This is a genomic window from Pedobacter sp. UC225_61 (genome assembly GCF_044452285.1).
Lineage (GTDB): Bacteria > Bacteroidota > Bacteroidia > Sphingobacteriales > Sphingobacteriaceae > Pedobacter.
On record NZ_JBIOAL010000001.1, the window covers coordinates 1,441,789 to 1,499,459 of the forward strand.

Genomic DNA, 57,671 nt, shown 5'->3' on the forward strand with positions numbered 1-57,671 from the left:
AAAATCTGCTTTTGCCCATCAGGCGATGCCAGTTGCGAATAAGCTTAAAATTGTAAGCTTAATGCTACCGAGATTTAACAATCAAACAGTTGTTAAAGATGCTACGGATTTAATACAAATTGCGGTAAAGACACATCCTAACGATCAGAAGCTGTTGGTTTTATATGGTGATGTGCTCTATCAACAAAATAATTTAAGTGGGGCAAAAGAACAATATTCAGCAGCACTAAAAATTTCTGATCAAATTTATGGAGCTTGGGAAAAATTATTAGGCATACAAACTTTATTAGGTCAATACACTGAGGCGATTAAAACAGGAGAAGAGGCAATCTCAATTTATCCTAATCAGGCGATATTGTATTATTATAGGGCGTTTGCTTTGCATAGAAATGGACAAAATGCAGAAGCTGGCCTAGAAATCAAATCTGCTTTGCAACTTGATCCTGATGATACGAATTTAAAAGCGATGATTTTTGCCTTGCAAGCAGAAGTATTAATTGATCAAGAAAAACTGAAAGAAGCAGATGTAGCATTTGATAAAGCCATCGCGTTAGCTCCCGATAATTATTTAACATTGAGCAATTATGCTTATTATTTGGCGTTAAGAAATCAGAATTTAAGTAAAGCCGAAATGTTAGCTGAGAAATCAGCTAAGGCGTTATCTAAAAATGCATCAATACTAGACACCTATGCATTAGTTCTTTTTAAATTAGGCAAATATGATTTAGCCTTAAGTTGGATAGAAAAGGCTTTGCAAAACAATGAGGCTTCAAATCCTGTTTATTTAGAGCATTATGGTGATATTCTTTTCCTAAAAGGAGAAAAAGATAAAGCGATAATGCAATGGCAAAAAGCCAAACAAGCAGGAAATGTATCCGAAAAATTAAACAAAAAAATCAATGAAAAGAAATATATTAAATAGCCTTTTATTAGCTGTATTAGTAGTAGTGGGTGTTGGTTGTAGACCAAAAAAGCTAATCGTTACTACTCCGCCAGTTGGACAAACTGAAGAGCTTAAAGTTGACAAGAAATCAGAAAACTTAGCCTTATTAAAAAGTAAAGATATTTCTTTTACTACCTTGGCTTTAAGAGGAAAAGCGGAATTAGATATTAATGGCGATGAGAATAATGTAACCATGATTATCAGAATAGAAAAGGATAAAAAGATTTGGGTAAGCGTTACTGCAATTGCAGGAATAGAAGTTGCTAGAGCTGTAATTACACCAGATAGTTTATTGATATTGGATCGTTTACATAAGAAATTTACCAAAAAGCCATTCAGCTATATTTATAACTATACCAATAAACAAATCAATTTTGGCTTGTTACAAGCGGTATTTTCTGGTAATACAATTAAAGATTTTATGGTAGAAAAATCAGCATTGGTACAAGATAATGGAGTTTGGGTTTTAAGTGGTACAACAGGTGATTTAGCTTATCGTAGTTTGTTTAATACGTTGCTAAAAACGGAAGAAACAACCTTAAATGATGCAAAAACTGCTCAAGCTTTTAAAGTGACTTACGGAAATTATACTCCAGTTAATAATGCATTATTTCCTTCTAGCCTGAAAATCAATTCGATGGCTGGTGATAAAAAAATAAATGTAAACATCGATTTTATTAAAATAGAAAGCAATACTCCAGTCGATTTTCCTTTTACCGTTCCTAAAAGTTTTGAGGTAATCAACTAATTTTTTATATTTTTGGTCTAATGAAGTTAAAAAAACTACTCCTTTCCTTATTGTTTTTAGTGCTTTGCTCAAGCAGTTTTGCACAATCTAGTAAAGAACTTACGCGTAAAAAGGAAGCGCTACAAAGAGAAATCGAATTAGCGCAGAAAAACCTGAATCGGACCACAAATGGTAAAAAATTAACGTTAACCCAAATTAATGCGATAAAAGCGCAGGTTAGATTGATGCAAGAGAAAATCTCGACCATTAACTCTGAAATGAAAAATCTGGATAATCAGATTACAGAAAATACAGGCAAAGTACATAACCTACAAACTCGTTTATCAGATTTAAAAAAGGAATATGCAGCGATGATTAGATTTGCTCAACGCAATAAAAATTCCTATGATAAAATGATGTTTATTTTTGCGGCAAAAGATTTTAATCAGGCCTATAAACGGATTAAATACCTACAACAATTTGGACAATATCGTAAAAAACAAGCTTCTTATATTCAAGGAACCGAGAAAGATTTGAGCAATAAAATTGTTGTATTAGATAAAGATTTAAAGAATAAAAATAACTTGCTAAAAGAACAAGTAAATGAAAAAGGTAAGTTAGATAAAAAGAAAAACGAGCAGGCAGTTGTACTAAATCAGTTAAGTAAACAAGAAAAGCAGTACAAACAAGATATTTCTAAAAAGAAACAACAGCAAGCAACAATAGATAGAGAAATTAGAGCCGCTATTCAACGAGAAATTGCGTTAGCTAAAAAGAAAGCAGAAGACGAGCAAAGAGAGAGAGATCGTATTGCAGCTGCAAAGGCGAAATCAGAGAATAAGCCAGCACCTGCCGCTTCCTCACCAAAAGCTCAAACAAATAGTGAAGCTTTAAGAGCTACACCAGAGGCCGCCAAACTTTCGGCTGCTTTTGAGAACAATAGAGGTAGTTTACCTTCTCCCGTTGCAAATGGATATATCACCTCTCACTTTGGAACGTACATGGTAGATCAGGCTTCTGGCCGCAACGAAGGTGTGAAATATCAAACTAGCGAAGGCGCTGCGGTTAGAGCAGTATTTAATGGTAAGGTTTCTACCGTTTTTGATAAGTTTGGTAAGTATTATGTGATTATAAAACACGGTGAATATTTCACGGTTTACGAGAATTTAAAGAGTGTTAGTGTAAGTAGAGGCGATGATGTAAGTACTAAACAAACCATTGGTGTTGCTGGTACAACAGACGGAGTTCCAGAGGTTGGATTCCAAATTCATAGAGGTAGTGCTCCACAAAATCCTGAAAGTTGGATTGCCCGATAAACTTTTAGGAAATTTATTTGTCTATATTTGTATAAAAATCAATTAGAGATGTATTCAGGCGTATTATTGGAGTTCTTAAACATGGGTGGCGGAGAGGTTGCACTCATTATGGTGGCTATACTTTTGTTATTTGGAGGTAAAAAATTGCCAGAATTAGCAAGAGGTTTAGGAAAAGGAATTAGAGAGTTTAAAGATGCTTCAGAAGGTGTTAAGCGTGAAATCCATCGCAACATTAATTCCGTAGATATAGACAACGAATTAAAAGCTGAAGAAGAAAATCATGCACAACGCCATCATCCAACAGAAGAAGATACGTTAATGCATGCAACTTCAACAGATGAAAGTAAAGTGGTTTCGGAAGAGGATGCTGCTGATCAAAAAAATAAAGAAACTTATTCTTAAAAAAGTTTCAATTAACCAGATTAAAAAAAAATAAAATAAATCCAATGGCACAACCTACAATTTTAGTAGCCGGTTTAGGTACAGGTGAGATCGTATTAATAGTTTTAGCACTTTTGTTATTATTTGGTGGTAAAAAAATCCCTGAATTAATGCGTGGTTTAGGTAAAGGCGTAAAAGAATTTAAAGACGGTAAAGACGGCGTTGACGGAACTAACGAAAACAAGCCGCTTTAGTTTCAGTAATTTTTTGTCTTTTAAATTTAAGTTTTGAAGAAATATACCTCTTTAACAGAGATACAGGGAAAATTTACGCAAAAGGAACTCACTTTACCAGATCTTTTATCGTACTACTTTAAACAAATAGAAAAAAATAAACACCTCAATGCGTTTAATGAGGTGTTTTTTGATTCTGCAATAAAGCAGGCAAATCTGGTACAAGAAAAAATTGAAAAAGGCACTGCTGGTAAATTGGCCGGCATGGTAATAGGTATTAAGGATAATATCTGTTATTTAGACCATAAAGTTTCTGCATCTTCAAAAATGTTGGATGGTTTTGTATCTCCTTATTCATCAACCGTTGTAAATCGTTTAGTACAAGAAGATGCCATTATTATTGGCAGACTTAACTGTGATGAATTTGCGATGGGTGGTTCTAACGAAACCTCCTATTTCGGACCAGTAAAAAATGCTGTTGATGAAGAAAGAGTTGCAGGAGGTTCATCTGGAGGTTCGGCTGTGGCAGTACAAGCAGATATGTGTTTAGCCGCTTTAGGTACAGATACAGGCGGATCCGTTCGTCAACCTGCAGCATTTTGTGGTTGTATTGGCTTTAAGCCTACTTATGGTCGTATTTCTAGATATGGAGTTATCGCTTACGCCTCTTCTTTTGACCAAGTAGGTACACTTACTTCCTCTGTTAGTGATGCAGCTTTATTGCTAGAAGTGCTAGCTGGAGTAGATGATTTAGATAGCACAGTGTCTTCATTACCAGTTCCTAATTATTCACAACATCTTTCACAAAGTGGAAAAAAGAAAATAGCAGTTTTAAAAGAAACAATTGAGAACGATGCGCTGGATTCAGAAATAAAATATGCCATTTTAAACGCTATTGAAACATTGAAATCTCAAGGCCATAGCGTTGAATATGTTTCTTTTGATTTATTAGATTACTTAGTGCCTGCATATTATGTATTAACTACCGCCGAAGCTTCATCGAATCTTTCGCGTTACGATGGTGTACATTATGGCTATAGAAATACACAAGCCGAAAGTCTTAATCAGCTCTATAAAACATCAAGAGCCGAAGGTTTTGGGGAAGAAGTAAAAAGAAGAATTTTGCTCGGCACTTTTGTGTTAAGTGCAGGATATTATGATGCTTACTATCAAAAAGCACAACAAGTACGTAGACTGATTAGAGAAAAAGTAGAAGGTTTACTAAACGATTTCGATTTTCTAATAAGCCCAGTAACACCAACACCAGCTTTTAAAATGGGCGAAAATATGCAGGATCCATTGGTGATGTACATGGCAGATATCTATACTGTTTTAGCTTCTTTAGCTGGTATTCCGGCAGTTGCGTTACCTTTGGGCAATAATAAAAGAGGTTTACCGTTAAGTGTTCAATTAATGACCAAACACTTTAATGAGCAAGAATTGCTCTCTTTATCACATCGTTTTTTAAACGAAGTTTAGCTTAAAAATCTTAGATTAGATTTTGCAACTGATAGCCTATGAGAAAAATAGTACTAATTCTGTTGAGTTTTTTGGCTTTTTTAAATGCCACGGCACAAACTCCTAAAAGAACAATACAAGGTGATTCGCTTTTAAAAGAGATTGTTGCTGCATTGCCTTCAGATACAATTGCAGTTCCGGTTATCGACAAACCTTTATTTTTCAATCAGAATTTAGTTTTTAAGCTACGTTTAGATTCTATTCAAAAGATTGTACCGCTTAGCTACAATGAGTACGTTCAGAATTTCATAGATATTTATAGTAGACGTAAAGATATGATGGGCAAAATGTTAGGCCTATCAAATTACTATTTTCCAATATTCGAAAGAGCACTCAAAGCGTATAATATTCCTGCTGAAATTAAATATTTGCCGATAATAGAATCGTCAATGAATCCACATGCAATATCAAGAGTTGGCGCAACAGGAGTGTGGCAGTTTATGTTCAGCACTGCAAAAGCATATGGTTTAACTATGGATAATTTTGTTGATGAACGCAAAGATCCTATTCAAGCAAGCTATGCAGCAGCAGCATATTTTAGAGATGCATACGAAGAACTTGGTGATTGGCTTTTAGCAATTGCGGCTTATAATTGTGGCAAAGGGAATGTTACTCGTGCCATTGATAAAGCAGGCTCAAGAGATTTTTGGGTGATAAGACCCTATTTGCCAAAGGAAACACGAGATTATGTGCCAGCCTTTATTGCTGCTGTTTACGTGATGAATTACGCAAGTACTCACAATATTGCGAAACAAATGCCTGCCATTAATTTTAAAACAGATACTATTCAAGTTAGCCACTTTGTAGCTTTAGGAGATGTTGCAAAGGCGATAAATTACGAAGAAACAACGTTGTTTGGCTTAAATCCTTCTTATAAAAAGAAAATTGTAAATGGTACTGCAGCTTTGCCAAAACGTATAATTTTGCCTAGAGTTGAACAAGCTGATTATGCAAAAGTTTACGATGTTTTAAACGCTGATATTGAAACAGAAAGAGATATTATTTTAGCTTCGACAGATGATGTAAGAGAGCTAAGGAAAAATAAACAAATTGTAATCAATAATAAACCTATAAATTCAGTAATCTTTTATAAAGTCGTTCCAGGTCAAAATTTAAAAAATATTGCTGATAAATATCATATTGAAGTTCAGGATTTGAAAGTTTGGAATGATTTAAAAAGTAGTACTATTATTCCTGGACAAAAATTAAAGATTTATAATAAAGAAGCTGCTCCAAAATTATCAAAACCTGCTGTTAATTTTCTGACATATAAGGTAAAACAGGGAGATACCCTTTCTGCTATAGCGGAAAAATTTGTTGGTGCAACAGTGGCCAATATCAAAAAAATCAATGGCCTGAGAAGGGCAACCCTGCAACCAGGGATGGTGTTGAAAATAGAGAAAGGCTAAATGAATTAATAGATATAAAAAGGGCATAATTCATGCCCTTTTTATTTATTAAGTATTAAAAACTTACAGTTGCCATAACTGGAAAATGATCTGACGGGAATTTACCAAAGTAAGTGTCCGTTAAAATTCCCCACCTGCTTACTGTAAATTGTTTGGAAATAAAAATATGGTCAATTACACCCATTCCTCGCGGAACTCGAAAACCATTGCTTGATGAATTGTTTTCATATGGGAATTTCACTTCTACATAAGCATCTCTTACAATATTAGAGTTTGCAAGTGTTAAGTACCACTCACTTTTTCTATCACCATTTAAATCTCCTGTTAATATAGCAGGCTCATTTCCTGTAATTTCTTTGATTTTATTTGCCATTAACTTTCCGCTTTCTTTGCGAGCAATGATGCCTTGATGATCAAAGTGAACATTAAATAAATAGAACTTTTTCTTGCTTTTTATATCCTCTAAATATACCCAAGAACAAATACGGTTACAGCAAGTCGCATCCCAACCCTTACTAGGTACATCTGGTGTTTCTGACAACCAAAAATCGCCACTTTTAACCAATTTGTATTTATCTTTTTTATAGTAGACTGCAGAATGTTCTCCACCATCTTTTCCATCATCTCTACCACGACCATATCTGGCATAGCCAGGCAAAGCTGCACTAATATCGTCCAACTGGTTTTTTAAACCTTCTTGAATTCCGAATACATCGAAATCATGAAAACGAATAAGGTTTGATACTACTGGTGAACGGTTGATCCATAGGTTTCCAGAATCTTTAGGGTTATCAAATCTAATATTAAAAGTACCTACATTAAAAGATTGCGCATTTAAGCGAATTGTTGATGTAGTCAATAAAACAATCAGTATTAAAAATTTTATTTTCATTTTATAAATTAATTTAAAGCAATAGCTTTTCTTTCATCGAAAGGCTATTGCTACTATACAATTACTGCCAACCAGGGTTTTGACCAAGTGCAGGGTTTTTTAAAAAATCGGCTTGTGGAATTGGATAATAATATTGTTTATCATTCCACTTTCTAGATATTTCATTCATCCAAATTAATTGCCCAAACGTGCCATTTTTTAATTGCATAGAATTTATTTTTCCACTAACTAAAGGAGAAACATCTACATAAGTAACGCCAGCAACTGCAGGTGAAGGCCTTGTGCCTTGATAAAATGCAACATCTAATATGCCATCTTCATTTAAATCCATAGGCGTATTAAGTGCAGGAACATAGAAACCATTCCATTCTTTTTCCATTAATTCACCTCGTTTCCATCTTAAAATATCACTAAAACGAAGACCCTCTAAACTCAATTCAATTCCTCTTTCTCTTCTAACTTCTAATATTGTAGGATCTGAAATGCCTGGGAAATAATTCGCAATTAGGTATGGATCAGCAACTGTTGGTTTTGTAGTTAATCCACCAGTGATACCAGCTCTAGCACGTAATTTTCCAATTGTAGCTGCCCAATCTGCATCAGATAAAGTTCCTAATTCAGCTTTTGCTTCAGCATAGTTTAAAAGTACTTCGGCATATCTAAATAAGGAGATAGAATTGATATTTAATGCCCCAGCATCATAATACATGTCATCTAAAGTCCACTTAATAGGTTGATAACCTGTAAAAGTATAAGAGAATACAGGTGGTGCAGGTATTTGAGTTCCACCACTTATTCTTTTGTAATCTCCAGAACGAATAGTTTGCTTTAATCTTAAATCTCTATTTTTTACTTCATCCTTAAATAACATGGTTGGGTATTCAGGATTATTGGTATAAGGAGTACCATCAATATTTAAATAGGTATTGATAAAGGTTCTAGTAAAACTGGCTTTTGCACCATAAGTTCCACTTGTCCACCACCAATTGGCCTCGTTTAATACATTTAATGTTAAATCGCAGATAGAAGAAAGCATGACCTCTGTAGCTACTGGAGCTGCATTGGTAAATACTTGGCGATAAGAATTGCTAGTACCACCTGCAGTATTAATGCTATAGGTGTTTTTATCCATAATTTGCTTTGCTGCTGTTGCTGCTTGATTTAACCAATCTGCTGCAGTGCTTTGCAAGTTTAATTCTGTGTGATATTTTCTAAAAGTTCCTTCGAATAGACAAATTCTAGATTTCAAACCTAGGGCTACATCTTTAGTAATTGTACTTCTAGTTGGATCATTGGTGGCTTTGATGTTTTCTGCAGCATAGTTAATATCGGCCAATACAGAATCCATCACTAATGTTCTTTTATCACGACCATTGTATAAACTTGGATCAGAAACTTCTAATGGTTTGTTAATCCAAGGTACATCACCAAATCTTTTTACTTTTTCAAAATAGAAATAAGCTCTAAAATATCTTGCAAGTCCTAAATAATTTTTTCTTGCTTCTAAAGGAACTTTAGTATCATTATTATTTACGATGAAGTAATTGATATTTCTTAGGTCTCCCCAGCTCCAACCCGAACTTAAATTAGGTGAAAGAACTCCGGCCTGTATAAAGCTTGGTACCTCTTTTACTGCTAAGTAATCAGACATGGCGTCTAAGCTGGTTGAGTTTCCTGGTAAAATGCTATAAAATGAGTTGGCATACAATTGCAAGCCATTTTCGCTACCAAATATTGCTGCTTTAGATGCTGTAGACTCAGGTTCTTGATCTAATTGTTTTTTACAAGCTGCCGATGCAAGTACGATAACTAACAACAGCCATAATTTATTTATTTTCATATGTGTATAATTATGTTTTTAATTGTCATATGGAATACTCATGTGTGTTTGTGTTTCGGGAAACATGAGCATTTCATGATCATTATATTTAAAACTTGTGATTAAAAGGTTATGCTTAAACCAAGAGAATAGCTTTTAAGCAATGGATAATTATAACCATCACCATTTGTAGATCCAGCATTAAATCCTTGATCTGCAGGGACAGTATTCTCAACATCAAGTGTTTTGGTAATTTTGTAAAGTGGAGAATATGTAAATAAATTCTCTCCAGAGAAGTAAATTCTTGCTGTTGTTGCTTTAATTTTTGAAATCCACTTTGCGGGTAAATTATAACCAACCTGAATATTTTTCATTCTGAGGTAAGCCACATTTTGTAAGTATCTCGTTTGTGCAACCCCTAATGTTCTGTTGGTGTTAGAGGAAGCTGCACGAGACATTGTCCTAGGGAAATATGCATTGGTGTTTTCTGGTGTCCACATGTTACCCAAGTGGAAGGTAGGAATATTGTTGTAGGGACGATTGTATTGACCCCAGAAAAATTCAGTTTCTGTACTTGGATACCAATCTTGTTTAGCTACACCTTGAAAAAATGTAGAGAAGAAGAAGTTGTTCCATTCCGCTCCAATATTAACACCATAAGTATATCTAGGAGCAGCATTGCCAATAATTTTTCTGTCTCCAGGATCGCCAACAGTATTTTTGCCAACATTAATGAAACCATCATTATTTATATCCTTTAGTTTAATGTCTCCGGGATACCATATGTTGGTAGGAGAAGCTCTCATTTGCGGACTTTGTTTAGCATGAGAATCAATATCAGCTTGGTCTATAAAGAAACCTTCAGTAGTATATCCCCAAATTTCGCCAATAGTTTGTCCAACATAATAATCAGAAAGTGACTTATCAGGATTATTATATTTTGTTATTTTAGATGTATTGTCTGCAATAGTTAATCTTACATTATAGCTAATTGGCTTTCGAGTATTGATTTTATCTCTCCAAGTTACACTCGCTTCCCAACCTTTGGTTTGTAAATCTGCATAGTTTCCTTTTGGTACTGTAGCGCCAAATACTGCAGGGGCAGTTAAACCAACTGTAAACATATCAGTTGTATTGCGAATATAAGCATCACCTGTAAAGGTTAATCTGTTGGATAACATGGCAATATCTAAACCTAAATTGCTTGTGGTCGACGTTTCCCAAGTTAAGCCATCGGGTAATACGCCAGGTTGGTTAGTACGTTGTGGTTTAACACCGCCCAAAATAACTCCTGATTGTGAAATAGAGAAGTTCTCTTGAAATAAATAGGAACCGATATTTCCATTTCCAAGTGAGCCGTATGAACCTCTTATTTTTAAGTCTGAAATGAATTTAGGAGACACTTTCCAAAATGGTTCTCCAGCAATTCTCCAACCTGCAGAAAAAGATGGGAAGAAACCAAATCTTTGATCGGAAGGGAATTTTGATGAGCCATCATATCTTGCATTTACTTCGAATAAGTATCTATCCTTAAAAGCATAATTTAATCTAGAAAATCCACCAAAAACATTCCATTTTTCATATCCGCCACCAGTAGTAATTGCTTGACCTAAGGCTAAGTTTAAGTCTGTAGCATCTTCGAAAATGATGCCATTGCGTTGTGCGGCTAAACGTTTGTAAGTAGATTCTTCATAGTTATAACCAGCCATTAATTTAAAATAATGAGCTTTAGCAAAGGTATCTTCGTAGGCAGCATAAACGTTGTTAGCAATGTATTGTGTTTCTCTTCTGTCGAATGATAAATCGTTGGTGGTAGTTCCTAAATATGAAATAACCCCAGGCTTATTGCTATAGGGTAACTGTACTCTTTTTTGCTCGCTGTTGTTATTGGTAATTCTAAACGTGAAATCGCCATTAACCGTAAGTTTATTATTTAAGAAGTGAGAGGATAGAGACGTTGTATTTCTAAAAACCTGTCTTTTAGTGTCAGTGCCACTTTTACCATAATTATAATCACCAGGTCCGTAAGCTGCAGACATAGATAAAGTGCCATCTGGATTAAACATTACTGATGTTGGGTGTCCTTCATCTGCAATATTTCTCCAAACACCACCGCCTTCACCAACGCTTAATGGATTGTGGTAATTCATTAACGAGAAATCAGCATTGTTGTCTAATGTTAACCAGGAGAATAACTGTATAGATCCTCTAGCTCTAAAGTTTTTCATACTGTAATCATCAGAGTTGTGTCTAAATAATCCAGCCTGTTTTTGATATCTTCCAGAAACTAAATAAGAAATTTTGTCTGAACTACCTGTTAATGATAAATTATGCTCATTTGCACTTGTATTATCTTTATATAATTCTTTATAAAAATCGGTGCTGCCGTAATAAACATATTCTCCAGTAACAGGGTCAATTTCTATTTGATTGTAAGGCTGACCAGATTCAGCTCTTCTCTTAAATTCTGTTAAATAAGCCTGAGAGAATTTTTGAGATTTGTTTACATTTTGAGGAAAGGCACCATCTCCATTTACAAATGCTTCTGCAAACATTTTTGCCCAAGTATAACCATCTGTAACAAAATCAGGTACCTGTAATGGACTTTTGGTTGAGTAATTTGTTGAATAATTTATTGTGGTTTTACCACCCTCTGCTTTTTTTGTAGTAATTAAAATTACACCAAAAACTGCCCTTGCGCCATAAATGGATGATGAAGCAGCGTCTTTTAGCATGGTTACTGTTTCTACGTCATTTGGATTTATTAAACTTGGGTCACCTTCAACTCCATCAATTAATACCAATGCATTACCTCCTTGCCCAATTGAAGTAGTACCTCTAATGTTATAGCTAGGAGATTGAGTAGGTCTACCATCCATCATTTTTAAATTAAGGTTAGGTAAAGCACCCTGTAAACCTTGAGTTAAATTAGTAAGCGGCCTATTTGCTAGTGCTTTAGAAGTAACCTGGTCTACTGCCCCGGTAAGATTTTCTTTCTTTTGTTTTCCATAGCCAACGACAATAATCTCATTAAGTTGCTTTTGGTCTGAAACCATTTTGAAATTTTGAACAATACTTTCTCCAGATTTAACAGTAATACTTAGCTGCTGAGTTTGATAAGAAATAAATGAAACTATTAAGATATAACTTCCCGGCTGAACGTTAATAGTGAAGATTCCATTCTCTCCACTTTGTACAGTTTGTTTAGTCTCTTCAATTTTAACAGTTACCCCAGGAAATGGCTGTCCATTTTCATCAGTAATTTTTCCAGTAATTTTTCCAGTTTCAGCTATATTAAAATTTATGTGGTTTATCGCTTTTACGGGTTTCGCAATGAATAAGATTTGAGCACAAATCACCATTGGAATAAAAATGGCTTTGTACAGTACTAGTAAATTTATTTTCATATTTTTGAATACTTAGTGATTAATAATTTGCTTGCTGAGTTCAACAGTATGGAGCCTCAATCCATTGTACTGTCGAGGGGGAAACAGGTTCTGCTTCAGAATCGCGTTTCCTCTTTAGTTTATCAACTCATGTTATAATATTTAAGAATAGATTTCGTGCCCATCTTCATTGAACGCTGCAAAAATATTTGGATAATGTAAAGTCAATATTAATTGGGTAAGAAGTCTAACTACAATTGAAGTGGTTACTAAATTGATTTTCCTCGAAAAGTCAATTTGAAATTTCTTCTAATGAAATTTTTTAGTGTTTTACTTTGAGAGAAGTTTAAGAATTAACAATTTCAAAACCTCCTGTGCATCGTAGAAAATAATTGTAACTTTGCCTGTTACCAAAAAGTATTTTATGAGTAAAACAAATAGAAAACAAGACGCTTTAGATTACCACTCGCAAGGGCGACCAGGCAAAATTCAGGTTGTACCTACAAAACCATATTCTTCACAAAGGGATTTAACCTTGGCATATTCGCCAGGTGTGGCCGAGCCTTGTTTAAAAATTGCTGAAAATAAAGATGATGTATATAAATACACAGCTAAAGGCAATTTGGTTGCTGTAATTAGTAATGGTACAGCAGTTTTAGGGTTAGGAGATATCGGTCCAGAAGCAGGTAAGCCAGTAATGGAAGGTAAAGGCTTGTTGTTTAAAATATTTGCTGATATTGATGTTTTTGACTTAGAACTTGACACTAAAAATGTAGATGATTTTGTAAAAATAGTAAAGTCATTAGAGCCAACTTTTGGTGGAGTAAATTTAGAAGATATCAAAGCACCAGAGTGTTTTGAAATCGAGCGCCGCTTAAAAGAAGAAATGAATATTCCTGTAATGCATGATGACCAACACGGTACTGCAATTATTTCTGCAGCGGCCTTGTTAAACGCATGCGATTTACAAAAGAAAAAAATGGATAAGATTAAAATTGTAGTTAATGGTGCTGGCGCCGCTGCAATTTCTTGTTCTCGTTTATATGTTTCGCTAGGAGCGAAAAAAGAAAATATCGTCATGTGTGATAGAAGTGGCGTTATTCGTCACGATCGTGAGAATTTAGATGCGATAAAGAGAGAGTTTGCAACAACTCGTAAAATAGATACACTGGAAGAAGCTTTAAAAGATTCGGATGTATTTATCGGACTTTCATCTGCAGATTGTGTAACTGCTGAAATGTTGAAATCGATGGCTAAAAACCCTATCGTTTTTGCAATGGCGAACCCAAACCCAGAAATCGCATACGATTTAGCAATTAGCTCTCGTAAGGATTTGATTATGGCAACTGGTCGTTCAGATTATCCAAATCAAGTTAATAACGTTTTAGGATTCCCTTATATTTTTAGAGGTGCTTTAGACGTTAGAGCAACCAGCATTAACGAAGAGATGAAAATTGCAGCGGTTCGTGCTATTGCTGAATTAGCTAGAAAAACCGTACCAGAGGCGGTAAATATGGCATATAATGCTCGTAATATCAAATTTGGAAAAGAATACATTATTCCAAAGCCAATGGATTTTCGTTTAATGACGAATGTTTCTATGGCAGTTGCAAAAGCAGCAATCGAATCTGGTGTTGCACGTAAAACGATTACAGATTGGGATGCATATGCAGAAGAATTGAAACGCCGTTTAGGAATGGATGATTCAATTATGCGTGCTATCACTAATAAGGCGAAATCTGCTCCTAAACGTGTGGTATTTGCGGAAGCGGATAACTATAAAATTTTAAAAGCTGCTCAAATTGTTAAAGATGATAACATTGCAATTCCTATTTTATTAGGGAATAAAGAAGCTATACAGCAAATTATAGAAGAAAATGCTTTAGACCTTGAAGGTGTTCAAATTATAGAGCCAGCTTTAGAGCCACAGAGAATGAAGAAATACGCTGAATCTCTTTATAATAAAAGACAGCGTAAAGGAGTTACATTGTTTGAAGCTAACAAATTATTAAGAGATCGAAATTATTTTGGTGCTTCTATGGTTGAGTTTGGCGAGGCTGATGCAATGATTTCTGGCTTAACAAAGAATTATGTATCTACAATTAAACCAGCATTACAAGTTATAGGTACTGAAGAAGGTGTAAATCGTGTAGCAGGTATGTACATGATGATGACTGAAAAAGGACCTGTATTTTTCGGTGATACCACAGTAAATGTAGATCCGACTGCTCAAGAATTGGTAGATTTAACACTATTATTGGAAAAATCGGTGAGGAAGTTTAATATTCAACCGAGAATTGCATTATTGTCGTATTCTAATTTTGGTTCTAATGAAGGAACAGTTCCTGAAAAAGTTAGAGAAGCAGTTAAAACATTACACCAACAGTATCCAAACATTGTTGTGGATGGTGATATGCAAGGTAACTTTGCTATTAATAATGCCATGTTAAGAGAGAATTTCCCTTTCAGCCGTTTGGCAGATGCACCAGCAAATACATTAGTTTTCCCAAACCTAGAATCTGGAAATATTGCGTATAAACTTTTGCAAGAATTAGGTGGTGCAGAAGCTGTGGGCCCAATTTTATTAGGGTTAAAAAAGCCTGTTCATATTGTACAATTAGGTAGTTCGGTAAGAGAAATTGTAAATATGATTACAATTGCGGTATTAGATGTACAAGGAAAAGAAGAAACATCAAACTCAAAAAAAAGAAGTATTTTAAATAGAATAGCTAAAAAATAAGCGCTCATGTTTGCATATATTGATGGGAAGTTGACATTTAAGTGTCCAACATATATTGTTGTAGAAGCTGGTGGTGTTGGTTACCACATCAATATATCGCTAAATACCTACTCCGCTTTGGCTAATACAGAGCGATGCAAGGTATACACTTGGTTGCATGTAAAAGAAGATGCGCATACACTGTATGGTTTTGCAGATGAAGGTGAAAGAAGACTGTTTTTACACTTAATTTCAGTTTCTGGTATCGGACCAACTACATGTAGAATGATGCTTTCATCAATTACTCCTGTAGAAATTCAAAATGCAATTATACAAGCTGATGTGGCTTTAATACAGCAAATTAAGGGGATAGGAGCGAAATCTGCACAAAGAATCGTACTAGAATTACAAGATAAATTAAAGAAAGAAGGTCCAGATTCTTTAATTTCTATGCCGCTACATAATACAACAAGGGATGAGGCGTTATCTGCATTAATTATGCTCGGATTTGGTAAACAAGTTGCAGAAAAAGCCATAGATAATGCTGTCAAAAAAACAGATCAGGATTTAACTGTAGAGCAAATGATTAAAATAGCTTTAAAAAATTTATAATTTAATTTCGCTTGAGAAACGCACTTATTCTAAGTATTTTCTTGTTTTTTATTTTTGTGGGCAAGAGTGCCTTTTCTCAAATTACGCCCTTACAATCGAGAGCCGATTCGTCAAAAAACTCTTTTAATTTACGTGAAAAGCAATATTTAGGTCTAAGAACCTATACTAATCCATTTTTAACTTTACCTGAAAATATTAAAAGGGAAGTTGAATACGACGCACAAAACAAACGATATGTTATTACTGAACGTATTGGAAATAGGTTGTACTCGCCTCCACAATATTTAACTATTGAACAATATTTAAGATTAGTTAACAGCGAGATTAAACGTGACAACTGGCGTGTTTTATCAAATGCAGAGATTGCAGATGTAAGAAGAACTGGTATTATCCCTCAGGTAAAAATTAACAGTCGTGTTTTTGAAAAAATATTCGGTGGAACAACCATTGATATTCAACCTCGTGGAGATGCGGAACTTACATTCTTAGGTCGAGTAAATAAAAATGAAAACCCTTTATTTAATGAACGACAAAGGGTTCAAAGCAATTTCGATTTTAATCAACGTATACAAATGGATGTTGTTGGTGATATAGGAACGAAGATGAAAATCAAAATGAACTACAATACAGAGGCTCAGTTTGATTTTGAGAATCAGGTTAAATTAGATTACACGGGTGGAAAGGATGATATCATTAAAAAAATTGAAGCCGGTAATGTAAGTCTACCTTTAAATAGTACATTAATTAATGGAACTCAAGCCTTATTTGGAGTTAAAACTCAATTACAATTTGGTAAACTAGATGTAGCAGCAGTATTTACTCAGCAGAAATCACAATCTAAAGAAATACAAATAAATAACGGTGCTCAACAAAATGAATATCGACTTAGCGGTAGCGATTATGAGGCAAATAAACACTACTTTTTAGCTAAATACTTCCGAGATAATTACAATAAATCCTTATCTAATCCACCAACAATAAATTCGGGCGTTTTAATTACTAAAATTGAGGTTTGGATTACCAATAAAACCGGGAATACACAAGATTCAAGAGATGTGTTAGCTTTTCTTGATTTAGGAGAAAATCAACCTTATAATACGGCACAAGTAACAGGCGGTTCATCTGTTTTACCGTCTGCATTTACAAACCCAACTTTCCCTCCACAATCCAATAATTTATTAGCGAATATTCCAGCAGATTCTAGGCAAACAAATAGCAATAGTGTAATCTCTTATTTTGCAGCAAATGGTGCAACTGATAATTTTGCCAAGCTAACATATGCTCGAAAATTAACAGATAGAGAATATAATTTCCAGCCGCAATTAGGTTATATTTCCTTAAATAATGCTTTAAATGCTGATGAAGTTTTAGCAGTTTCTTATCGTTATACGTATAATGGAGTAGAGTACCAAGTTGGTGAATTTTCTACTGATGTGACTTTTGATCAGTCGACGCCTAAAGTTTTATATTCGAAGCTATTAAAGAATGAGACGATAAAAACTAACCTACCAACTTGGGATTTGATGATGAAAAACATCTATTCAATAGGTGGATATCAAATTAGTAATCAGAACTTTAAATTAGATATTTTTAGAATTGACGATAAAACAGGAATAGAAATGCCTTTGATTAGAGAAGGGACAAAAACTGCTTTAAAACAATACATTACATTAACAAATTTAGATCAATTAAATCAGCAAAAAGAACGTAAACCGGATGGTGTTTTTGACTTTGAAGCAGAAGATAAGCCTTTTGTAAATAATCAAACTCAACAAAATAGTCAAAGCAATTATTCACCGACTGGGGCTGGATTAAGTAGTTTAATTAATAATACAAATAGCGGTTATGTTACTATAGATCCTTTAAATGGAAGAATAATTTTTCCTTTGATTGAACCATTTGGCAGTGATTTGGCGGCTAAATTTAACCTTCCAGCTGAGCAACCTTTAGCAGATAAATATACGTATCAGCAATTATACGATTCTACAAAGGTTGCAGCACAACAACAGTTTAGTAATAAAAATCTTTACATCATAAAAGGGGCTTATCAATCTGAAATTGCATCGGAATTTTCATTAAATTCTATAAATGTAACCGAAGGTTCTGTAAAAGTTTTTGCCGGAACAATTCCATTACAAGAAGGGGCTGATTTTACTGTAGATTATCAAGGCGGACGTGTTAAAATTGTAAATACAGCATTGCTAACTTCGGGTCAACCAATAAGAATTACTACAGAAAACAACGAACTTTTTGGATTACAACAACGCTCACTCTTTGGTGCACGTTTTGATTATCATCTAAATAATAAACTGACTTTGGGTGGTACTTTCATGAACCTCACAGAGAAACCGCTCACTCAAAAAGTAAATTATTTAGAAGAACCGATTTCAAATACCATTTTCGGTTTCGATATGAATTATAGTTCTCCATCGAGATTTTTAACCAAATTAGTTGATAAAATCCCTTTTATATCTACGAAAGCTCCATCAAGTATTACGTTTGCAGGAGAATATGCACAGCTAATTCCGGGACATCCGAGTGCTATAAATTCTAGTGGAGAAAAAGGCGGGTCAAGTTATTTAGATGATTTCGAAGCATCTCGTTCTATTATTGATCTTAAAAGTTCAGTGCCTTGGCAAATAGCGGGAACGCCACAGCTTTTCCCAGAATCGCAATTGGTAGATAATTTAGCTTATGGGTACAATAGAGCAAAACTTGCTTTCTATAACATCGACCCTACATTTTACAATAAAAACTCTACAACTATACCCTCAAATTTAAGAAATAATAGGGCTGAATTATCTAATCACTATGTTCGAGAAATAATTGAGCAAGAAGTTTTTCCGTTTAAAGAAATAAGCACGGGGCAAGCAATTAATTTACCAACTTTAGATTTAGCATATTACCCAAACATTCGTGGACCTTACAATTATACCCCAAGTGGGTTTTCTGCAAACGGCCTTTTAACTAATCCTAAAACACGTTGGGGAGGGATTACCAGAAGAGTAGATATTAATGATTTTGAGGCCAACAATATCGAATACATTGAGCTTTGGGTGATGGATCCGTATATGTATAAACCAACATCACAAGGTGGAGATTTATATTTTAACATAGGAAATATTTCGGAAGACATTTTAAAAGATGGTAGAAAATCGTTAGAAAATGGATTGCCTGCAAACGGGGATCCAACTAAATACGATGAAACAAATTGGGGACGAGTAGCCAAATTACAACCCGTTGTACAAGCTTTTGATAATGAACCAGCTGCCAGAAAAGCACAAGATGTTGGTTTGGATGGATTATCAAATGTTAACGAAAAAGTGAAATTTGCAGCGTTAATTAATCAGATTAAATCACAATTAAACCCAGATGCAGCTCAAGCTTTTGAGAATGATCCATCATCTGATGATTACTCTTATTTTAGAGGAACAAATTTGGATAATAGTAATGCAGGGATTTTAAAACGGTATCAAAATTACAACGGTACGGAAGGAAATTCTAAAACTTCGCAACAATCTGCCGAAGAATTAGGTTTGGAAAATTCGGCATCAACATCTTTACCAGATGGCGAAGACATTAATAGAGATAACAATATGACACAATCTGATGAATATTTTCAGTACAAAGTGTCTATGCGTCCAGGCGATTTAATTGTAGGACAAAATTTTGTAACCGATAAGGTAGTTTCACAAGTAAAGCTTGCTAACGGACAAACTCAAAACTCAACTTGGTACCAAATTCGTATTCCTTTAGCGCAATACCAGCAAAAAGTAGGTGGAATTCAGGATTTTAAATCGATACGATTTGTTAGAATGTTTATGACCAATTTTGCTGATACAGCGATTCTAAGATTTGCAAAAATCCAATTGGTAAGAGGAGAATGGAGACAATATAATGCCAAAAATGAGGCTCTTCAAGTAATTGCTGATCCTTCTTTATTGCCAGCAAGTCCTGATAATTCTACTCTAGAAGTTGCTACAGTAAATATAGAAGAGAACGGTAAGCGTACACCAATACCTTATGTAGTACCTCCAGGAATTGAACGTGAGCGTGATTTTAGCAATTATCGTGGAGATACGCGTCAAAATGAACAATCATTAGCGGTAATTATTAAAAAATTAAGAGATGGTTATGGTAGAGCTGCATTTAAAACCGCTATCAATGATTTTAGATCTTACAAACGCTTAGAAATGTATATCCATTTGGAAGCGATTAATGGTACGGATTTAGCTGATAATGACTTAAGTGCTTTTTTACGTATTGGAACTGATAATCAGGATAATTATTACGAGTATAACCAGCCATTAAAAGTTACCTTGCCTGGTACCAGCGATCCATATTCTATTTGGCCAGATCAAAACAAAATGGATATCGATTTAGAGTTATTTCAAAAAGCGAAAACAGCAAGAAATAATGCTCGCACAACTGGCGGATTACCCTGGCCAATAAATGTGCCTTTTACCTACATTGATAAAGGAAATACAATTATTGTAAAAGGTCAACCAGATATGAGTAAGGTTAGAGTTTACATGTTGGGACTTAAAAATCCATTGCGTAATTCGGCTTCACCAGCGGGCGATGATGGGATGGAAAAAAATGCACAAGTTTGGTTTAACGAACTTCGATTAACTGAATTTGACGAACGTGGTGGTTGGGCCGCAACGGCTAGAATGAATGCGAAATTGGCTGATTTTGCTGATTTAAATATTTCAGGCAGTAAATCTACTATCGGTTTTGGCTCTTTGGAAAAGAAAGTTAGTGAGCGCAATAGGTCAGATAATACTTTTTTTGATGTTTCATCAAGTTTAGAGTTAGGTAAATTCTTGCCGCAAAAATCGGGCATCAAAATACCCATGTACATTAGCTATTCTAAACAAGTACTTACACCGCAATATGATCCTCGTACACCGGATATCGAATTGAAAAATGCATTAAATGGAACATCAAAGGTTCAACGTGATTCTATTTTAAATTTTGCTCAAGATTATACCACTAGAAGTAGTATTAATTTTACTAACGTGCGCAAAGAACGACTTAACACAGAAAAGAAAGTAAGGTTATGGGATATTGAGAATTTTAATGTTTCTTATTCACAAAGCAAATTCTCACATCGTGATTTTATCAATGAAACAAGTATTCAAAATACATATAGAGCTTCACTAGGATATAATTATGCAAGTACGCCTAAAAGTTATTTGCCATTTGATAAACTAATTAAATCAAATACATTAAAATTATTGAAAGATTTTAATTTCACCTTGTTGCCAAGTTCTATCAACTTTAGAATTGATGTTGATCGTTTTTATGCAGAAAATACATTGCGAAATAATGATCCAAATAATTACATTCCAATTAATACCACATTTAATAAGAACTTTTTGGTATCGAGAGTTTATGGAATAGCTTGGGATTTAACCAACTCTTTGAGTTTAGATTTTGATGCTACAAATTATTCGATCATTGATGAACCAGATGGAAAAATTGAAGGTTTAAAAAGAGATACACTTTGGCAGAACTTGAAAACATTAGGTCGTACCACAGATTATAATCACAATTTAAATATCAGATATAATTTACCAATTAATAAAATACCTGGTTTAGATTGGATTAATATTGCAACGATTTATGGAACTAATTTTAACTGGCAAACCGAGCCATTGGCTACATTAAGAGATCCAAATGTTAATCTTGGTAATACTATTCAAAATTCAAGAACAATACAGGTAAACCCTACCTTGAGTATGACTACTTTATATAATAAGTTAGGGTTTGTAAAAAGGAGTTTAAATAAAACAGATTCAGTTACTAAATTTTCTAATGTTTTAGTAGGTTTATTAACAAGCATTAAAAATATAAATGTGGCTTTTACCCAAACTAAAGGAACATTTTTGCCAGGATATTTACCTAAAACCAAATATTTTGGTATAGATGATGCTACTGGAGCTCCAGGTTTAGGATTTGTGTTCGGTAGCCAAAGAGATATTAGAGAGATGGCGTTAAATAACGGTTGGTTATCAACAGATGAACTTCAAACACAGTTATATATTAATACATTGCGTGAGGATTTTCAGTTAACAAGTACTATTGAACCTTTAACAGATTTTAAAGTTACACTGAGTGCAACAAGAAATAGAACGTTAAATTATTCCACAAACTTTAAATACGATAATAGTGTCGGCTCTTTCAGAAATCTGAGCCCAACTACAACAGGCGATTATAGTGTATCTATTATTACATTAGGTACAGCGTTTAAAGATAAAAACGGAAGCATTGTTTCGAGTTTGTTCAATGAGTTTATGGCAAATAGACAAACCATTTCCCGTCGTTTAGGAAATGAAAATCCAAATTCAAATGGCAATACAAATGGATATGCAGATGGGTATGATAAAAGTGCTCAAGATGTAGTTATTTCTTCATTTATTGCAGCGTACACAGGCAAAAATGCAAATACAATAAGTTTAAATAATTTACCAAAAATACCATTACCAAACTGGAGAATTACATATGGTGGTTTAACGAAAATCCCTTTCTTAGCAGAGCGCTTTTCTGAATTAGGTTTAAGGCATGGCTATCGTTCTACATATAGTGTAAACGGATTTAATAGCTTATTAAAATACCAAGAAACAGATGGTTTTGTAAGTAGTAGAGATGTAAATCAGAATTTCTTGCCTTTATATCAATTTGCGCAAGTTAGTATTTCAGAACAGTTTGCACCATTAATTGGAATTGATACTAGATTGAAAAATAACTTAACCGCCAACTTCGAAATTAATAAAACACGTATAATGGCATTAAGTTTATCAAATAGTCAATTGGCACAATTATCGGAAAATAATATGGTATTTGGATTAGGTTATCGAACCACTAAATTTAGATTTCCTTTTGGCTGGTTTAGCCAACTAAAAATGAATAATAATATGGATTTCAAACTAGATGTTGCTGTTAGAGACAATAAAACAGTAATTTATAGAGCGGATATTGCTGAAGCAGAGGTTTCATCTGGTGCGAAGAATATTACACTTAGACCAAGTGTAGATTACGTATTAAACCAAAGATTTAACTTGAAGCTTTTCTACGATTCTAATATCACTAAACCATACACTTCTCAATCGTTTAATACCTCATTTAGTAATTTCGGATTTAGCTTGCGTATAACTCTTAATTAGTAATTGGTATAAACGCGTTTAATAATTACCTTTGATGTCAATAGAGTTTTCAGACTCCAAAAAAATATATTGATTAAAAAACTAACATAAAAACAATGAATTTTCCATCAGAATTAAAATACACTAAAGACCACGAATGGGTGAGAGTGTCGGGTAATGAAGCTTTTATTGGTATTACAGATTTCGCTCAGCGTGAATTAGGTGATATCGTTTATATTGATATTAACAGCGTTGGCTCTGAAGTAAGTAAAGACGAAGTTTTTGGTACGGTAGAAGCAGTTAAAACAGTTTCAGATTTATTTATGCCTGTAACAGCTACTGTTTTAGAATTGAATGGTGATTTAAACGATAACCCTGAGTTGGTAAATTCTGATCCATATGGTAAAGGATGGATGGTTAAAGTATCGTTAACAGATGCAACTGAAGTTGATGGATTATTAAACGCAGATGACTATAAAGCTTTAGTAGGCGCTTAATTAATGAATAACCTATTCAAAGCACTAAAACATCAACGGTGGTCTATAGTTTGGGCTATTATTGTTTTAGTGATTTGTAATATTAGAATGCCGGAAAGTGATGGTACGTCAAAATTTTTCTTTGAGGGATTTGATAAAATGACACATTTAGGCTTTTTTTATGTGCTAACCATCTTACTGTTTTACGGTAAAATTAAATACCAACATAATTATGCTTTTCGTTCATTAACTATATTCAAAATAATTCTTATCTCTTTCCTATTAGGCGGTGGAATAGAATTATTACAATGGAAAGTGTTTACATACAGATCTGCTGAATGGTGGGACTTGGGAAGCGATATGATTGGATGCTGTATGGGAGTGTTTAGTTATGTTCTATTACATCTGTCAAATTACAATGAGAAAAAGGTTTAAACTTATTTTAATTTTATCACTAGCGCTAATGTTTATTCTTGTAGCCTTTTTAAACCTTCCTGCCATTGCCCTAAAATGCCTCGTGCTAATTATGCAATGTAATAATGCACATCATAATTTAACCACCCTCTCTACCGTCAAAAAGCAATTTAATTCAACTCTGTAACGATAAAGTTAGTTGTATTTAAAATGTTACCCACATTTTAACACTTCTTAACAAACTTTTGCGACTTGCGCTAGTCTGATAGGTAACTTTACAAAAAATATAAAAAATAGAAATGAAGAATTTTTTACAAAGATCTATACTCATCGCTCTTTTATTCATGAGTTATTTTGCAAATGCTCAAACTAGTGGTACAGCTACTGGTAAAGTGATAAATGGCAAAGATAAATCACCCGTTGATTATGCATCAATAGCTATCAAAAGATTAAGTGATTCAAGTACCGTTGGTGGTACAAATACAAGTGCAACTGGTACATTTACAATTAATGGATTAACACCAGGCAAATACAAGTTATACGTAGTGTACTTAGGATTTAAAACGATTACCAAAGATTTCGAACTTACTGCTGCAGCTCCAGGTATTAACTTTGGTAATATAACCATGGAAGATACTGGTGTTACATTAAACGCAGTAGAAATTAAAGGAGAAACACCTCCGGTGGTAGTTAAAAAGGATACATTAGAATTTAATGCATCTACTCTGAAGGTAAAAGAAAATGCAGTTGTTGAAGATTTATTAAAGAAAGTGCCAGGAGTAGAGGTAGCTAAAGATGGTACAATTACAACTCAAGGTGAGACCATTAAAAAAGTAAGAGTAGATGGTAAAGATTTCATGGGTAGTGATCCGTTAATGGCTACAAGAAACTTAGCTGCTGATATGGTTGATAAAATTCAGATTATTGATGACATGTCTGAACAATCTAAATTCTCAGGAGTTGATGATGGTAATCGTGAAAAGATCATTAACATTACTACAAAGGGTGGTGTTAAAAACAAAGGTTTTGTAGGTAATAATACCGTGGGTTATGGTACAGATGATAGATATGATGTAAATCTAAGTGTATCTAGATTTAATCAAAGTGAACAAATGTCTCTTATAGGACAATTTAACAATGTGAATAAGCAAAACTTTGGTGGTGGAATTGGTGGCGGAGGCGGAATGAGATTTGGTGGTTTTAATGGTGGTCCTCAAAAAGGTATTACTACTACTAATATGGCCGGATTTAATTATGCTAACGTTTACAAAAACGGAACTATTTTTAACGCAAGTTACAATTTTAATAAAACTTCATTATTTAACGATCAAACTAGCTTAACTAGAGGATTATTAGGATCTGTTAACACAGTAAATAGTACAGATTTAGAAAGTACAACAGAGCGTTTAAATCATAGATTTAATGCTACTTTAGATACGAAAATAGATTCGTCAATTTCGATTAGATGGCAACCAAATTTTACCTACACGGAAAATAATGGGAATACTTTAACTGGTTATAATAGACAAGTAATCAACAATAATACAGTTGGCAGTCAAACTATTGGCAACCAGGCATTGATAAATAATTCAACTTCACCATCAATTAACAATAGTATATTATTGCGTAAGAAATTTCAACGCAGAGGTCGTACATTATCATTAAATATCAATACAAGCTATAATGATAGTGATGGAAATAACTTCAATAAGATTTCAGAAACTTTATCAATAAATGGTGGCGCTCCAGCTGCTAGCAATACAGATCAATTAAATGATCAAGATTCAAAATCTATATCAAATACTGCAAGGTTGGTTTATACCGAGCCTTTATCTAAAACCTTAAGTTTGGAATTAAACTATCAAAATGTATATTCATTTGATAACCAAGAGAAAGGGGTTTATGATTTTAATCCAATTACTGGACAGTATGATTTAATTAATGCTAAATACAGTAATAATTTTGAAAATACAGCTTATACAAATGCACTTGGTTTTAGCTTTAATAAGAATGAGAAGAAATACAATTGGCAAATTGGTTTAGCTGTTCAAAATATAGATCAAAAAAGATTCAACGTTACCAATAATGATACTTTTGATCGTAACTTCGTTAATTTAACGCCATCGGCTCAATTCAGATATAATTTTAGTAATAGTAAGCGTTTAAGAATTAGTTATAATGGACGTACATCTCAGCCATCTATTAGTCAGATTGCACCAATTTTGGATAACACAAATACACAAACATTACCAATTGGTAATCCAGATTTGAAACCTTCATTTACTAATAGTTTAAATATCTTTTATAATAATTTTGATTTTGCAAGTTATCGTTCTATGTTTTTTGGTGCTTTCATTAATCAACAGTTCAACGCATTCTCAACTCAATCAGTTGTAGTTGTTGATCCTGCTAGACCTGATGATTATGGTAAAATTGAACAAAAAAGTGTGAATGTTGATGGTAACTTCAGCGCTAATGTATTTGGTTCAATTAGTCAACCAATTATTAAAGGAAATAAATTAAATTTTCAAATTGATTTAAGAGGCGGCTATTCAAAAACAACAGGTTTTTCTGGAACTTTAGAGAATGTTACCAATAGTTATTCAATTACTAATGGTTATAAACTAGTTTCAAATTTAGATAAGCTCGATTTAATTGCAGGTATTTCAGGAACAATGTATCGTGATAGATATTCTGTAAATGTAAATAGTAATACAAAATATTACACTTTATCTCCTAATATAGATATCAGTTATTTACTTCCAGGTAGTATTCGTATACAATCAGATTTAACTTATAATAAGCTGACAGGTAGAGGCGCTGGATACGATACTGATTATACATTGATAAATGCATATGTAAGTCACTTATTTACAAAGAGCAGAATTACTCTTAAAGCTTCTGTTAACGATTTATTAAATCAGAATACGGGTATTGAACGTAATGGCGGTGCAAACACTATTCAAGATTTGAATTATAATGTGTTGAAACGCTATTACATGTTTTCAGTTACTTATTCTTTAAGCAAAATTGCGGGTTTAAATGGAAATTCTGGGCAACAAGGTGGTCAAAGAATGAGAATGGGTGGAATGTAAGCCCAATCTTACCTAATAATACAAATCGTCATCATTCAATTGATGGCGATTTTTTTGTTTAAGAACAACACTATATTTATGTTTTGTTATTTGGATTTAATATAAATAAAGGGTAAATTGCGCAATATTTCATTATGAAGCTTTCACAGTTAAACCCAGGAGAACAAGGAACAATCGTATCGTTTACAGATTTAGAAATGTCTGTGAAATTGATGGAAATGGGCTGCTTGCCAGGCGAAGTTGTAGAGGTTGAACGCTTTGCTCCACTTGGAGATCCTATAGCTATCCGCGTTGCGGGATATCAACTTTGCTTACGTAAAAGTGAAGCTTCGGTTATCATAATTCAGTAATACATTGGCAGATATTAAAGTTGCATTAGTTGGTAATCCGAATACTGGAAAATCTACCCTCTTTAATCTGTTAACTGGATTAAATCAAAAAATTGGAAATTTTCCTGGTATTACGGTTGATAAGAAAGTTGGTTTTTGTAAACTATCGCCTGCCCAAAATGCTGAAATTATTGATTTACCAGGTACATATAGCTTATATCCAAAAAGTAAGGATGAAAGTATCGTTTTTCAGGTATTAGCAGATAAAAGTAATCCAAGTCATCCAGATGTTGTAGTTCTAGTAGCAGATGCCACTAATTTACGTCGTAATCTTTTACTGTGTTCACAAGTAGCAGATTTGGGTTTACCAATGCTGTTGGTCCTCAACATGACAGATATGGCCCGTAAAGAGGGAATTCATATTAATGTAAATAAATTAGCAGAGCGATTAGGGATACAAGTTGTTGCCATGTCGGCAAGAAAGAGTGATGGATTAGAGACACTAAAAAAAGCCATTTCTCATACTACTTGGGTTAGTACTCAGGTTACAGGTATAGATGTAACCATTTTTGCACCAGAGGCAATTGCAGCAGTAAAGGAAAAAATCAAAACAGAAAATGATTATTATGCATTGCAAGTTTTACACCAACATGAGCATTTAACGTTTTTTACAGATAGAGAACAACAAGAGATTGAGGAGATTGAAAAGGCTCATCATTTCGAATCATCAAAAATACAAGGTGCAGAAACCATAGCAAGATATCGCTATTTGAGTACAGTTTTAACTGATTTAATTTTTGATACAGGTGCAGAAAAGAAGTTTAAGGTTACCGATAAATTAGATTCGATTCTAACTAATCGCTTTTGGGGATTTCTCATTTTTATCCTCATTCTTTTCTTCGTTTTTAATGCTATTTTCTCTTGGTCTTCTTATCCAATGGCACTCATTGAGAATGGTTTTGTCTGGTTAACTGAATTTGGTCATACCCATTTACCTGCTGGAGTATTAACCAATCTTTTATTAGATGGGGTAGTTGCCGGACTAGGTGGGATTATCATATTTATTCCGCAAATTGCTATTCTATTCGCTTTAATTTCCATTTTAGAAGATACTGGCTATATGGCTAGGGTGACTTTTATGATGGACAAAATTATGAGAAAGTTTGGTTTGAGTGGTAAATCTGTAGTGCCAATGATTGGAGGAATTGCTTGTGCAGTACCATCAATAATGAGTGCTCGCAATATCGAAAACTGGAAAGATCGCATTATTACTATCATGGTTACGCCATTAGTAAGTTGCTCGGCAAGATTGCCAGTTTATACTTTATTGATATCGCTAGTTGTACCTAATAAAATGATATTAGGATTTTTAAGCTTACAAGGACTAACGCTAATGGCCATGTATGTGATTAGTATTCTGGCTGCAGTTTTAGTCGCTTTTGTGATGAAATTTATCATTAAGGCTAAAGAAAAATCTTATTTCATAATGGAGTTGCCTGTATATCGCATGCCTCGATGGAGCAATGTAATTTATACAATGTATGAAAAATCTAAAACCTTTGTGCTAGAAGCCGGTAAGGTTATTATTGCAATTTCTATTGTGTTGTGGGTTTTGGCTACATACGGCCCAAGCAAACGATTCGATGCTATAGAAAAGAAGTATACTGCGATTGAAGTGAATTCTACTGATAGCGTACAGTTAGCATCTTTAGAAAGAGATAAAGCAGCAGAAAAATTAGAAAATTCTTATGCTGGTATTTTGGGGCAAACTATCGAGCCAGCCATTAAACCTTTAGGTTTCGATTGGAAAATAGGCATTGCGTTAATTACTTCTTTCGCAGCTCGTGAGGCATTTGTAGGAACAATGTCTACTATTTATAGCGTAGATAATGGCGATGAACAAACAGCTACTATTCGTAATAAGATGAGGGATGCTAAAAATCCTGAGACAGGTTTACCTGTATTTACTTTCGCTACTTCATTGTCACTGATGTTATTTTATGCTTTCGCGATGCAATGTATGAGTACTGTTGCCGTAGTTTATAGAGAAACTAAATCTTGGAAATGGCCAGTTATCCAATTGGTTTACATGACGGCAATGGCTTATGTAGCTAGTTTGATTGCCTATCAATTCTTAAAATAATTAGTAAATTTAGTTCGTGAATAAAGTTGATGTTTTAGCACAGTATATGCCTGCGCCAGCAGCTCCAATCATTGCCAAATGGATTGATTATTTTCAGTGTGAGTTTAAAATTTCAAAAAATAGAACAACTAAGCTTGGCGATTACAGACATCCATTTAAAGATAAAGGGCATAAAATTTCAGTAAATAATGATCTTAATCCATATGCTTTTTTAGTAACAACCGTACATGAATTTGCGCATTTATTAACTTGGAATGATCATAAAAATAAAGCTAAACCGCATGGTACAGAGTGGAAGCATAATTTTAAAAGAATGATGAATCCGTTTTTTGAACTTCAAATTTTTCCGGCAGAAATTCATCATACTATTATTAGCTACCTAAATAATCCGGCAGCATCTAGCTGTACAGATTTGAGATTGGCTAGAGCATTAAAAAAATACGACACACATTTAGCGACCACAAGGATTGAAGAATTACCATTAAATACAGTGTTTACACTAAAAGATGGAAGGAAATTTACAAAAGGCGAAAGAATAAGAAAGCGATATAGATGCGTTTGTTTAGATAATGGAAATACTTATTTATTTAATCCACTAGCAGAAGTATTACTAGCTACAGGAACATAAACTGCTTCTTTATCTTTTACAACCCATTTAAAATTCAATTTTTGATCTTTAAAATTAATTGGATCATTTAAGAGGCTATCAATGAGTGCATCTCTTTCTTTAACTAGAACACTAGCACTGTAGCTATTTTGGATTTTGCTTCTTAAAATAATATACCTTGAATCTGGGTAAGTAGTAATGCTTTCAAATACCACATCAAATTTATCGTTACGATTTACCACATTATTTAATGAGTTTACGTTTTCAAGATAGCTTTGATCTGGCTTATTATTTTTGCTCAAAGGCAAATCTATATAAGGTAATGAATTTAACGCAGCCTGGGTTGATGCTGTTTTATTTTCTATTTTGAATACAGTATTATTGCGTAGGTAAGTACGTGTATCTTTAAAAACAGTTCCTTCTTCATTCGCTAATTCATTTTTATCTTTTTCTAAAATTAAGCTATCATTTTTAAAATAATATTTTTTTAAACTGCTACTTGTACCACCGTTGTAAGAATGTTCGACTAGTAAGAGAGCTTGATTATTTTGGCTATATTTTTCTACATAGAATGATAAATCACCAAGCATGTAGACTAGACTTGTACTTTTTGAGAATTGGGAGAGATTTTTATCTATTGAATCAGTATACTGTATAATAGATTTAGTAGTAAGATTTGTTGAATTTGCATCGCTTAAATCTGCTTGTGGATGATCGGATTTAATATTGTTGCAACCAAGTATTGTACTAAATAAACCAATTATAGCCAAAAAATATACACTTTTCATACCGCTTCCATAAGTTAGTATCTTATGTAAGATTAGGCTATTATCGTGCCAACTGCTTATTTTATGCTTCTTCTTGTATTAAGTTTATTTTCTTAGAAAGTAGATTTATTGTTTTAGGTAAAAAATCTCCTTCGAAAAGACAAAAAACTAATTAATAAGCCAATATTTTATCTACTGTTTCAGCTAATCTATTTTTTGCAAGGAAACTGTCTTCTAAAACTTTACTCATTGGAATGGCGGTATCAAGACTAGCGCAACGGAGTACTGGAGCATCTAGATCTGTGAAGCAGTTTTCGCCTATCCAAGCAGCTAATTCGGCACCAAAACCGTTGCTCAATGTGTCTTCATGTAGAATAATTACTCTGCCTGTAGCTTTTACTGCGCCCGCAACAGTTTCTTTATCCCAAGGTTGTAAGGTTACTAAATCCACCAATGTGGCAGAAATTTCTGGATGATCGTTTAGGTATTCTAATGCCCAATGCACACCCAACCCATAGGTGATGATTGTTAATTGTTCACCTTGTTTTAAGACATTTGCCTTACCAATTTCGACGGTATAATAGCCATCGGGCACTATACCACTCAAGCTGCGGTATAAATATTTATGTTCGAAATAAATTACTGGGTTTGGATCTTCAATTGCAGCTATTAATAAACCCTTTGCATCGTAAGGGAAAGCTGGGTAAACTACTTTTAATCCTGGAGTTTTGGTAAACCAAGCTTCATTACTTTGTGAGTGAAATGGACCGGCACCTGTTCCTGCACCTGTAGGCATACGCACTACAACATCTGCTTTTTCGCCCCAACGGTAATGCGTTTTAGCTAAATTATTTACAATCTGATTAAAGCCACAAGTTACAAAATCGGCAAATTGCATTTCTACGACCGCTTTATATCCATTAATGGAAAGTCCTAAACCAGCTCCTACAATTGCAGATTCGCAAATAGGGGTATTACGTACTCTGGCTTTGCCGAATTGGTTTACAAAACCATCAGTAATTTTAAATGCACCGCCATATTCTGCAATATCTTGCCCCATAATAACAAGATTATCATACCGTTGCATACCTTCTTTCAAGCCATCACTTATTGCATCTAAATATCGTTTTTCTGTTTGCACTACTGAAGAATTAATTACTTTTTGGACATAAGGCGCATACATATCATCCAACTCTGTTGTAGGGTTGGCTAAAGGTTCTTGCTCGTTAAATGCAGCTTCTACTTCGTGTTCTATCTCGGATTTAAAGCTGATTTTAATAGTGGCAATTAATTCTTCGTTTAGTATGTTTTGTGTAACTAAATAATCTTCGAAGTTTTTAACAGGATCTTTCTTTGTCCATTCATCGAACAGATGTTGAGGAACATATTTTGTGCCTGATGCCTCTTCGTGACCACGCATTCTGAATGTTAGGCATTCTATTAAAACTGGGCGAGGGTTTTGTCGAATGCTAGCAGCGATTTCACTTAATTCGTCGTATACTTCAAGAATATTATTTCCGTCTATTTGTATACCTTCAATACCGTAACCAATTGCTCGATCTACTAAATGTTTACACTTAAATTGTTCATTTATTGGCGTTGATAAGCCATACCCATTGTTTTCTATTAAAAAGATAACTGGCAAACTCCATACAGATGCTAGATTGATGGCTTCGTGAAAATCACCTTCGCTAGTGGCTCCTTCACCTGTAAAAACTAAGGTGGCATGTTGTTTATTTTCAATTAGATCCGCAAGTGCAATTCCATCGGCCAATGCCATTTGAGGACCTAAATGAGAAATCATGCCTATGATTTTATGCTCTTGTGTACCAAAATGAAATGAACGATCGCGACCTTTTGTGAACCCGGATATTTTACCTTGCCACTGTGCCATCAACTTTTTGAGTGGAATATTTCTGCTGGTAAATACTCCTAAATTGCGGTGCATCGGCAAAATATATTCATCGCTTTGCATGGCTAAAGTACTGCCCACTGCAATGGCTTCTTGTCCGATACCTGAAAACCACTTTCCAATTCGGCCTTGACGGAGAAGAATAAGCATTTTTTCTTCTACCATGCGGGGATAAAGCAATGTTTTATACAGTGTTAGTAGGTGAGCATCATCTTTATCTTTTCTATCGAATTGCATAGTGGTTTTAATATTTGGACGTGTTTATCTTTAATTAAGACTTTGGATTTTTATTGCGTTCTTCCCATTGTTTCGCAAAAGATTTTGGTGCAATTTCTGGCATTGAACGGTATTTACCCCAACTCTTTTTAAAGAATTTTTTGAGAAGGAAATTTTTCATTTTACCACTTACCATATCCATTAGTGAACGTTTTTGCATTCCTTTTTTCCATAAACTCCAACCAATTTCTTCAGTTTTAGTATTGATATGTTCGGTGGCTGCATCTCTTCTATTTAAGAGTAGCATTTTGTGAATATCTATTTTAACTGGACATACTTCTGAACATTTCCCGCACAGGCTAGAGGCATAGCTTAAATGTTTAAATTCTTTCATCCCTTTAAAATGAGGGGTGATAATGGAGCCAATTGGCCCACTATATGTTGTGTTATACGTATGGCCGCCAATATTTTTATATACAGGACAAGCGTTTAAACATGCTCCGCAACGAATACAATATAATGCTTGTCTTTGCTCTTTTTGAGCGAGTAGATTGGTGCGTCCATTATCTAAAAGGATAACATACATTTCTTCTGGACCATCTGTTTCATTAGCTTGTCTAGGTCCACTTAAAATAGTATTGTAAACTGTTAAATTTTGCCCAGTACCATGACTTGCTAATAATGGCCAAAATAAATCGAGATCTGCAATGGATGGAATTAATTTCTCGATACCAACTAGTGCAATGTGTATCTTAGGGAAAGTAGTACATAAACGAGCATTACCTTCATTTTCTGTTAGGGCAATGCTACCTGTATCGGCGATTAAAAAATTACCACCAGATATTCCAATATCCGCTTTTAGGTATTTATCTCTTAATAATTCTCTCGCTTTCTGTGTAAGTTGCTGTGGTGTTGCGTCTATTGGTGTTCCAAACTTATCGTGAAATAATTGAGCAATTTCTTCTTTGCTCAAGTGCATTGCTGGTGTGACAATGTGATAAGGTTTTTGACCCAATAGTTGGACTATGTATTCGCCTAAATCGCTTTCTAATGATTCGATTTCGTTTTGCTCTAGAAATTCGTTCAAATGAATTTCCTCTGTAGTCATCGATTTAGATTTGATAACCGTTTTGCCGTTATTTCTTTGAATGATATTTAGGATTTCTTTTTGAGCTTCTGCAACATCATTTGCCCAAATTACTTTACCACCTCTTTTTTGAAAGTTTGCTTCGAACTCTGGTAAAAATTTATCTAAATTCTCCATCACACGCCATTTTACTACGTGTGCTTTTCTTTTTGAAGCTTCTAGATTTTCGAATTTCGACAGACCTCGTTCTACTGCGGTATTGTATTTCCCAATGTTATGATTAATAGTTTTACGATGTGGTAAGTCAAAAGCTTTTTCATCAGCTTTTACCAAGAATTCTTCTGCAGTATTGATCATGTTCAAATATACTAGAAAATGTAAAAGAGAAGACGTAAAATGTAAAATGGATAAGGCAAAAAAAATCCCGATATGTTTAACTTATCGGGATTTAATAAATTTAAATAATCTAGTTTGTAGTTTTAGGAGTGCCGTTTTGATTTTTATCTACAACTGGTCTATTTGCTCTGTTTGCAAGTTCCCAAGCTATGTAATAGGTTAAATGCGCTCTTTTTGCTAAAAGATCAAAATTGATTTTACTCACTTCATCACCTAAACCATGGTAATCTTTACCTAACATACCATCGTAAAAGAAAATGATTGGAATGTTGTTTTTAGCAAAGTTATAGTGGTCAGAACGATAGTAAATTCTTTCAGTATCTTTTGGATCATCATATTTGAAATCCAATTTAAGATTAGTGTATGTGTTGTTTATTTGTTCTTGGATTTGACCAAGTTCTGTACTTAACATAGATGAACCTACTGAGTATACATAGTTTGCACTATCTGCTTTTCCTAAATATTCTTCGCCAATACGACCAATCATATCTGTATTTAAATCTGCAATAGTGTTTGCTAAAGGAAATACAGGATGTTCTGAATACCACTCAGAACCTAATAATCCTTTTTCTTCGCCAACTACTGTCATAAATAGAATGCTTCTTTTAGGGCCTTTACCAGCTTTTTTCGCTTTTGCAAAAGCTTCAGCCATTAATAAAACACCAGTTGTACCCGAACCATCATCATCAGCTCCGTTGTATACTTTATCAGTAGCATTTGGATCGGGATTTAAACCTATATGATCATAATGACCAGTAAGTACTAAAATTTCATTTTTTAATTTAGGGTCAGAACCTTCTAAAAACCCTAAAACGTTTTCTCCACGTTGTGGAGTTTCTACTTTCTTAGCTGTTGCAGCTAATGTTGTTGCCACAGTTGATGAAGATGGTTTCACATTGTCTTTGATTTTTTTAGCTAATTCTTCAACTGTTGTATTGCTAGCTTTCAAGATTTCATTTGCAGTAGCAGGAGAAATAGTTATTGTAACTAATGGATTTGCTCTTTGTGGAGCTGCAGTTGCAGGAGCATCTTTCTTTAGCATAATTCTACCAACTGTTGAAGCGATTTTTGAATATTCTGGTACCTTATCAAAATTCATGTCAACTAATAAAATAGCTTTTGGTTTAGCAGCCATTAAACCAGTCATCATTTTTTGTCTAGCCATCATTGCAGCACGACCTGTAAGTGCAGGTTCGCCTGCTTTAGCAGTTGGGTCGCCAGCAGAGAAAATCATTACAACTTTGCCTTCAGCATTGATACCATCAAAGTCGTTATATCCTTCTTTAGTAATTCCATATCCTGCGAAAACAATTTCACTAGTATTAATATCTAGTCCTGTAGCAGAAACGCTATTGCTAGGAATTACAAAATCTTTGTACAATTGTTTTGCTTTTCCATTGATAGAAAGCGCAGCACCAGAAACATCATTTGTTATTAAGCCAATTTTTTGAAAATATGGATCACCACCATCTTTCACCGGCCCTTTTAAGCCAAAGCTTTGAAATTGTTTTTTGATGTACTCGGCAGCCATCCAAGCTCCCTTTTTACCAGTCTCTCTGCCTTCATACTCATCAGAAGCGATAACTGAAAGATGGCTGTATGCTCTACTCTTATTTATAGTTTCGCTAAATTTAACAGCATCAGGATTTTTCTGAGCTGTAGCACTCAAACTTAGCATTATTGCAAAGCCGGTGTATAGAAATTGTTTTTTCATCAGTTTTATATTGTTTTTATGGTCATGAAACTTTCGTTTCATCAGTTTATAATTATAAGGTTGTTAGCACGATATTTTTTCTACTCTTTTAGCATGTCTACCACCTTCAAAAGCAGTATTTAAAAAAATTGTCACCATTTCTTTTGCTAAATCGGCTGATACAAACCTCGCTGGAATACACAAAATATTGGCATTGTTATGTTGTCTGGCCAAGGCCGCTATTTCCTTTTCCCAACAAATTGCAGCTCGTATTTGCTGATGTTTATTGGCGGTAATAGCGATACCATTCGCACTACCACAAATTAATATACCAAAATCAAATTCCTTGCTTTCAACAGCTAATGCAACAGGATGAGCAAAATCAGCATAATCTACAGAATCTGCAGAGTATGTTCCGAAATCTTTCAGTTCATATGCTGCTAAATAATCTTTTAAAATTTCTTTATACTCGAAGCCAGCATGATCTGATCCAATAGCAATTCTTAATTTATCTTCTGTGGGCATCTTCAAATTTAAATAGAATTATACAGCTTACGCGTAAATTTTTTGTTGCGCTTATTTTACTATAATCCTTAATTTTTATAAAATAATGCTTCGGCTTTTAGTTTTTTCCTTTGGATATTCGCTGAAATCATGATACTCAACTCATACAATAAGAATAAAGGCAGCGCAACAATCATCATTGTAAAAGGATCTGCAGTAGGAGTTACTACTGCCGCAACTATTAAAATCAACACTGCTGCGTATCTTCTATTTTTCCTCATAAATTGTGGTGTCATTACACCAAGTTTAGAAAGGACAAAAATTACAACGGGTAGTTGGAAAATTATTCCAGTACCTAATGTGAGGGTAAGTACAGTTGAAAGGTATGAATCGATAGTAAATGTATTCTGAATGCTTGGATCTACAGTGAAATTGATTAAGAAATTGATAGACCATGGTGCGATGAAGTAATAGCCAAATAACACACCTGATAAAAATAAGATTGATGCAAAAAATACAAAACCTTGCGATGATTTTCTTTCTGTTTCTAACAATGCAGGTTTAATGAACAACCAAATTTCGAATAAAAGATAAGGAACACCTAAAATTAATCCAGCAGTAATACATGAACTCATTTGTAGGGTAAACTGACCAGACATTTCTGTATTGATAATTTTTGCATCAATCTTTGTAATGCAAAAATCTTGTCCAATTGATGGAAACATGGCAGCAATCTTACATCCCATTCTATATGTCCAGAAGCTTGGATCTTTTGGGCCCATAATAATCTTACCCCAAATGAAATCAGAATAATAAAAAGCAACACAGGTAAGTAAAGTTACGACAGCTAGTCCTCTTAATAAGTGCTTACGTAATACATCAATGTGATCAAAAAAAGACATCTCTGCCTCTAAACTTTTTCCTTTATTTTTTATGGATTCAATTAGATCCTTTGCTTTGTTCTCGCTCATTGAAATTAGTTAGTAAACAAAAATACCATTCTTTTGATATAGAATGGTATTTACGATTTAAATCTATGAAAAGATTATATTATTCTGAAAATTCAAAAGTTTCCATAAACTTCGTAGTAAAATTACCAGCTCTAAAGTTAGGGTCTTTCATTAATTGTAAGTGAAAAGGAATAGTTGTTTTTACACCTTCAATTACAAATTCACTTAATGCACGTTCCATTGTACAAATTGCTTCTTCACGTGTTTGTGCCACGCAAATCAGCTTTGCTATCATCGAATCGTAGTTAGAAGGAATTTGATAGCCTGCATATACATGGGTATCAACCCTTACTCCATGACCACCTGGAGAATGAAAATTAGTTATTCTACCTGGTGAAGGTCTGAAATTATTAAATGGATCTTCTGCGTTAATACGACACTCAATCGCATGCATGTTTGGTACATAATTATTTCCCGAAATCGGAATACCAGCAGCAACTTTTATTTGTTCTTTGATTAAATCGAAGTTAATTACCTCTTCAGTTACTGGATGCTCAACTTGGATACGTGTATTCATTTCCATAAAATAGAAATTACGGTGTTTATCCACCAAAAATTCTACTGTTCCAGCACCTTCATAACTAACAGCAAGTGCACCTTTAATTGCCGCTTCACCCATTTTCTCACGTAATTCTGGAGTCATAAATGGAGATGGAGCTTCTTCAACTAGTTTTTGATGACGACGTTGAATTGAACAATCTCTTTCTGATAAGTGGCATGCTTTTCCATATTGATCTCCAATAATTTGGATTTCAATGTGGCGAGGATCTTCAATGTATTTTTCTAAATATAGGCCATCGTTACCAAATGCAGCGCCAGATTCTTGACGAGCACTATCCCAAGCATTTTCAAATTCTTCATCTTTCCAAACAATGCGCATCCCACGACCACCACCACCAGCAGTAGCTTTTAAAATTACAGGATAACCCATTCCTTTGGCAATTTCAATTCCTTCTTTAACGCTTGATAACAAGCCTTCAGAACCTGGAATTGTAGGTACTCCTGCAATTTTCATGGTTTCTTTAGCAGAAGCTTTATCGCCCATGCCATTGATTTGCTCAGGCGTAGCGCCTATAAATTTGATTCCGTAATCGCGGCAAACCGAAGAAAACTTAGCATTTTCAGAAAGGAAACCGTAACCGGGATGGATGGCATCAGCATTAGTTAATTCTGCTGCTGATATGATATTTGGAATACTTAAATAAGAATTTTTACTAGGAGGAGGACCTATACAAACAGCCTCATCGGCAAAACGCACATGTAAACTCTCTCTATCTGCAGTAGAGTAAACAGCAACCGTTTTTATGCCCATTTCTTTACAGGTACGTATAATACGCAAAGCGATTTCGCCCCTGTTGGCAATTAATATTTTTTTAAACATAATTTTTTCCTTTTCGTCATCTCGAATTTATTTCGAGATCTATTAACAGTTGCTGAAAAAATTCAGCAGGACGGATATTAAATAGGTTCTACTAAGAATAATGGTTGATCATATTCAACTGGTGATGCATTATCAACTAATACTTTTACGATACGACCAGCAACTTCACTTTCAATTTCGTTAAATAATTTCATTGCCTCAATAATGCAAACTACTTTACCAACAGCAACCTCATCACCAACATTTGCAAATGAAGGTTTATCAGGGCTAGATGAACGGTAAAATGTACCAATCATTGGAGATTTTATAGTAATGTATTTTGATGTATCCTCAGCTGCTGGAGTACTTGCTGCTTTAGTCTCTGCAGCTTGTGGAACCGCTGCTGCAGGAACAGCGGCTGGTTGTGCAGCAACTGATGCAGGTAAAGCCGCATTTACATAAACCGGCGCTTGGTTAGTTTTAATGGTAATTTTGAAGTTTTCTTGCTCAATAGCAACTTCATTTACCCCCGACCGAGAAACAAATTTAATGAGTTCCTGAATTTGTTTAATATCCATTCTTTTGTTGTTATGTTAAAAAAATTGGTGTCTTATGAATTAACTAAGTTATAGTTTTTTTTGGTTTTTTAATTTTTTGACGTTTGGATTTTTAGAGCTAGTTGCTCTAAAACAACTAACAAACTAATCCATTGATTAACTGCCGTAGGCCCACTTTAAATATACAGATCCCCATGTAAAACCTCCGCCAAATGCTGCTAAAATAAGATTATCTCCTTTTTTGAGTTTACTTTCCCATTCCCATAAGCACAATGGAATTGTTCCGTTGGTAGTATTGCCGTAACGCTCTATGTTGATCATTACTTTATCTGTGCTAACGCCCATTCTTGAAGCAGTTGCATCAATAATACGTTTGTTTGCTTGATGTGGAACTAACCATGCAACATCATCTGAAGTTAAGCTATTACGTTCCATGATTTCTGCAGCTACATCTGCCATATTTGTAACAGCAAATTTAAATACAGCCTGGCCTTCTTGATGAACTACGTGCTCATTATTAGCCACAGTTTCTGCACTAGCAGGACGAGCAGAACCACCTGCTTTTTGACCTAAGTAATTTCTTCCAGAACCATCAGTACGTAAAATAGAATCTTGTACGCCTAATCCTTCTTCATTTGGTTCTAATAAAACAGCACCACATCCATCGCCAAAAATAATACAAGTTGTGCGATCTTGATAATTGATGATAGACGACATTTTATCGCCACCAACTACTAATACTTTTTTATGCTTACCAGATTCTATAAATTGAGATCCTGTTGATAAACCGAAAATAAAACCTGAGCAAGCTGCCTGTAAATCATAGCCCCAAGCATTTTTTGCACCTATTTTATCAGCCAAAATATTTGCAGATGCAGGAAAAGGGAAGTCTGGAGTAGTGGTACAAAAAATAATTAATTCAATTTCCTCTGCACCAATTCCTCTCTTTTTAAGTAATCCGTTTACAGCTTCAACAGCCATGTCAGATGTACCTAAACCTTCTCCTTTTAATATTCTTCGCTCTTTAATGCCTGTTCTTGAAGTTATCCATTCGTCTGATGTATCGACAATGGTTTCCAGCTCTTTATTTGTTAAAATGTAATCTGGAACGTAACCATGAACGGCAGTAATAGCAGCGTGAATTTTGTTCATTTTTATTTGATTTAAATTATTGGAATGCGGCTTGTATTTTTCCAATTAAGTCGGATGTTATCATATCTCTTGATTGGAAAATCATATTTTTTATAGCTTCAGGGCTAGAAATTCCATGACCAATTAATACCGGCGCATTTACTCCTAAAACTGGGCTACCACCATAGTTTTCGTAATTAAAGCGATCAAAGAACTCATCTTTTAATCCTTTTTTAATGGTTAATACATAGAATGATTCTGCAAGTTTAAGCATAACATTTCCAGTAAAACCATCGCATACAATTACATCGGCTTTGTCATTAAATAAATCCCGGCCTTCAACATTACCCACAAAATTAAAAAGCTTTGTTTCTTTCATCAATCGATGACTTGATAAAGCAATCATATTACCTTTCTCGTCTTCTTCGCCAATATTCATTAAGGCAACTTTCGGATTGTTAATTTGCATTACATTCTCAGCATATAAACTGCCTAATACACCAAAATCCATTAAGTTATCTGGTTTGCAATCTGCATTAGCACCAACATCTAATAATAATCCAGTACCACCTTTTAATTTGGGAACAATGGTACATAAACAAGGTCTAGAAATTCCTGCTATTGGTTTCACGCTAAAAACTGCGCCAACTAACATTGCACCAGAATTTCCTGCACTTGCAAAAGAATCTAATTTACCTTCTTTTAATAATTGAAAGCCTACAGCAATACTTGAATTCGGCTTTTGAAGAATAGCCTTTGTGGGATGTTCGCCCATACCAATTACTTCTTCGGTATGTACGTATTCAAAGTGATCGGGGTTGAATCCGGTCTCTTGGAGTAGAGGTTTAATCTGCTGAGTATCTCCAATAAGCACTAAATGCTCATCAGGAGCTAGGGATTGATGAGCTGCTATTGCTCCCAAAACATTCGCTTTGGGAGCATAGTCTCCGCCCATAATATCGAGACCTATTTTCATAGTAAAAAAATCTTTTGTGTTTAAGCTAAATCGCTTTTGTATTCATTCATCTAAGGTAAACTTAAACCAATGTAAAACACAAAAATTTTCTTAGAAAATTAACCTATTGATGTGTTTTCTATAACTAATTTACCGTTGTAGTACAAGTTACCATCAACATTATAAGCATGGTGAGGAACGTGTATAGCACCAGTAGTTTGGCATGTTGCCAAAGAAGGAGCTACAGCTTTATAGTGAGTTCTTCTTTTATCTCTTCTTTGTTTAGAAATCTTGCGTTTTGGATGTGCCATTGTGCTTTATTTAATTATTATTTTAATTTTTTTAATGCTTCCCAACGAGGGTCGTCATTTTGTTCTTCTTCTTTATCTGCTGTTCCGCTTGCCAATTTTTCTAAAGTTGCAATCATTTCTGGATCGCATTTTTGACCTTGACCTGCCTGTTCGCAGTTGTTTATATAAGGTACCGATACATTGATGAATTCGTAAATCATTTCCGAAACATCTAATGCACTTTCCTTTTTGTTTAGCATGATGATCTCTAAATCATCACTTTCTAAATCATCTTCAGCAAATTTTACAATTTGCCCTTCATTAATCTCAATTGGTTGTGAAAACTCAGCTAAACATTTATCACAATTAAGTTGAATTGTGCCCCAAATATGGAAGTGCAAAATCAACATTGTTTCTTGTTTATCTAATTCAACTTCAACTTTAAGTGCCCCATCTTTTACTAAAGAGTACTCAAATGCATCAAAAAAGCTTTTATCAATTTCAAAATCAAATTGATGTTTGCCCAATTTTAAGCCTGTAAACGGGATTGAAAATTGTTTTAATGCCTTCAATTGTAACTAAATTTTAGCCTGCAAAGGTAGAAAATATTTTTATTAAAAGAAATGTTTTTTAGAATTAAAACTTGCTTGTCTTCACAACTTTATCAGGTTTTAATTGTTTTATTGGAAATATATTAGAAATGGAAACACAAGAAAAAATTGATTTGTTAAGAATTATTAACGAACAAGTGAGTTCTTCTATCCTTGGAGGAGAAGAAGCAGATTATACTGCTTTAGAAAATGAGGGTTATATTAAAATTGATAGGAGTTCGGTACAATGGTGGGCTGTTATTACGCCCTTAGGTCGAGCATTTTTGGAAGGGAATTGGTAATATTATTTTTCTGCTAAAACCATTTCTTTATTATTTCTGCTCCATTCACTCCAAGAACCGACGTATAATTTCGGTATTTCTAATCCTGCGTAATCCATTGCCAAAAGCATATGGCAAGCTGTTACACCAGAACCGCAATGCACAATTATAGTTGCTGATTTAGCATCAAATAATGTTTTAGCATATTTTTCCTTTAAAATAGATGGAGCTAAGAAAAAACCTTTTTCATCTAAATTTTCTGTAAAAGGAATATTTATAGCATTTGGAATATGGCCAGCAATTAAATCGATTGGTTCTGTTAACCCTGAAAAGCGATTCGCATCTCTTACATCAACAATGGTTTGATTTTTAGTTTTGCTTGCAATTTCAACTTCATTAATATTTGCTAATGGTAAAACCCAGTTGGTGATCTTATAATTATCTGCAATTTTAGGCTCTTCAACTTTTGAAGTTGTTGGAAAACCAGCTTTAATTGCAGCATTAAATCCACCATTTAAAACTTGGACTTTTTCATGTCCAATTGCTTTTAGCATCCACCAAAAACGAGCTGCTGCGTTACTGCTGTTTTTATCATCGTAAATAATAACATGACTGGTTTTATCAATCCCAAATCTTTTGAGTACGCTAGCAAACTGTTCGAATGTTGGTAATGGATGTCTTCCTCCAACAGCAAAATCATTAATATCTGCTAAATCGGTATTTAAATCAATGTATAATGCGCCCTCTAAATGGTTTTCAACATACCTAGTTTTTGATCCAGCGCTTGCATCAATTAATACGAAATCATTCGAATTTAAGTTAATTAACTCTGTTGGCTGTATAATTGGAATTAGTTGCATTCTTAATTCGCATCATCCTTTACATCACTTGCGGTTTCTATTAATTTTCCGCCAGTGCGTAATTGGTTGCTTAAAAGGTTCTCTTGTTCTCTACGGTGTTTAACTATATGAACAGCGGCAAAAACTGCTTCCATAAAAGAGGTTGGATCGGCCAAATTTTTACCAGCAATATCATATCCAGTTCCATGATCTGGAGATGTGCGCACAAATTTTAAACCTGCAGTATAATTTACTCCCGTACTAAAGGCAATGGTTTTAAAAGGAATTAAACCTTGATCGTGATACATCGCTAAAACTGCATCGAATTGTTTGTAAGTTCCATTTCCAAAAAAACCATCAGCAGGATATGGACCAAAACAAATAATACCCTTATCAAATGCTTCTTGAATAGCTGGTGAAATAATTTCTGCTTCTTCTTTTCCTAATAATCCATTATCACTTGCATGAGGATTTAACCCCAAAACTGCAATTTTTGGCTTTTCAATCCAGAAATCTTTCTTCAAGCTATCGTTTATTAACTGCAGTTTTTTAACAATTTTTTCACGACTAATTGCCGTTGGTACTTCTAAAACAGGAATATGACCAGTCACTACGCCAACGCGTAAAGCTTCACTAATTAAAAACATGAGTACATCGTTGCTTTCGCTGCGCTCTTGTAGATATTCGGTGTGACCAGGAAAACTAAAATTCTCAGATTGAATGTTATTTTTATTAATAGGAGCGGTAACCAAAGCGTCAATTGCACCACTTACTAAATCATCGGTTGCCTTTTGTAAAGATAATAAGGCATATTTTCCGCCAGTTTCATTAGCTACGCCTAAATCAATTTTTACATCTTCTTCCCAGCAATTAATCATGTTTGCTTTGCGTGGATTTGCATCAGCAGCTTTATTGATCACGTTAAAAACGAAATCGCTCATGTGCAATGCTTTTCTATGAAAAGATGCCACTTTTGTATGTCCGTATACGATAGGCGTACAATAATCTAGTATTTTACTTTCGGCCAAAGTTTTTAAAATAACCTCTAAACCAATGCCATTTATATCACCAATACTTATACCTATTTTAACTTTATCACTCATCTGTATTAAAAGAATTTAGCGCAAATTAGCGATTTTGAATTAAACGGTGATAAAAATAATAGAGAAGTTCAATAGTATCATTTGTTCGCTGGCTCATTCGGTATATAGCACAAATGAACTAATGACGAATGAACTGATGAACACATAAAAAACCTTAACTTTGCGACAATGAGTTTAGTAAAAGCGAAAAAGCATTTAGGTCAGCACTTTTTAACCGACAAGAAAATTGCGGAGAAAATTGTAAATGGTCTGATTCATACCGATCAATACCACCAAGTTTTAGAAGTTGGACCAGGAATGGGAATTCTTTCAGATATTTTATTGTCGAGAGAAGATTTGGAAACTTTTTTAATTGATATTGACGTAGAATCGGTAGCTTTTTTAGCTGATAAATATCCCCAGTTGGGAGAACGATTAATTAGTGGAGATTTTTTAAAGCTTGACTTAACTTCAATTTTTCCAGGTAAATTCGCTGTTATAGGCAATTTCCCATATAATATTTCATCTCAAATTTTATTTAAAATTTTAGAACATAAAGATTATGTAGTTGAAATGGTGGGAATGTTTCAAAAGGAAGTTGCCGAACGTTGTGCATCAAAATCTGGGACTAAGGAGTATGGTATTTTAAGTGTGTTGATTCAAGCTTATTATGATATCGAATACCTTTTTACCGTAAAGCCGGGTACATTTAATCCACCGCCAAAGGTAAATTCTGGTGTTATTCGCTTAAGTAGAAATAGTATGGAAACTTTGCCATGTGATGAGAAACTATTTTGGCGTACGGTAAAAGGCGGATTTAATCAGCGCCGTAAAACATTACGTAATGCTTTGTCGGGTACTATTCCTAAAGATAAAATGGACAATCATCCATTTTTTGATAAACGAGCAGAACAATTAAGCGTGGAGGATTTTATTACGTTAACACAACACCTCTGTTTTTTAACAGGCCAATAAGAAATGAGCAAAAGAATTTTAATTATAGACGATCTGCACCCTGTGTTTAAGGAACAAGCAACTGCTTTAGGTTTTGAAGTGGATGATTTACCTTTAATTACAAGAGCTGAAACATTGGCCGTTATAAAAAATTATGTTGGCATCGCTGTGCGGACTAAATTTAGAATTGATAAGGAATTGTTTGATTTAGCTCCGAATTTGAAGTTTGTTGCAAGGGCAGGAGCGGGCTTGGATAATATTGATGAAGCTGTCGCAGCTGAAAGAAATATCCAATTAATTAATGCACCAGAGGGAAATAGAGATGCAGTTGGTGAACATGCCATTGGTCTTTTACTTTCGTTAATGAATAATTTTCACAAAGCAGATTCAGAAATCAGAAACGGAATTTGGGACAGAGAGAATAACCGTGGATACGAGTTAAAAGGCAAAACTGTTGGAATTATTGGTTACGGTTTTATGGGGCAAAGTTTTGCAAAAAAACTTTCTGGGTTCGAAGTAAATGTAATTTCATACGATAAATATAAAACTGGTTTTAGTGATGCTTTTGTTCGTGAAGTAAGCATGGAAGAAATAGTAAAACAAAGCGATGTTTTGAGTTTACATATTCCTTTGACGAAAGAAACCAGGCAAATGGTGAATGAGGAATATTTATATCATTTCAAAAAACCAATCTTTTTTATAAATACAGCTAGGGGTGAACTAGTAAATACATCAGCCGTGTTGAATAAAATAAAAAGCGGTAAAATTTTAGGTGCAGGTTTAGATGTATTAGAAATTGAAAAATTTCCTGCATTGAACGAGCAACATTGGTTTGACGAGCTGAAAAAATCGGGTAAGGTAATTTTAACTCCTCATGTTGGTGGATGGACCTTTGATTCGTATCGTAAAATTTCTGAAGTTTTGGCTCAAAAACTATCGGAAATCAAATTATAAATCCTTAAATTGCTAATAAGAAATAAACATCAAAATATCTTATGGCAAAAGAACATCAATATAAAACTAATTTGGTTTGGGCAGGTAACAAAGGTTCAGGAACAATGGATTATCGCTCATACGACCGCGATTTTGTAGTGTCTATTGAAAATAAAGCACCAATTTCTGGTTCATCAGATTCCGTATTCCTAGGCGACAAAACAAAATACAATCCAGAAGATTTGCTGCTTTCTTCAGTTTCTTCTTGTCATATGTTATGGTATTTGCATTTATGTTCTAAAAATGAAATTGTTGTGATGGAATATAAGGACAATGCGATTGGTATTATGGAAGAAAACTCTGATGGAAGTGGTCAGTTTAAAGAAATTTTATTACAGCCAGAAGTAGTTATCTCTAAAAAGGAGCAAAAAGATTTAGCAAATTCACTTCATGAGGAAGCGAATAAGATGTGTTTCATTGCTAATTCTTTAAATTTTCCTGTTAAGCATACACCAAGCTGTTCGGCAATTAACGAGTAGTCTTCATTTAGAACATAATGACCATAAGAACTTTTTGGGCAATCTTAATTAAAATCTTAGGTATTTGGATTGTTTTTGGCAGTATAACCGTCATCCCTCAATTTTTAACAACGTTATCTGTTTTTCGGTTTAATAATGCAGAGAGTTTTCCTGGAGTTATAATAATTCTTTTGGTAATTACTGTTGCAAGTTACTTCTTCATTTTATGGTTGTTTGTTTTTAAGACCTTTTGGCTTATAGATAAATTGCAATTAAATAAGGGCTTTGTAGAAGAAAAAATTTCGCTTGAAATTAAAGCTTCAACAATTTTGGCTATTTCAATTATTGTTCTTGGCGGTTTAATGCTTGTTGATAGTTTACCAGTATTTTGCAAACAAGTATTTATCTATTTTCAACAGAAAAATGCATTTGGAGATAATCCAACTTCGGCTTGGATTATTTTTTACTTTGTAAAAATCATTATTGGCTATTTACTAATGGCAAACAGTAAGTTGATTGCTAAATTTATAGATAAACAAAGCGGAGAACAAAACGATTCAGTTGAATAACTAATATAAAATAGTTCTTAACAATACGATATGGAAACAAAAGCCGCAGATTTGCAGATTTAAGTTTATTAATCTGCTAATCTGCGGCTATTAATCTTCAAAAATTATTTCCCTTGCCAAGTATTATCGTTAGGAGTAGCATCCATAAAAATGCCATTATCTATAGTAACAGATTTAACCTGTCCTTTGGTAGTAAATTTAGCTAGGAATGATTTTTGGTTTTCCTTCCAAACTGCTGGTGTATAATGTTTAGTTTCAGTTTTTCCATCCTGATAAGTAACAACAAGATCAAAAGGAATTGCAAAACCACCTATGTTTTCAATACCAAATTTATATTCTCCTGCAACTTTTGAAAGTATGCGTCCAATTCTTAAATCCAAATAATTATTGCTGAAAAACCAGTTGTTAAAAAACCAATTTAAGTTTTGTTTAGCGCCGCTGTTCATCGAGTTAAAATAATCCCATGGAATTGGATGTTTGCCATTCCAATTATCCATATAGGTGTGTAAAGCAGTTTTAAATAAATCATCACCTAACATATCTTTTAAAGCTAAGTACGATAAAGATGCTTTTCCATATGAGTTATTTCCATAGCCCGAGCCAGATAGTTGTGTAGACATAGAAATAATAGGCTGATCTTCTTCGGTAGATTTATCTTTAATGTAACTGTTAACTCTAAAAGATTTATAGAATTTATCTGCAGAATCTTTGCCATGTTCGGCAATGCCGATCAAATATTCTAACGTAGTTGCCCAACCTTCATCCATAAATGCATAACGAGTTTCATTTATGCCCATGTAAAATGGAAAGTAGGTATGTGCAATTTCATGATCTTGTACTAATTGTGCGAACGTTGCATCACCAGTTTGTGAATCATTTACCATTCCAGGATATTCCATATCAGCAAAGCCCTGGAAAGCCGTCATTTTAGAGAATGGGTAAGGAACGCCTGGCCAGTTATTAGAAAACCAAGCCAATGCATAATTGTTATTTTTAACAGAGTTGACAAAATCAGTTCCCTTAACATCGTATGCTGCTTGAGTACTTACTCTGCGGTTCGTTTTATTATCTACAACTACACTTCCAGCGTCCCATAAATAAGTGCTACTTAAACCAAAGCAAACATCAACGATGTTGTTTACAGAGAATTTCCACGTATTCCAGTCGTTTTGTAAAGTAACTTTACCGCTTTTCATTTCTTGCTCGTTAGCCACGTGAATTACTTCATCACTGGTGTATGATTTCTTTAATCGAGCCGCAAATTCTGGTTGTAAAACTTCATCAGGATTTAATAAATCGCCTGTGGCATAAACCACAAAGTTTTTAGGCGCTTTTATAGAGAAAACATAATCGTTAAAATCGTTATAAAACTCCTGACGATCCGTATGCGGTACCCTATCCCATCCATTGTAATCATCGTACACAGATACACGTGGATAACTATATGCCACAAACATGGTTGTTGGGTCTATTTGACCTTCACGACCGCTTTCTTTTGATAATGGGTAGTTCCAATCGATATTTAATAACGCTTTTCGGCCAGGTAATAGAGGAGATTTTAACCTTACATCCCCTGTGGTACCCCAACCCTTTGTATTTACATTATATACTTCACCGTTAATCTTTAGAGAGGTGATTGTTAATCCGGCAGATAAAAAGTCTTCGCTCACACCACCGCCTCTTGGTGCAGTTGGTTTATGCAAATTGTTTACAAAACGAATAGTAATTGTTTTTAAAGTATCTCTACTGTTGTTCGAATAATCGATGCTTTCTGTTCCGCTTACAATTTTTGTATCGGTATTAACTGTGATTTCCATGTTATACTTGCCATGGTTTTGCCAGTAATTTTTACCAGGTTTTCCATCCAAAGAACGAGTTCCTTTTTGATAAGCTGCCTTAATATTTCTAGGCATATATAATTCTTGTGCAAACAGTGTAGTTGTACAGGTAAGCACAACTAATGTGAGAATAAATTTTTTCATGTAGGTTCTATTTAAAGCTAAATTAGCGAAAATAATAGTTAGCCTATAATCATCACTTTATTTTTACGAGGGCAATAAGTGTTTTCGAATTGTTTTTTAAATTAAAATATTTGCTTTTGTAAAAATTGCCTTATATCTTCGTTTTAATTCAAAGCAAGACTATGTAGGCTAAAGGCCGATGTAGTCTTGTTTGTTTTTTAGAGGATTTCATAAAAAATAATTAAGTATGTCAGACGTAACTTATTATACCCAAGAAGGTTTAGATAAACTGAAAGAGGAATTACACAAATTAAAAACTGTGGACAGAGCGGCAATATCTAAGGCTATTGCAGAGGCTAGGGATAAAGGTGATTTATCTGAAAACGCAGAGTATGATGCGGCAAAAGAAGCACAAGGTTTACATGAAGCTAAGATTTCTAAAATGGAAGCTACGCTTTCTACCGCTCGCTTAATTGACGAAAGTAAGTTAGACTTGTCAAAAGTTTTGGCTTTATCTATTGTTAAAATTAAAAACATAAAAAATGGTGCAACAATGACTTACCAATTAGTTGCAGAAAGCGAAGCTGATTTAAAAACTGGAAAAATTTCAGTTAAATCTCCAATTGCTCAAGGGTTATTGGGTAAGTCTGTTGGCGACACTACCGAAATTCAAGTGCCTGCTGGTAAAATGGAATTCGAAATATTAGAAATATCAAGATAATCGTATAGCTAAAAACTTTAAGGATGACTATATTTTCAAAAATTGTAAGTGGAGAAATTCCTGCACACGTTGTAGCAGAAACAACCGATTTTATGGCATTTTTAGATGTAAATCCATTAGTGATGGGGCATGTACTGGTTATTCCAAAAAGGGAAATTGATTATATTTTCGATATGGATGATGAGCTTTATGCAGGTTTAACACTTTTTGCAAAGCATGTAGCCAAAGCTGTTAAAGCAGCATTTCCATGTAAAAAAGTTGGTGTAGCCGTTATTGGATTGGAAGTTCCGCATACACACATTCATTTAATACCCATGAATAATGTAAGCGATATGAATTTTGCGAAAGAGAAACTGAAACCAAGTCAAGAAGAACTTGGTAAAGCTGCTGCCAAAATAAAAGCAGTACTATAAAAAAAGCCCCGACAACAAGTCGGGGCTTTTTTATTTTAATTTCTCATTATTCTTATGTCTATCTGCGTCACGCAACGTTTTCTTCTCTAAGTTTTTAGTCAAAGCATCATTTAAATTGATACCTGTTTGGTTGGCAAGACAGATTAAAACAAATAAAACATCAGCCATTTCATCTGCTAAGTTTACTTCTTCGTCACTTTTTTTAAAAGACTGTTCACCATATTTTCTGGACATGATCCGAGCAACTTCACCAACTTCTTCCATCAAAATAGCTGTATTCGTTAGCTCATTAAAATAACGAATTCCAGTAGATTTAATCCATTTATCTACGGTTTCTTGGGCTTGTTCGATGGTCATATTATTTTCGTTAGTGATTGTCTTTGTCTTTTGTGTCCATTATGATAGTTACCGGTCCATCATTTACCAAACTGATTTTCATATCAGCTCCAAAAATGCCACAGGCTATTTGTTTATTTAGCAAAGCTGATAAAGTTCTAATCATTTCTTCATACATCGGGATAGCTTTATCAGGTCTGGCAGCTCTTGTAAAACCAGGTCTATTTCCTTTTTTAGTGGCGGCAAATAAAGTAAACTGACTAATTAATAAAATATTTCCATCAATATCAGCCAATGCTTTATTCATCAATCCATTTTCATCACCAAAAACTCGCATATTAGCTATTTTCTGAGCCAGCCATTCTAAATCTTCTTGTGTATCCGCATCTTCAATACCTAACAGCACTAAAAATCCAGCGTCAATTGCTCCTGTAATAGTATCATCTACTGTACAACTAGCTTGTGTAACTCTTTGTAAAACTGCTCTCATTTTTTGGTTTGTTGGTTTATTCGTTTGTTGGTTTGTTGGATTTGTAGAGTTATGTCAAGACCCAAACAACAAACCAACTAAAAACTAACTAGCTAAGCACGGGTATCATTACCATGAAAAATACTCAAGTAACTCTCGTATCTGCTTATTTCAATTTCACCACTTTCTACTGCTTTAATGACAGCACAACCAGGTTCGTTCACATGCCTACAATTATTAAAGCGACATTGGTTTAAACGATCTCGCATCTCTACAAAATAATGGCTTAACTCTTCTGGTTTAATATCAAAAATGCCTAATTCTCTAATTCCAGGAGTATCAATCAAGTAGCCACCAAAAGGTAATGTATGCATTTCTGCAAAAGTTGTGGTGTGTTGACCTTTATCACTCCATTCAGAAACTTCTCCAGTTTTAATATCGAAACCTGGTAATAATGCATTAATTAAACTAGATTTTCCAACACCTGAGTGTCCTGAAAACAAAGTAGTTTTATCCTTCAATAAATCTTTAATCTGATCTACATTGGTACCTTTTAATGCGGATACTTCATAGCATGGGTAACCAATTTTCTCATAAATGGATTTATATTCAGCTAAAATTTCTAGCCCCTGCTTACTAAATAAATCAAGTTTATTAAAAATTAGACAAGTGGGAATGCTGTAAGCTTCAGAGGTAACTAGAAAACGATCAATAAAGCCTAAAGAAGTTCGTGGTGATGCTAATGTAACTATCAGAAAAGCTTGGTCTAAATTGGCGGCAATAATTTGTGCCTGCTTACTTAAATTAATGGATTTGCGGATGATGTAATTCTTCCGTTCCTGCAATGTATCAATTACACCAGTTTCTGCATTTGGTTCCAATTCAAAGCCAACCCTATCGCCAACTGCAATCGGATTAGTAGTTTGTATACCCTGAATCCTAAATTTACCCTTAATTCGGCAATCGTAATTTTTGCCATCCTCGGCATAAACCTGATACCAACTTCCTGTAGATTTTATAACTAATCCCTGCATATTATGTCGTAAAGGTAGTAATATCATTACATGCATAAAAATGCTTCTATAAATATCATATTTAGCTCTACCCTCATCATTGCTAACTGCATTTCAAATCTTCAAGAATTACTAATTTCTACACAGTAAATTTCTGTTTTCACAAGAATAATGAGCAAGGTATTTTAATCAAACATGATAATACCTTTTCAAAAAGCTATAAAAACAAACTTATCGTTACAATTTTTTTAAATAAGTAGTGGTTTTCATAAAACATTTCAATTTTTTTTAAATAATACTTGACATTGTAAAAAATATTCCTCTACTTAGCGGTGTAGAAAATACACTAAGAAAAGAAATGATTTTTAACAACACGATTATTACCATTATTACATCAACAACAGGCCAATGCCTGATGGGGAAACGCTAGTGGTATAATTGAAACACAACATATAAAGCGCTCCCGAGAATATCGGGAGCGCTTTTTTTTTAACCCATTATTATGAATATTTTAAAATTTGGCGGTACTTCAGTAGGTTCAGTAGAAAGCATAAGTGCTTTGTTGGACATTTTAGCAAAGGAAAATCAGCGGCAAGAAAAACCAATCGTGGTTTTGTCGGCAATGAGTGGTGTAACCAATTTGCTTACGGCAATGGCAGAAAAAGCTGCGTTAGGCCAAGATTATAGCGAAGAGTTAAAAGCATTAGAGCAACGCCATTTTGATGTGATTAGAGCATTATTACCTGCTGCGGCTCAAAATCCAGTTTTAACAAAGTTGAAGCTATATTTTAATGAGTTAGAAGAATTATTACAAGCTATTTATAACCTGCAAGAGATCAGCTTACAGGCTAAAGATTTAGTGCTAAGTTATGGTGAACGCTGCTCAACTTTTATGGTTTGCCATATTGCAAAGCAACAGTTTCCTGAAGCGGTTTTTGCAGATGCAACTCAGTTTATTAAAACAGATGGAAATTTTGGGCAAGCCAAAGTGGATACACAATTAACTGATTTTTTGGTTAAAGATTTTTACCAAACCAATGCTGGTAAGCTTCTTTTCGTTACAGGTTTTATTGCAAGTAACGACGCTAATCGTGTAACAACCTTAGGTAGAGGTGGTAGTGATTATACCGCAGCAATTTTAGGCTCGGCATTAAATGCAAATGAAATCCAAATTTGGACAGATGTAAATGGAATGATGACTGCCGACCCACGAATAGTGAAAAAAGCATTTTCATTACCAGAATTAAGCTATATCGAAGCAATGGAGTTATCTTATTTTGGTGCAAAAGTTATTTATCCGCCAACAATGACACCTGCTTTTTTAAAGCAAATACCTATCGTAATTAAAAATACATTCGATACAGATTTCGAAGGAACTTATATTCGTCATGGTGCAAAAGCATCTGCTTTGCCTATAAAAGGGATTTCGTCTATAGATGAAATAAGTATTGTTAATTTGGCTGGAAGCGGAATGGTTGGTAAAGCAGGGTTTAGCGGTCGCTTATTTTCTTTACTATCGCGAGAGCAAATTAACGTGGTGCTAATTACCCAATCCTCTTCAGAACATAGTATCACTTTTGCTGTAAAACCTTCTGATGCTATTAAGGCGGTAAAGCTGATTTCAAAAGAGTTTGATTTGGAATTACAGGCCAAAAAATTAGATAAACCAGAAGTAGAAAGTGGTTTAGCGGTTTTGGCTATTGTTGGCGAAAACATGAAACATACACCAGGTATTTCGGGTAAATTGTTTCATGCATTGGGTAGAAATGGTGTAAATGTTCACGCAATTGCACAAGGATCATCAGAATATAATATCTCAGTAATAATCGCAAAAGCGGATTTATCTAAAGCGGTAAATGCGGTACATGATGCTTTTTATACTTCACTGAATAAAACGCTGCATATCTTCTGTTTAGGGACGGGAAATATCGGTAAAACATTATTTAAGCAATTGCAAGTTCAAATGCCTTTCTTAGCTAAAAACAACGATTTACAGGTAAAAGTAATGGGAATAAGCAATACTCGAAAAATGCTGTTATCGCCTAATGGCATAGCTTTAGAAAATTGGGAAGAAACACTAAATGCACAGGGTGAAGCCGCCAATTTAGAAGAATTCGTTGCAAAAATGAAAGCCATGAATTTACCGAACTGTGTATTTGTAGATAATACCGCAAGTCCGCAGCCTGTACCTTTTTATCAAGGAGTTTTTGAAGCAAGTATTTCTGTAGTTACCTGTAATAAAATTGGTAACTCAGCTAGTTTTGCACAGTACGAAGCATTTAAAAATACAGCTCGCAAATTCGGTGTAGATTTTTACTACGAAACCAATGTAGGTGCGGGTTTGCCAATTATTAGAACCTTAAAAGATTTGATGATGAGCGGTGATAAAATCGCTCGTATTGAAGCAATCCTTTCGGGAACTATCTCTTATATATTCAATCATTTTAAAGGCGATGCAGCTTTCCATGAAATTGTAAAGGAAGCGCAAGAGAAAGGGTATACTGAACCCGATCCACGGGACGATTTGAACGGGAAGGATTTTATGCGCAAAATGTTAATTCTGGCTCGTGATGCAGGTTACGCTTTCGAAGAATCTGATGTAAGTATTCAGAATATGCTACCAGATGCTTGTTTGCAGGCTCCAACAGTCGAAGAATTTTACAAGCAATTGGAACTAAATGCTGCGTATTTTACCAAATTGAAAGATGAAGCAGAAGTGAGTAAAAAGGTGTTACGCTATATTGGTAAACTAGAAGATGGCAAAGCATCTATCACTTTGCAAATGGTAGACGAAAACCATCCATTCTATATGCTTTCAGGTAGTGATAACATTATCTCATTTACAACTGATAGATATAAAGAACGTCCGTTGGTAGTAAAAGGACCGGGCGCTGGTGCTGAGGTTACTGCTGCTGGAGTTTTTGCAGATATTATAAATGTTGGAGGCGAAAAGGCGTAAATACATATAAAGATGAAAGAAATAAAAGTTTTCGCTCCCGCCACCGTTGCCAATGTAGTTTGTGGATTTGATGTTTTAGGTTTCGCCGTAAACGAACCTGGAGATGAAGTTGTCATGCGCTTAGTTAATGAACCTGGCGTTCGTTTATTAAAAATTACTGGAGATGACGGTCGATTACCACTAGAACTCTACAAAAAATACAGTGAGCGCAAGTGTGCAACATTACCTAAAGCATTTAAATAAGGAAGATATAGGTGTAGAAATTGAACTGCATAAAAAGATGCCAATTGGTAGTGGATTAGGTTCCAGCTCAGCGAGTACAGTTGCGGGTTTATATGCAATTAATCAGTTAATGGGCAATCCACTAACTCCAAAAGAACTGGTTCCATTTGCAATGAAAGGTGAAGAATTAGCTTGTGGCTATGGTCACGCAGATAATGTTGCACCTGCTCTAATGGGTGGATTTGTTTTGGTTCGCAGTTATGAGCCACTAGATTTAATCGCTTTGCCAACACCTAAAGATTTGTTTGCTGCGATTGTTTACCCAGAAGTGGAAGTGCCTACAAAGGATGCCCGACAAATGATTCGTGCTAAAGTTTTATTAAAAGACGCCGTTACTCAATGGGGAAATGTGGCCGGCTTAGTCAGTGGATTATTTTTGAACGACATTGATTTGGTGGGTAGAAGTATGAAAGATGTTTTAGTGGAGCCAACTCGTTCTATTTTAATTCCTGGATTTGAAACTTTGAGAGCACTTGCTATGGAGAACGGAGCAGTAGGTTTTGGGATTTCAGGTTCTGGCCCATCTGTTTTTGCATTAACTAAAGATGAGGAAACTGCCCGAAAAGTAACTGATGCGCAACAAAAACACTTAACAAAATTAAAAATTAATAGCAATGCTTACGTGTCTTCGGTAAATGCCGAAGGACCAAGAGTATTGTAAAAGAATTCAACCATACAGCAATGCAATTATATTCAACCAACAACAAAAATCTACGTGTTTCTTTTCAAGAAGCAGTTTTTAATAGCATGCCACAGGATAAAGGATTGTATATGCCAGTGGAAATTCCTCAATTAGAAAAAGGGTTTATAACTGATATTGAAAAATATTCGCTTCCTGAAATTGCATATAAAATTGCTTCCACTTTGCTAGGGGATGAAATACCAGCGACTGATTTGAAAGCTTTAATTGAAGATGCTGCCAATTTTGATGCACCAATTGTAAAACTAGATAAACAAACATTTGTGCTCGAATTATTTCATGGCCCGTCTTTGGCATTTAAAGATTTTGGCGCTCGATTTATGAGTAGAGTGATGGCATATTTTTTAAAAGACGGAGAACAGTTATTAGACGTTCTAGTTGCTACTTCTGGGGATACTGGAGGAGCAGTTGCTCTTGGGTTTTTAGGTGTGCCAAATACTAGAGTTACTATTTTATTTCCAAAAGGGAAAGTGAGTGAAGTACAGCGTTTACAATTAACTACCAATGGCAAAAATATTAGAGCTATTGCAGTTGATGGTACTTTTGATGATTGCCAGACGTTAGTGAAACAAGCTTTTGCTGATGATGAATTGAATTCAAAGTTCAGATTAACTTCTGCTAATTCAATCAATATTGCACGATTAATTCCCCAAACTTTTTATTATTTCAACGCATATGCACAGGTAAAAAGACAAGGTTTTGCAACTATTGTTTTTTCGGTACCTAGTGGGAATTTTGGAAATATTGGTGCGGGATTATTAGCCTACAGAATGGGTCTGCCAGTTCATCAGTTTATTGCGGCAACCAATGCGAATGACACTGTTCCACGTTTTCTAGAAACTGGAGTGTATGAAACTAAGCCATCCGTACAAACCTATGCTAACGCAATGGATGTTGGTGCTCCTAGTAATTGGGTTCGCATTATGGATCTGTTTAAGGAAGATAGAAAAGTTATTCAGGCATTGGTAAAGGCATATCGTTTTACGGATGAAGAAACCTTAGCAGG

46 protein-coding genes and 1 pseudogene (2 of these 47 only partly in view) are annotated in these 57,671 nt (G+C 34.4%); 26 read left to right on the top strand and 21 right to left on the bottom strand.

What is annotated here, in order from left to right; genetic code table 11:
* The 7 genes in view from ACHMWN_RS06955 to ACHMWN_RS06985 are tightly spaced (at most 48 nt apart) and all read left to right on the top strand, a layout consistent with a single transcriptional unit that may run on beyond the window.
* A protein-coding gene (locus tag ACHMWN_RS06955) for a tetratricopeptide repeat protein (RefSeq protein ID WP_397298946.1) crosses the window boundary here: on the top strand, positions 1-922 show its 3' portion. The gene continues 776 nt to the left of window position 1, outside the view; only the last 922 of its 1,698 coding nucleotides appear in the window; its start codon lies beyond the left edge, outside the window; its stop codon occupies positions 920-922.
* Positions 900-1,691 carry a DUF4292 domain-containing protein gene (locus ACHMWN_RS06960; protein ID WP_397298949.1) on the top strand — a complete coding sequence of 264 codons (792 nt, stop codon included), beginning with the start codon at positions 900-902 and terminating at the stop codon, positions 1,689-1,691. Before ACHMWN_RS06955 ends, ACHMWN_RS06960 begins: the two co-directional genes overlap by 23 nt.
* A 20-nt stretch (positions 1,692-1,711) precedes the next feature.
* Positions 1,712-2,986, top strand: a complete 1,275-nt coding sequence (locus ACHMWN_RS06965) for a murein hydrolase activator EnvC family protein (protein WP_397298951.1) — start codon at positions 1,712-1,714, stop codon at positions 2,984-2,986.
* A 48-nt stretch (positions 2,987-3,034) separates the two neighbouring features.
* Entirely contained in the window at positions 3,035-3,388 is a 354-nt protein-coding gene (locus tag ACHMWN_RS06970) for a twin-arginine translocase TatA/TatE family subunit (RefSeq protein ID WP_397298954.1), read from the top strand.
* Positions 3,389-3,432: 44 nt separating this feature from the next.
* Positions 3,433-3,621: a twin-arginine translocase TatA/TatE family subunit gene (locus ACHMWN_RS06975; protein WP_397298956.1), complete on the top strand. Its 189-nt coding sequence runs from the start codon at positions 3,433-3,435 to the stop codon at positions 3,619-3,621.
* Between the two features lie 33 nt (positions 3,622-3,654).
* A complete protein-coding gene (gatA, locus tag ACHMWN_RS06980; RefSeq protein ID WP_397298958.1) occupies positions 3,655-5,079 on the top strand; it encodes an Asp-tRNA(Asn)/Glu-tRNA(Gln) amidotransferase subunit GatA in 1,425 nt (474 codons plus the stop codon).
* Positions 5,080-5,117: 38 nt separating this feature from the next.
* Positions 5,118-6,527, top strand: a complete 1,410-nt coding sequence (locus ACHMWN_RS06985) for a transglycosylase SLT domain-containing protein (protein WP_397298960.1) — start codon at positions 5,118-5,120, stop codon at positions 6,525-6,527.
* Between the two features lie 55 nt (positions 6,528-6,582).
* Here ACHMWN_RS06985 and ACHMWN_RS06990 read toward each other — a convergent pair whose 3' ends face one another.
* From ACHMWN_RS06990 to ACHMWN_RS07000, 3 genes are all read right to left on the bottom strand, one after another.
* On the bottom strand, positions 6,583-7,419 hold the full coding sequence (locus ACHMWN_RS06990) for an endonuclease/exonuclease/phosphatase family protein (protein ID WP_397298962.1): 837 nt from the start codon (positions 7,417-7,419) through the stop codon (positions 6,583-6,585).
* A gap of 61 nt (positions 7,420-7,480) precedes the next feature.
* Positions 7,481-9,259, bottom strand: coding sequence for a RagB/SusD family nutrient uptake outer membrane protein (locus tag ACHMWN_RS06995; RefSeq protein ID WP_397298965.1), 1,779 nt, complete (start codon positions 9,257-9,259; stop codon positions 7,481-7,483).
* Positions 9,260-9,360: 101 nt separating this feature from the next.
* Positions 9,361-12,645, bottom strand: a complete 3,285-nt coding sequence (locus ACHMWN_RS07000) for a SusC/RagA family TonB-linked outer membrane protein (protein WP_397298968.1) — start codon at positions 12,643-12,645, stop codon at positions 9,361-9,363.
* Positions 12,646-13,048: 403 nt separating this feature from the next.
* On the opposite strand from ACHMWN_RS07000, the gene ACHMWN_RS07005 reads away from it, so the two are divergent.
* From ACHMWN_RS07005 to ACHMWN_RS07045, 9 genes are all read left to right on the top strand, one after another.
* A complete protein-coding gene (locus tag ACHMWN_RS07005; RefSeq protein ID WP_397298970.1) occupies positions 13,049-15,364 on the top strand; it encodes an NADP-dependent malic enzyme in 2,316 nt (771 codons plus the stop codon).
* Positions 15,365-15,370: 6 nt separating this feature from the next.
* Positions 15,371-15,955 (top strand): Holliday junction branch migration protein RuvA, encoded by a 585-nt coding sequence (gene ruvA, locus ACHMWN_RS07010; protein WP_397298972.1) that lies wholly within the window; start codon positions 15,371-15,373, stop codon positions 15,953-15,955.
* Positions 15,956-16,011: 56 nt separating this feature from the next.
* Positions 16,012-23,124 carry a cell surface protein SprA gene (gene sprA / locus ACHMWN_RS07015; RefSeq protein WP_397298975.1) on the top strand — a complete coding sequence of 2,371 codons (7,113 nt, stop codon included), beginning with the start codon at positions 16,012-16,014 and terminating at the stop codon, positions 23,122-23,124.
* 95 nt (positions 23,125-23,219) lie between these two features.
* On the top strand, positions 23,220-23,600 hold the full coding sequence (gcvH, locus tag ACHMWN_RS07020; protein ID WP_397298978.1) for a glycine cleavage system protein GcvH: 381 nt from the start codon (positions 23,220-23,222) through the stop codon (positions 23,598-23,600).
* Positions 23,601-23,603: 3 nt separating this feature from the next.
* Positions 23,604-24,014 carry a VanZ family protein gene (locus tag ACHMWN_RS07025; protein WP_397298980.1) on the top strand — a complete coding sequence of 137 codons (411 nt, stop codon included), beginning with the start codon at positions 23,604-23,606 and terminating at the stop codon, positions 24,012-24,014.
* Positions 24,015-24,292: 278 nt separating this feature from the next.
* Complete coding sequence (locus tag ACHMWN_RS07030; RefSeq protein ID WP_397298982.1) at positions 24,293-27,088, top strand: outer membrane beta-barrel family protein; 2,796 nt, start codon at positions 24,293-24,295, stop codon at positions 27,086-27,088.
* Between the two features lie 134 nt (positions 27,089-27,222).
* Entirely contained in the window at positions 27,223-27,438 is a 216-nt protein-coding gene (locus tag ACHMWN_RS07035; protein WP_173272985.1) for a FeoA family protein, read from the top strand.
* 13 nt (positions 27,439-27,451) lie between these two features.
* Positions 27,452-29,560, top strand: coding sequence for a ferrous iron transport protein B (gene feoB / locus ACHMWN_RS07040; RefSeq protein ID WP_397303549.1), 2,109 nt, complete (start codon positions 27,452-27,454; stop codon positions 29,558-29,560).
* Positions 29,561-29,606: 46 nt separating this feature from the next.
* The gene (locus tag ACHMWN_RS07045) at positions 29,607-30,188 is read left to right on the top strand and encodes a SprT-like domain-containing protein (RefSeq protein ID WP_397303552.1); all 582 of its coding nucleotides are present in this window, start codon (positions 29,607-29,609) and stop codon (positions 30,186-30,188) included.
* Here the strand turns inward: ACHMWN_RS07045 and ACHMWN_RS07050 are convergent.
* From ACHMWN_RS07050 to ACHMWN_RS07105, 12 genes are all read right to left on the bottom strand, one after another.
* The gene (locus ACHMWN_RS07050) at positions 30,140-30,955 is read right to left on the bottom strand and encodes a hypothetical protein (protein WP_397298985.1); all 816 of its coding nucleotides are present in this window, start codon (positions 30,953-30,955) and stop codon (positions 30,140-30,142) included. The two genes, ACHMWN_RS07045 and ACHMWN_RS07050, sit on opposite strands and share 49 nt — an antisense overlap.
* A 151-nt stretch (positions 30,956-31,106) precedes the next feature.
* Positions 31,107-33,083 (bottom strand): thiamine pyrophosphate-dependent enzyme, encoded by a 1,977-nt coding sequence (locus tag ACHMWN_RS07055; RefSeq protein WP_397298987.1) that lies wholly within the window; start codon positions 33,081-33,083, stop codon positions 31,107-31,109.
* Between the two features lie 34 nt (positions 33,084-33,117).
* Positions 33,118-34,506, bottom strand: coding sequence for a LutB/LldF family L-lactate oxidation iron-sulfur protein (locus ACHMWN_RS07060; protein WP_397298989.1), 1,389 nt, complete (start codon positions 34,504-34,506; stop codon positions 33,118-33,120).
* Between the two features lie 109 nt (positions 34,507-34,615).
* The gene (locus ACHMWN_RS07065) at positions 34,616-36,259 is read right to left on the bottom strand and encodes a M28 family peptidase (RefSeq protein ID WP_397298992.1); all 1,644 of its coding nucleotides are present in this window, start codon (positions 36,257-36,259) and stop codon (positions 34,616-34,618) included.
* Between the two features lie 63 nt (positions 36,260-36,322).
* On the bottom strand, positions 36,323-36,763 hold the full coding sequence (rpiB, locus tag ACHMWN_RS07070) for a ribose 5-phosphate isomerase B (RefSeq protein ID WP_397298994.1): 441 nt from the start codon (positions 36,761-36,763) through the stop codon (positions 36,323-36,325).
* Positions 36,764-36,831: 68 nt separating this feature from the next.
* Entirely contained in the window at positions 36,832-37,713 is an 882-nt protein-coding gene (gene tatC / locus ACHMWN_RS07075; RefSeq protein WP_397298997.1) for a twin-arginine translocase subunit TatC, read from the bottom strand.
* A gap of 79 nt (positions 37,714-37,792) precedes the next feature.
* Positions 37,793-39,133, bottom strand: a complete 1,341-nt coding sequence (gene accC, locus ACHMWN_RS07080; protein ID WP_397299000.1) for an acetyl-CoA carboxylase biotin carboxylase subunit — start codon at positions 39,131-39,133, stop codon at positions 37,793-37,795.
* A gap of 77 nt (positions 39,134-39,210) precedes the next feature.
* Positions 39,211-39,690 carry an acetyl-CoA carboxylase biotin carboxyl carrier protein gene (gene accB, locus ACHMWN_RS07085; protein WP_397299002.1) on the bottom strand — a complete coding sequence of 160 codons (480 nt, stop codon included), beginning with the start codon at positions 39,688-39,690 and terminating at the stop codon, positions 39,211-39,213.
* A gap of 135 nt (positions 39,691-39,825) precedes the next feature.
* The gene (locus tag ACHMWN_RS07090) at positions 39,826-40,821 is read right to left on the bottom strand and encodes a beta-ketoacyl-ACP synthase III (protein WP_397299004.1); all 996 of its coding nucleotides are present in this window, start codon (positions 40,819-40,821) and stop codon (positions 39,826-39,828) included.
* Between the two features lie 16 nt (positions 40,822-40,837).
* Complete coding sequence (gene plsX, locus ACHMWN_RS07095; protein WP_397299007.1) at positions 40,838-41,776, bottom strand: phosphate acyltransferase PlsX; 939 nt, start codon at positions 41,774-41,776, stop codon at positions 40,838-40,840.
* 98 nt (positions 41,777-41,874) lie between these two features.
* Positions 41,875-42,066: a 50S ribosomal protein L32 gene (gene rpmF / locus ACHMWN_RS07100; protein ID WP_173272963.1), complete on the bottom strand. Its 192-nt coding sequence runs from the start codon at positions 42,064-42,066 to the stop codon at positions 41,875-41,877.
* A 17-nt stretch (positions 42,067-42,083) separates the two neighbouring features.
* Positions 42,084-42,617 (bottom strand): YceD family protein, encoded by a 534-nt coding sequence (locus ACHMWN_RS07105; RefSeq protein ID WP_397299010.1) that lies wholly within the window; start codon positions 42,615-42,617, stop codon positions 42,084-42,086.
* Between the two features lie 128 nt (positions 42,618-42,745).
* Between ACHMWN_RS07105 and ACHMWN_RS07110 the strand changes: the two genes are divergently transcribed.
* Positions 42,746-42,937 (top strand): hypothetical protein, encoded by a 192-nt coding sequence (locus tag ACHMWN_RS07110; RefSeq protein WP_397299012.1) that lies wholly within the window; start codon positions 42,746-42,748, stop codon positions 42,935-42,937.
* A 2-nt stretch (positions 42,938-42,939) separates the two neighbouring features.
* On the opposite strand, the gene ACHMWN_RS07115 is transcribed toward ACHMWN_RS07110, so the two are convergent.
* On the bottom strand, positions 42,940-43,776 hold the full coding sequence (locus ACHMWN_RS07115) for a sulfurtransferase (RefSeq protein WP_397299015.1): 837 nt from the start codon (positions 43,774-43,776) through the stop codon (positions 42,940-42,942).
* Positions 43,777-43,778: 2 nt separating this feature from the next.
* Positions 43,779-44,858: a 4-hydroxythreonine-4-phosphate dehydrogenase PdxA gene (gene pdxA / locus ACHMWN_RS07120; protein WP_397299017.1), complete on the bottom strand. Its 1,080-nt coding sequence runs from the start codon at positions 44,856-44,858 to the stop codon at positions 43,779-43,781.
* Between the two features lie 168 nt (positions 44,859-45,026).
* Here pdxA and rsmA point away from each other — a divergent pair, with 168 nt between their 5' ends.
* The 4 genes from rsmA to ACHMWN_RS07140 are packed head-to-tail and all read left to right on the top strand — an operon-like array spanning position 45,027 to position 47,811.
* Positions 45,027-45,812, top strand: coding sequence for a 16S rRNA (adenine(1518)-N(6)/adenine(1519)-N(6))-dimethyltransferase RsmA (gene rsmA, locus ACHMWN_RS07125; RefSeq protein WP_397299020.1), 786 nt, complete (start codon positions 45,027-45,029; stop codon positions 45,810-45,812).
* A gap of 3 nt (positions 45,813-45,815) precedes the next feature.
* Positions 45,816-46,745: a 2-hydroxyacid dehydrogenase gene (locus ACHMWN_RS07130; RefSeq protein ID WP_397299021.1), complete on the top strand. Its 930-nt coding sequence runs from the start codon at positions 45,816-45,818 to the stop codon at positions 46,743-46,745.
* A gap of 41 nt (positions 46,746-46,786) precedes the next feature.
* Positions 46,787-47,263 (top strand): OsmC family protein, encoded by a 477-nt coding sequence (locus ACHMWN_RS07135; RefSeq protein WP_372817836.1) that lies wholly within the window; start codon positions 46,787-46,789, stop codon positions 47,261-47,263.
* Positions 47,264-47,280: 17 nt separating this feature from the next.
* Positions 47,281-47,811 (top strand): hypothetical protein, encoded by a 531-nt coding sequence (locus ACHMWN_RS07140; RefSeq protein ID WP_397299024.1) that lies wholly within the window; start codon positions 47,281-47,283, stop codon positions 47,809-47,811.
* A 104-nt stretch (positions 47,812-47,915) separates the two neighbouring features.
* Here ACHMWN_RS07140 and ACHMWN_RS07145 read toward each other — a convergent pair whose 3' ends face one another.
* The gene (locus tag ACHMWN_RS07145) at positions 47,916-49,793 is read right to left on the bottom strand and encodes a M1 family metallopeptidase (protein WP_397299027.1); all 1,878 of its coding nucleotides are present in this window, start codon (positions 49,791-49,793) and stop codon (positions 47,916-47,918) included.
* Between the two features lie 226 nt (positions 49,794-50,019).
* Between ACHMWN_RS07145 and greA the strand changes: the two genes are divergently transcribed.
* Together greA and ACHMWN_RS07155 are read left to right on the top strand one after the other, a co-directional pair.
* A complete protein-coding gene (greA, locus tag ACHMWN_RS07150; protein ID WP_372817840.1) occupies positions 50,020-50,493 on the top strand; it encodes a transcription elongation factor GreA in 474 nt (157 codons plus the stop codon).
* A 23-nt stretch (positions 50,494-50,516) separates the two neighbouring features.
* A complete protein-coding gene (locus ACHMWN_RS07155) occupies positions 50,517-50,906 on the top strand; it encodes an HIT family protein (protein WP_397299028.1) in 390 nt (129 codons plus the stop codon).
* 30 nt (positions 50,907-50,936) lie between these two features.
* Here the strand turns inward: ACHMWN_RS07155 and ACHMWN_RS07160 are convergent, their stop codons facing one another.
* The 3 genes from ACHMWN_RS07160 to rsgA all read right to left on the bottom strand — a co-directional run bounded on the left by ACHMWN_RS07160 (position 50,937) and on the right by rsgA (position 52,745).
* Entirely contained in the window at positions 50,937-51,263 is a 327-nt protein-coding gene (locus tag ACHMWN_RS07160) for a nucleotide pyrophosphohydrolase (protein ID WP_397299030.1), read from the bottom strand.
* A gap of 10 nt (positions 51,264-51,273) precedes the next feature.
* Positions 51,274-51,732: a D-aminoacyl-tRNA deacylase gene (dtd, locus tag ACHMWN_RS07165; RefSeq protein WP_397299032.1), complete on the bottom strand. Its 459-nt coding sequence runs from the start codon at positions 51,730-51,732 to the stop codon at positions 51,274-51,276.
* A gap of 92 nt (positions 51,733-51,824) precedes the next feature.
* The gene (rsgA, locus tag ACHMWN_RS07170) at positions 51,825-52,745 is read right to left on the bottom strand and encodes a ribosome small subunit-dependent GTPase A (protein WP_397299035.1); all 921 of its coding nucleotides are present in this window, start codon (positions 52,743-52,745) and stop codon (positions 51,825-51,827) included.
* A 481-nt stretch (positions 52,746-53,226) separates the two neighbouring features.
* On the opposite strand from rsgA, the gene thrA reads away from it, so the two are divergent.
* The 3 genes and pseudogenes from thrA to thrC all read left to right on the top strand — a co-directional run.
* Entirely contained in the window at positions 53,227-55,683 is a 2,457-nt protein-coding gene (thrA, locus tag ACHMWN_RS07175; protein ID WP_397299038.1) for a bifunctional aspartate kinase/homoserine dehydrogenase I, read from the top strand.
* Between the two features lie 12 nt (positions 55,684-55,695).
* A pseudogene (locus tag ACHMWN_RS07180) lies at positions 55,696-56,626 on the top strand (homoserine kinase).
* Positions 56,627-56,646: 20 nt separating this feature from the next.
* Positions 56,647-57,671, top strand: partial view of a threonine synthase gene (thrC, locus tag ACHMWN_RS07185; protein WP_397299040.1) — the 5' portion only. The gene runs 283 nt beyond the window's last position; 1,025 of the gene's 1,308 nt are visible here — the first part of the coding sequence; the start codon lies at positions 56,647-56,649; the stop codon falls past the right edge of the window.

Coding starts and splice junctions, on each gene's coding strand:
- ACHMWN_RS07090 (WP_397299004.1), bottom strand. CDS start 40,821: ATGAACAAAATTCACGCTGCTATTACTGCCGTTCATGGTTACGTTCCA.
- ACHMWN_RS07140 (WP_397299024.1), top strand. CDS start 47,281: ATGACCATAAGAACTTTTTGGGCAATCTTAATTAAAATCTTAGGTATT.
- ACHMWN_RS07115 (WP_397299015.1), bottom strand. CDS start 43,776: ATGCAACTAATTCCAATTATACAGCCAACAGAGTTAATTAACTTAAAT.
- ACHMWN_RS06975 (WP_397298956.1), top strand. CDS start 3,433: ATGGCACAACCTACAATTTTAGTAGCCGGTTTAGGTACAGGTGAGATC.
- dtd (WP_397299032.1), bottom strand. CDS start 51,732: ATGAGAGCAGTTTTACAAAGAGTTACACAAGCTAGTTGTACAGTAGAT.
- ACHMWN_RS07055 (WP_397298987.1), bottom strand. CDS start 33,083: ATGCAATTCGATAGAAAAGATAAAGATGATGCTCACCTACTAACACTG.
- ACHMWN_RS07050 (WP_397298985.1), bottom strand. CDS start 30,955: ATGAAAAGTGTATATTTTTTGGCTATAATTGGTTTATTTAGTACAATA.
- ACHMWN_RS07110 (WP_397299012.1), top strand. CDS start 42,746: ATGGAAACACAAGAAAAAATTGATTTGTTAAGAATTATTAACGAACAA.
- rsgA (WP_397299035.1), bottom strand. CDS start 52,745: ATGCAGGGATTAGTTATAAAATCTACAGGAAGTTGGTATCAGGTTTAT.
- ACHMWN_RS07060 (WP_397298989.1), bottom strand. CDS start 34,506: ATGATCAATACTGCAGAAGAATTCTTGGTAAAAGCTGATGAAAAAGCT.
- ACHMWN_RS07135 (WP_372817836.1), top strand. CDS start 46,787: ATGGCAAAAGAACATCAATATAAAACTAATTTGGTTTGGGCAGGTAAC.
- ACHMWN_RS07160 (WP_397299030.1), bottom strand. CDS start 51,263: ATGACCATCGAACAAGCCCAAGAAACCGTAGATAAATGGATTAAATCT.
- ACHMWN_RS07045 (WP_397303552.1), top strand. CDS start 29,607: ATGCCTGCGCCAGCAGCTCCAATCATTGCCAAATGGATTGATTATTTT.
- ACHMWN_RS07065 (WP_397298992.1), bottom strand. CDS start 36,259: ATGAAAAAACAATTTCTATACACCGGCTTTGCAATAATGCTAAGTTTG.
- ruvA (WP_397298972.1), top strand. CDS start 15,371: ATGTTTGCATATATTGATGGGAAGTTGACATTTAAGTGTCCAACATAT.
- ACHMWN_RS07035 (WP_173272985.1), top strand. CDS start 27,223: ATGAAGCTTTCACAGTTAAACCCAGGAGAACAAGGAACAATCGTATCG.
- gcvH (WP_397298978.1), top strand. CDS start 23,220: ATGAATTTTCCATCAGAATTAAAATACACTAAAGACCACGAATGGGTG.
- ACHMWN_RS06985 (WP_397298960.1), top strand. CDS start 5,118: ATGAGAAAAATAGTACTAATTCTGTTGAGTTTTTTGGCTTTTTTAAAT.
- ACHMWN_RS07130 (WP_397299021.1), top strand. CDS start 45,816: ATGAGCAAAAGAATTTTAATTATAGACGATCTGCACCCTGTGTTTAAG.
- ACHMWN_RS06970 (WP_397298954.1), top strand. CDS start 3,035: ATGTATTCAGGCGTATTATTGGAGTTCTTAAACATGGGTGGCGGAGAG.
- plsX (WP_397299007.1), bottom strand. CDS start 41,776: ATGAAAATAGGTCTCGATATTATGGGCGGAGACTATGCTCCCAAAGCG.
- greA (WP_372817840.1), top strand. CDS start 50,020: ATGTCAGACGTAACTTATTATACCCAAGAAGGTTTAGATAAACTGAAA.
- ACHMWN_RS07005 (WP_397298970.1), top strand. CDS start 13,049: ATGAGTAAAACAAATAGAAAACAAGACGCTTTAGATTACCACTCGCAA.
- ACHMWN_RS06965 (WP_397298951.1), top strand. CDS start 1,712: ATGAAGTTAAAAAAACTACTCCTTTCCTTATTGTTTTTAGTGCTTTGC.
- tatC (WP_397298997.1), bottom strand. CDS start 37,713: ATGAGCGAGAACAAAGCAAAGGATCTAATTGAATCCATAAAAAATAAA.
- ACHMWN_RS06960 (WP_397298949.1), top strand. CDS start 900: ATGAAAAGAAATATATTAAATAGCCTTTTATTAGCTGTATTAGTAGTA.
- ACHMWN_RS06995 (WP_397298965.1), bottom strand. CDS start 9,259: ATGAAAATAAATAAATTATGGCTGTTGTTAGTTATCGTACTTGCATCG.
- accC (WP_397299000.1), bottom strand. CDS start 39,133: ATGTTTAAAAAAATATTAATTGCCAACAGGGGCGAAATCGCTTTGCGT.
- ACHMWN_RS07155 (WP_397299028.1), top strand. CDS start 50,517: ATGACTATATTTTCAAAAATTGTAAGTGGAGAAATTCCTGCACACGTT.
- rsmA (WP_397299020.1), top strand. CDS start 45,027: ATGAGTTTAGTAAAAGCGAAAAAGCATTTAGGTCAGCACTTTTTAACC.
- ACHMWN_RS06990 (WP_397298962.1), bottom strand. CDS start 7,419: ATGAAAATAAAATTTTTAATACTGATTGTTTTATTGACTACATCAACA.
- pdxA (WP_397299017.1), bottom strand. CDS start 44,858: ATGAGTGATAAAGTTAAAATAGGTATAAGTATTGGTGATATAAATGGC.
- ACHMWN_RS07000 (WP_397298968.1), bottom strand. CDS start 12,645: ATGAAAATAAATTTACTAGTACTGTACAAAGCCATTTTTATTCCAATG.
- rpmF (WP_173272963.1), bottom strand. CDS start 42,066: ATGGCACATCCAAAACGCAAGATTTCTAAACAAAGAAGAGATAAAAGA.
- ACHMWN_RS07025 (WP_397298980.1), top strand. CDS start 23,604: ATGAATAACCTATTCAAAGCACTAAAACATCAACGGTGGTCTATAGTT.
- ACHMWN_RS07030 (WP_397298982.1), top strand. CDS start 24,293: ATGAAGAATTTTTTACAAAGATCTATACTCATCGCTCTTTTATTCATG.
- rpiB (WP_397298994.1), bottom strand. CDS start 36,763: ATGCCCACAGAAGATAAATTAAGAATTGCTATTGGATCAGATCATGCT.
- accB (WP_397299002.1), bottom strand. CDS start 39,690: ATGGATATTAAACAAATTCAGGAACTCATTAAATTTGTTTCTCGGTCG.
- ACHMWN_RS07145 (WP_397299027.1), bottom strand. CDS start 49,793: ATGAAAAAATTTATTCTCACATTAGTTGTGCTTACCTGTACAACTACA.
- thrA (WP_397299038.1), top strand. CDS start 53,227: ATGAATATTTTAAAATTTGGCGGTACTTCAGTAGGTTCAGTAGAAAGC.